At 71.7% G+C, this 56671-nt stretch carries 51 protein-coding genes (1 of these 51 running past the window's edge); 29 read left to right on the top strand and 22 right to left on the bottom strand.

Features of this window, described 5'->3' with window-relative positions; translation table 11 throughout:
- The 4 genes in view from F9278_RS43850 to F9278_RS43835 are tightly spaced (at most 13 nt apart) and all read left to right on the top strand, a layout consistent with a single transcriptional unit that may run on beyond the window.
- A protein-coding gene (locus F9278_RS43850) for an STM4013/SEN3800 family hydrolase (protein WP_152174513.1) crosses the window boundary here: on the top strand, positions 1-242 show its end. The gene continues 565 nt to the left of window position 1, outside the view; the window shows 242 of its 807 coding nt (coding positions 566-807); the start codon falls outside the window, past its left edge; it ends in the stop codon at positions 240-242.
- Entirely contained in the window at positions 239-1615 is a 1377-nt protein-coding gene (locus F9278_RS43845) for an STM4012 family radical SAM protein (RefSeq protein ID WP_193241911.1), read from the top strand. The genes F9278_RS43850 and F9278_RS43845 overlap by 4 nt, the downstream gene beginning before the upstream one ends.
- A 13-nt stretch (positions 1616-1628) precedes the next feature.
- On the top strand, positions 1629-2522 hold the full coding sequence (locus tag F9278_RS43840; protein WP_152173293.1) for an STM4011 family radical SAM protein: 894 nt from the start codon (positions 1629-1631) through the stop codon (positions 2520-2522).
- Positions 2519-3268 (top strand): thioesterase II family protein, encoded by a 750-nt coding sequence (locus F9278_RS43835; protein WP_152173292.1) that lies wholly within the window; start codon positions 2519-2521, stop codon positions 3266-3268. The genes F9278_RS43840 and F9278_RS43835 overlap by 4 nt, the downstream gene beginning before the upstream one ends.
- A gap of 15 nt (positions 3269-3283) precedes the next feature.
- Here the strand turns inward: F9278_RS43835 and F9278_RS43830 are convergent, their stop codons facing one another.
- Positions 3284-4027 carry a response regulator gene (locus F9278_RS43830; RefSeq protein WP_152173291.1) on the bottom strand — a complete coding sequence of 248 codons (744 nt, stop codon included), beginning with the start codon at positions 4025-4027 and terminating at the stop codon, positions 3284-3286.
- Positions 4024-5664 (bottom strand): sensor histidine kinase, encoded by a 1641-nt coding sequence (locus F9278_RS43825; RefSeq protein WP_152174511.1) that lies wholly within the window; start codon positions 5662-5664, stop codon positions 4024-4026. Before F9278_RS43825 ends, F9278_RS43830 begins: the two co-directional genes overlap by 4 nt.
- Positions 5665-5986: 322 nt before the next feature.
- Between F9278_RS43825 and F9278_RS43820 the strand changes: the two genes are divergently transcribed.
- Genes F9278_RS43820 through F9278_RS43810 form a run of 3 tightly spaced genes read left to right on the top strand, consistent with a single transcriptional unit; the run spans position 5987 to position 9013 of the window.
- A complete protein-coding gene (locus tag F9278_RS43820) occupies positions 5987-6970 on the top strand; it encodes a Bug family tripartite tricarboxylate transporter substrate binding protein (protein ID WP_193242099.1) in 984 nt (327 codons plus the stop codon).
- The gene (locus tag F9278_RS43815) at positions 6967-7512 is read left to right on the top strand and encodes a tripartite tricarboxylate transporter TctB family protein (RefSeq protein WP_152173289.1); all 546 of its coding nucleotides are present in this window, start codon (positions 6967-6969) and stop codon (positions 7510-7512) included. Before F9278_RS43820 ends, F9278_RS43815 begins: the two co-directional genes overlap by 4 nt.
- Before the next feature lies 1 nt (position 7513).
- Positions 7514-9013, top strand: a complete 1500-nt coding sequence (locus F9278_RS43810) for a tripartite tricarboxylate transporter permease (RefSeq protein ID WP_152173288.1) — start codon at positions 7514-7516, stop codon at positions 9011-9013.
- Positions 9014-9027: 14 nt separating this feature from the next.
- Here F9278_RS43810 and F9278_RS43805 read toward each other — a convergent pair whose 3' ends face one another.
- Complete coding sequence (locus tag F9278_RS43805; RefSeq protein WP_152173287.1) at positions 9028-9552, bottom strand: hypothetical protein; 525 nt, start codon at positions 9550-9552, stop codon at positions 9028-9030.
- A gap of 314 nt (positions 9553-9866) precedes the next feature.
- On the opposite strand from F9278_RS43805, the gene F9278_RS43800 reads away from it, so the two are divergent.
- Together F9278_RS43800 and F9278_RS43795 are read left to right on the top strand one after the other, a co-directional pair.
- A complete protein-coding gene (locus F9278_RS43800) occupies positions 9867-11789 on the top strand; it encodes an AMP-dependent synthetase/ligase (RefSeq protein ID WP_152173286.1) in 1923 nt (640 codons plus the stop codon).
- A 154-nt stretch (positions 11790-11943) separates the two neighbouring features.
- Positions 11944-13191, top strand: a complete 1248-nt coding sequence (locus F9278_RS43795) for a DUF4032 domain-containing protein (protein ID WP_152173285.1) — start codon at positions 11944-11946, stop codon at positions 13189-13191.
- Between the two features lie 30 nt (positions 13192-13221).
- Here the strand turns inward: F9278_RS43795 and F9278_RS43790 are convergent, their stop codons facing one another.
- Positions 13222-14094 carry a universal stress protein gene (locus F9278_RS43790; RefSeq protein ID WP_152173284.1) on the bottom strand — a complete coding sequence of 291 codons (873 nt, stop codon included), beginning with the start codon at positions 14092-14094 and terminating at the stop codon, positions 13222-13224.
- A gap of 57 nt (positions 14095-14151) precedes the next feature.
- On the opposite strand from F9278_RS43790, the gene F9278_RS43785 reads away from it, so the two are divergent.
- From F9278_RS43785 to F9278_RS43755, 7 genes are all read left to right on the top strand, one after another.
- Positions 14152-14508 carry a VOC family protein gene (locus tag F9278_RS43785; RefSeq protein WP_152173283.1) on the top strand — a complete coding sequence of 119 codons (357 nt, stop codon included), beginning with the start codon at positions 14152-14154 and terminating at the stop codon, positions 14506-14508.
- A gap of 96 nt (positions 14509-14604) precedes the next feature.
- Complete coding sequence (locus tag F9278_RS43780) at positions 14605-16281, top strand: FAD-dependent oxidoreductase (RefSeq protein WP_152173282.1); 1677 nt, start codon at positions 14605-14607, stop codon at positions 16279-16281.
- Between the two features lie 19 nt (positions 16282-16300).
- On the top strand, positions 16301-17797 hold the full coding sequence (locus tag F9278_RS43775; protein ID WP_152173281.1) for an ATP-binding protein: 1497 nt from the start codon (positions 16301-16303) through the stop codon (positions 17795-17797).
- Positions 17794-18144 (top strand): UBP-type zinc finger domain-containing protein, encoded by a 351-nt coding sequence (locus tag F9278_RS43770; protein WP_152173280.1) that lies wholly within the window; start codon positions 17794-17796, stop codon positions 18142-18144. Before F9278_RS43775 ends, F9278_RS43770 begins: the two co-directional genes overlap by 4 nt.
- A gap of 180 nt (positions 18145-18324) precedes the next feature.
- Entirely contained in the window at positions 18325-19542 is a 1218-nt protein-coding gene (locus F9278_RS43765; protein ID WP_152173279.1) for an esterase/lipase family protein, read from the top strand.
- Between the two features lie 176 nt (positions 19543-19718).
- A complete protein-coding gene (locus F9278_RS43760) occupies positions 19719-20696 on the top strand; it encodes a pyridoxal-phosphate dependent enzyme (protein ID WP_152174510.1) in 978 nt (325 codons plus the stop codon).
- A 77-nt stretch (positions 20697-20773) separates the two neighbouring features.
- Complete coding sequence (locus tag F9278_RS43755; RefSeq protein ID WP_152173278.1) at positions 20774-21997, top strand: 4-hydroxybenzoate 3-monooxygenase; 1224 nt, start codon at positions 20774-20776, stop codon at positions 21995-21997.
- Between the two features lie 22 nt (positions 21998-22019).
- Here the strand turns inward: F9278_RS43755 and F9278_RS43750 are convergent, their stop codons facing one another.
- Both F9278_RS43750 and F9278_RS43745 read right to left on the bottom strand, forming a co-directional pair.
- The gene (locus F9278_RS43750) at positions 22020-25241 is read right to left on the bottom strand and encodes an amidohydrolase family protein (protein ID WP_152173277.1); all 3222 of its coding nucleotides are present in this window, start codon (positions 25239-25241) and stop codon (positions 22020-22022) included.
- Positions 25242-25453: 212 nt separating this feature from the next.
- Complete coding sequence (locus tag F9278_RS43745; RefSeq protein ID WP_152173276.1) at positions 25454-25945, bottom strand: DUF6328 family protein; 492 nt, start codon at positions 25943-25945, stop codon at positions 25454-25456.
- Between the two features lie 147 nt (positions 25946-26092).
- On the opposite strand from F9278_RS43745, the gene F9278_RS43740 reads away from it, so the two are divergent.
- The gene (locus F9278_RS43740; protein ID WP_152173275.1) at positions 26093-27805 is read left to right on the top strand and encodes a cholesterol oxidase substrate-binding domain-containing protein; all 1713 of its coding nucleotides are present in this window, start codon (positions 26093-26095) and stop codon (positions 27803-27805) included.
- Between the two features lie 7 nt (positions 27806-27812).
- Here the strand turns inward: F9278_RS43740 and F9278_RS43735 are convergent, their stop codons facing one another.
- Together F9278_RS43735 and F9278_RS43730 are read right to left on the bottom strand one after the other, a co-directional pair.
- Positions 27813-28631, bottom strand: coding sequence for a DUF1206 domain-containing protein (locus F9278_RS43735; RefSeq protein ID WP_193241910.1), 819 nt, complete (start codon positions 28629-28631; stop codon positions 27813-27815).
- Positions 28631-29017: a hypothetical protein gene (locus tag F9278_RS43730; RefSeq protein WP_152173274.1), complete on the bottom strand. Its 387-nt coding sequence runs from the start codon at positions 29015-29017 to the stop codon at positions 28631-28633. Before F9278_RS43730 ends, F9278_RS43735 begins: the two co-directional genes overlap by 1 nt.
- Before the next feature lie 155 nt (positions 29018-29172).
- On the opposite strand from F9278_RS43730, the gene F9278_RS43725 reads away from it, so the two are divergent.
- The 5 genes from F9278_RS43725 to F9278_RS43705 all read left to right on the top strand — a co-directional run bounded on the left by F9278_RS43725 (position 29173) and on the right by F9278_RS43705 (position 33786).
- Positions 29173-30096, top strand: a complete 924-nt coding sequence (locus F9278_RS43725) for a MurR/RpiR family transcriptional regulator (RefSeq protein WP_193241909.1) — start codon at positions 29173-29175, stop codon at positions 30094-30096.
- A 297-nt stretch (positions 30097-30393) separates the two neighbouring features.
- A complete protein-coding gene (locus F9278_RS43720; protein ID WP_152173272.1) occupies positions 30394-30777 on the top strand; it encodes a hypothetical protein in 384 nt (127 codons plus the stop codon).
- 105 nt (positions 30778-30882) lie between these two features.
- A complete protein-coding gene (locus tag F9278_RS43715; RefSeq protein WP_152173271.1) occupies positions 30883-31200 on the top strand; it encodes a YkvA family protein in 318 nt (105 codons plus the stop codon).
- Positions 31201-31240: 40 nt separating this feature from the next.
- Positions 31241-32530: a CAP domain-containing protein gene (locus F9278_RS43710; RefSeq protein ID WP_152173270.1), complete on the top strand. Its 1290-nt coding sequence runs from the start codon at positions 31241-31243 to the stop codon at positions 32528-32530.
- Positions 32531-32667: 137 nt separating this feature from the next.
- Positions 32668-33786 carry a serine hydrolase domain-containing protein gene (locus F9278_RS43705; protein WP_193241908.1) on the top strand — a complete coding sequence of 373 codons (1119 nt, stop codon included), beginning with the start codon at positions 32668-32670 and terminating at the stop codon, positions 33784-33786.
- A 144-nt stretch (positions 33787-33930) separates the two neighbouring features.
- Here F9278_RS43705 and F9278_RS47870 read toward each other — a convergent pair whose 3' ends face one another.
- Both F9278_RS47870 and F9278_RS47865 read right to left on the bottom strand, forming a co-directional pair.
- Positions 33931-34284 carry a hypothetical protein gene (locus F9278_RS47870; RefSeq protein ID WP_226967196.1) on the bottom strand — a complete coding sequence of 118 codons (354 nt, stop codon included), beginning with the start codon at positions 34282-34284 and terminating at the stop codon, positions 33931-33933.
- A gap of 50 nt (positions 34285-34334) precedes the next feature.
- On the bottom strand, positions 34335-34475 hold the full coding sequence (locus tag F9278_RS47865; protein ID WP_226967195.1) for a hypothetical protein: 141 nt from the start codon (positions 34473-34475) through the stop codon (positions 34335-34337).
- Here F9278_RS47865 and F9278_RS43695 point away from each other — a divergent pair.
- Complete coding sequence (locus tag F9278_RS43695; protein WP_152173269.1) at positions 34474-35181, top strand: nucleoside/nucleotide kinase family protein; 708 nt, start codon at positions 34474-34476, stop codon at positions 35179-35181. The genes F9278_RS47865 and F9278_RS43695 overlap by 2 nt on opposite strands.
- Here the strand turns inward: F9278_RS43695 and F9278_RS43690 are convergent.
- From F9278_RS43690 to F9278_RS43665, 6 genes are all read right to left on the bottom strand, one after another.
- On the bottom strand, positions 35167-37002 hold the full coding sequence (locus F9278_RS43690) for a hypothetical protein (RefSeq protein ID WP_152173268.1): 1836 nt from the start codon (positions 37000-37002) through the stop codon (positions 35167-35169). The genes F9278_RS43695 and F9278_RS43690 overlap by 15 nt on opposite strands.
- Before the next feature lie 5 nt (positions 37003-37007).
- Entirely contained in the window at positions 37008-38729 is a 1722-nt protein-coding gene (locus F9278_RS43685; protein ID WP_152173267.1) for a hypothetical protein, read from the bottom strand.
- A 2-nt stretch (positions 38730-38731) separates the two neighbouring features.
- Positions 38732-39634, bottom strand: coding sequence for a carbohydrate ABC transporter permease (locus tag F9278_RS43680; protein WP_152173266.1), 903 nt, complete (start codon positions 39632-39634; stop codon positions 38732-38734).
- Entirely contained in the window at positions 39631-40551 is a 921-nt protein-coding gene (locus tag F9278_RS43675; RefSeq protein ID WP_152173265.1) for a carbohydrate ABC transporter permease, read from the bottom strand. Before F9278_RS43675 ends, F9278_RS43680 begins: the two co-directional genes overlap by 4 nt.
- A 126-nt stretch (positions 40552-40677) precedes the next feature.
- Positions 40678-42006 (bottom strand): ABC transporter substrate-binding protein, encoded by a 1329-nt coding sequence (locus F9278_RS43670; RefSeq protein ID WP_152173264.1) that lies wholly within the window; start codon positions 42004-42006, stop codon positions 40678-40680.
- Between the two features lie 277 nt (positions 42007-42283).
- Complete coding sequence (locus F9278_RS43665; RefSeq protein WP_152173263.1) at positions 42284-43405, bottom strand: ROK family protein; 1122 nt, start codon at positions 43403-43405, stop codon at positions 42284-42286.
- A 243-nt stretch (positions 43406-43648) separates the two neighbouring features.
- Here F9278_RS43665 and F9278_RS43660 point away from each other — a divergent pair, with 243 nt between their 5' ends.
- Positions 43649-44563 (top strand): N-acetylglucosamine kinase, encoded by a 915-nt coding sequence (locus tag F9278_RS43660; RefSeq protein ID WP_152173262.1) that lies wholly within the window; start codon positions 43649-43651, stop codon positions 44561-44563.
- Between the two features lie 96 nt (positions 44564-44659).
- Positions 44660-46573, top strand: a complete 1914-nt coding sequence (locus F9278_RS43655; RefSeq protein ID WP_152173261.1) for a phosphatase PAP2 family protein — start codon at positions 44660-44662, stop codon at positions 46571-46573.
- A 141-nt stretch (positions 46574-46714) separates the two neighbouring features.
- Here the strand turns inward: F9278_RS43655 and F9278_RS43650 are convergent, their stop codons facing one another.
- Together F9278_RS43650 and F9278_RS43645 are read right to left on the bottom strand one after the other, a co-directional pair.
- Positions 46715-49105, bottom strand: a complete 2391-nt coding sequence (locus F9278_RS43650) for an ATP-binding SpoIIE family protein phosphatase (RefSeq protein WP_152173260.1) — start codon at positions 49103-49105, stop codon at positions 46715-46717.
- Between the two features lie 81 nt (positions 49106-49186).
- Positions 49187-49969 (bottom strand): peptidoglycan-binding domain-containing protein, encoded by a 783-nt coding sequence (locus F9278_RS43645; protein WP_152173259.1) that lies wholly within the window; start codon positions 49967-49969, stop codon positions 49187-49189.
- Between the two features lie 178 nt (positions 49970-50147).
- Between F9278_RS43645 and F9278_RS43640 the strand changes: the two genes are divergently transcribed.
- Positions 50148-50792, top strand: a complete 645-nt coding sequence (locus tag F9278_RS43640) for a response regulator (protein ID WP_404819038.1) — start codon at positions 50148-50150, stop codon at positions 50790-50792.
- A gap of 25 nt (positions 50793-50817) precedes the next feature.
- Here the strand turns inward: F9278_RS43640 and F9278_RS43635 are convergent, their stop codons facing one another.
- Positions 50818-51207 (bottom strand): PPOX class F420-dependent oxidoreductase, encoded by a 390-nt coding sequence (locus F9278_RS43635; RefSeq protein WP_152173258.1) that lies wholly within the window; start codon positions 51205-51207, stop codon positions 50818-50820.
- Between the two features lie 74 nt (positions 51208-51281).
- Complete coding sequence (locus F9278_RS43630; RefSeq protein WP_152173257.1) at positions 51282-51914, bottom strand: HAD family acid phosphatase; 633 nt, start codon at positions 51912-51914, stop codon at positions 51282-51284.
- 300 nt (positions 51915-52214) lie between these two features.
- Between F9278_RS43630 and F9278_RS43625 the strand changes: the two genes are divergently transcribed.
- The 3 genes from F9278_RS43625 to F9278_RS43615 all read left to right on the top strand — a co-directional run bounded on the left by F9278_RS43625 (position 52215) and on the right by F9278_RS43615 (position 55044).
- A complete protein-coding gene (locus F9278_RS43625) occupies positions 52215-53054 on the top strand; it encodes an SAM-dependent methyltransferase (RefSeq protein ID WP_152173256.1) in 840 nt (279 codons plus the stop codon).
- Entirely contained in the window at positions 53054-53575 is a 522-nt protein-coding gene (locus F9278_RS47860) for a GNAT family N-acetyltransferase (protein ID WP_226967194.1), read from the top strand. Before F9278_RS43625 ends, F9278_RS47860 begins: the two co-directional genes overlap by 1 nt.
- A gap of 98 nt (positions 53576-53673) precedes the next feature.
- Positions 53674-55044 (top strand): S1 family peptidase, encoded by a 1371-nt coding sequence (locus F9278_RS43615; RefSeq protein WP_193241907.1) that lies wholly within the window; start codon positions 53674-53676, stop codon positions 55042-55044.
- Positions 55045-55102: 58 nt separating this feature from the next.
- Here the strand turns inward: F9278_RS43615 and F9278_RS43610 are convergent, their stop codons facing one another.
- Together F9278_RS43610 and F9278_RS43605 are read right to left on the bottom strand one after the other, a co-directional pair.
- The gene (locus tag F9278_RS43610) at positions 55103-55294 is read right to left on the bottom strand and encodes a hypothetical protein (protein ID WP_193241906.1); all 192 of its coding nucleotides are present in this window, start codon (positions 55292-55294) and stop codon (positions 55103-55105) included.
- A 78-nt stretch (positions 55295-55372) separates the two neighbouring features.
- Entirely contained in the window at positions 55373-56533 is a 1161-nt protein-coding gene (locus tag F9278_RS43605; protein ID WP_152173254.1) for an ROK family transcriptional regulator, read from the bottom strand.
- Between the last annotated feature and the right edge of the window lie 138 nt (positions 56534-56671).

Below are 56671 nucleotides of genomic sequence, written 5' to 3'. Positions count from 1 at the left end.
TGCCGGGCGCCACCCGCGAGGCGGGCGACAGCCCGGCCACGCACGCGGCGGCCCTGGAGTACATCGACCGGCATGTCGGGCGGCTCTTCGCCGCGATGAGTTCACGGCGCCGCTGCTTCGCCGTCGTCTGCTCCGACCACGGCACCACCTACGGCGAGGACGGCTACACCGGGCACCGCCTCGGCCACGAGGCCGTGTGGACCGTCCCCTACAGCCACTTCTTCCTGGAGCGGTCCGCATGACAGTGACCACGACCGTGACCGAGTCCGCCGCCGAGGGTCAGGGCAGGACGCCGATCCGCCCCTATCAGCACTACGTCTACGCCTACCCGCACAAGACGGCGTACCGGGAGCTGCCCGGCACCCCGCTCCTGGCGGACCTGTGGGCCGGGGAGTCCCGGCAGGCCCTGTCGCTGTACGCGCACATCCCGTTCTGCGAGGTGCGCTGCGGCTTCTGCAATCTCTTCACCCGGATCGGCGCGCCGGACGGGCTGACCGGCCGTTATCTGGACGCCCTGGAACGGCAGGCGCTCGCGGTCCGGGAGGCGCTCGGGGACGCGGAGCCGCCACGGTTCGCGAACGCCGCGTTCGGCGGTGGCACCCCGACCTATCTGGAGGCCGCCGAGCTGGAGCGGCTGTGCGACATCGCCGAGCGGCACATGGGCGCGGACCTGCGGGCGATCCCGCTGTCCGTGGAGGCCTCCCCCGCCACGGCGACCGCGGACCGGCTGGCCGTCCTGGCCGAGCGGGGCGCCACCCGGCTGAGCCTCGGTGTGCAGAGCTTCGTCGCGGAGGAGGCGCGTGCGGCCGTACGACCGCAGCGGCGGTCCGATGTGGAGGCGGCGCTGTCGCGGATCCGGGACACCGCGATCCCGGTCCTCAACATCGACCTGATCTACGGTATCGACGGTCAGACGGCGGCCAGTTGGCGGGTGTCGCTGGACGCGGCACTCGCCTGGCGGCCTGAGGAGATCTATCTCTATCCGCTGTACGTGCGGCCGTTGACGGGGCTCGGGCGTCACGCGGACCCTCGGATCGCGGACCGCGACTGGGACGAGGCGCGGCTGCGGCGCTACCGCGAGGGCCGTGACCATCTCCTCGCGCGCGGCTACGAGCAGGTCTCCATGCGGATGTTCCGCCGCGTGGACGCGCCGCCGCAGGGCCCGGACGACCACGCCTGCCAGACCGACGGCATGATCGGCCTGGGCTGCGGCGCCCGCTCGTACACGTCGACGGTGCACTACTCCTTCGACTACGCGGTGAACATGGGCCAGATCCGCTCGATCATCGACGACTACACGGCCACCGAGGACTTCGGGCGGGCCGTGCACGGACGCGTGGTCGACGAGGACGAGGCGCGGCGCCGCCATCTCCTGCAATCACTGCTCCAGGCGCGGGGGATGCCGGTGGCGGAGTACCGGCGGCGGTTCGGGTCGGATCCGTACGCGGACTTCCCCGTGGAGCTGGATCTGCTGGCGGCGCGCGGCTGGCTGGCGGAGGCGGGCGACGAGTCGCTGCGGCTCTCGGCCGAGGGGCTGGCCCACTCCGACGCGATCGGTCCCGGCTTCTTCTCCCCCGCCGTGCGGGCGGCGATGGCCGAGTACGAGCTGAAGTGACGGGACCGGGATCATGGACCTGACGATTCTCTACCGGGGCCCGCTCGCCTCCTGCGACTACGACTGCCCCTACTGCCCGTTCGCCAAGCGCCGCGACCCGCCGGACCGGCTGCGGGCCGACCGCGCGGCCCTGGACCGATTCACCACCTGGGCGCGGGAACGGACCGACGACCGGCTCTCGGTGCTGTTCACCCCGTGGGGCGAGGGGCTGGTGCGGTCCTGGTACCGCCGGGCGCTGGTCGACCTCTCCCATGAGCCGCACATCGACCGGGTGGCGATCCAGACGAACCTCAGCTGCCGCACGGAGTGGCTGGCGGAGGCCGACCGGGACACGGTGGCCCTGTGGTGCACGTACCACCCGGGGCAGACCCCGTACGAACGGTTCCTGGACAAGACCCGTCGGCTCACCGGGATGGGCATCCGCTTCAGTGTGGGGATCGTCGGTCTGCCCGAGCATCTGGAGCACGCCCGGCGGCTGCGCGGGGAGCTGCCGGAGCAGGTGTATCTGTGGGTGAACGCGGCCGAGGGGCACACGTACACCGATGAAGAGGCGGCGGTGTGGAGCGAGTTGGACCCGCTCTTCCCCTTCAGCCGCCATCCGCACCGCTCGGCGGGCCGCGCCTGCCGTACCGGCTCGTCGGTGGTGTCGGTGGACGGGGAGGGCACGGTCCGGCGCTGCCACTTCGTCAAGGCCGAACTGGGCAACCTCTACGACGGTTCCTACCGCGCGGCCCTCGGACCCCGCCCGTGCCCCCTGTCCGTCTGCGACTGCCACATCGGGTACGTCCACCTCGAAACGCTGCCGCTGTACGACGTGTTCGCGGGCGGCGTCCTGGAACGCGTACCGACAATGGAGGCCCGACGAGACATCGGGAGACCAGACATCAGAAAGCGAGTCAGTCCATGACCTCAGCGGTCAACAGCGGTGTGTGGATCCGTCGTTACCGGCCCGCGCCCGAGGCGGCGGTGCGGCTGCTGTGTCTGCCGCACGCGGGCGGCTCGGCGAGCTACTACCTCCCCGTGGCGCAGGCCCTCGCCCCGGACGCCGATGTGCTGGCCGCGCAGTATCCGGGGCGTCAGGACCGGTACGCCGAACCGCCGGCGGAGAGCATCGCCGAGCTGGTCGAGGGGGTCGTCGGGGCCCTCGGCGAGGACGACGGCCGTCCGCTCGCCGTCTTCGGGCACAGCATGGGCGCGGTGGTCGCCAACGAGCTGGCGCTGCGGCTGGAGGCGGCGGGCCGGGCCCCGGTCCGGCTGTTCGTGTCGGGGCGGCGCGCCCCCTCCACCCAGGGGGACGGCAGGAAGCTGCACCGGGCGAGCGACGCCGACCTGATAGAGGCCGTACGCCGGCTGGACGGCACCGACGGGCTGGTCTTCGAGGACGAGGAGCTGGTGCGGCTCGTGCTCCCGGCGCTGCGCGGCGACTACCGGGCGCTGGAGACGTACGAGCCGCGCCCCGGCGACCGGCTGGCCTGCCCGGTCACCGTGCTCACCGGCGACGCCGACCCGGTGACCCCGGTGGCCTACGCGCGTGCGTGGGCGGACCACACCGACGGGCCGACCGAGGTGTGCGTGTTCCCCGGCGGCCACTTCTACCTCAACGACCGGGCGGGGGAGGTCGTCGACGTCGTACGACGGCACCTGGGGCTGTAGCCCGGAGGCCGGGCATCATACGCGCCAGCTGTACCGGCGCTCCGGTCGCCCGGCCACGCCGTAGCGCAAGGAGACGTCCGCGCTGCCGATGCCGTGGAAGTACTCCAGGTAACGGCGGGCGCTGACGCGGGAGATGCCGGTGAGGGTGGCGCACTCGGTGGCGGAGAGGGTGCCGTCGGCGGCGCGCAGGGTGCCCTCGATCAGCTCGGCGGTCTCGACGCTCATGCCCTTGGGCAGGGCACCGGCCGCCGACGCGGGCGCGGTGGCTCCGGCGAGGACACGGTCGACGTCCGCCTGGCCGCGTACGACGGTGGTGAGGAGTCGGCCGCGCTGGGCGGCGTACCGCTGGAGCCGGGAGCGCAGCTCCTCGAACTCGAAGGGTTTGAGGAGGTAGTCGACGACGCCGTGACGGACCGCGCCGCGCACGCTGTCGGCCTCCCGGGCGGCGCTGATGACCATGACGTCGCAGTCGTGTCCGGCGGTGCGCAGCCGGGGTATGACGTCGAGGCCGAAGCCGTCGGGGAGATAGAGGTCGAGGAGGACCAGGTCGGGGCGGAGTTCGTCGACGGCGGCGACGGCCTGTTCGCCGGTGCTGGCGACACCGACGACGCGGAACGGCTCGACGCGCTCGACGAACGTGCGGTGGACCCGGGCCACCATGAAGTCGTCGTCGACCACGAGCACGTCGATCGTGCCGGGCGGGCCGCTCGTGGCGGTCGGCCTGCCGCTCGTGCCGGGCGGGCTGCTCGTGCCGGTCATGGTGTCGCTCCTTCCGCCACCGCTTCGGCGAGGTGGCTGACGGTCATGCGGGCGGTGAACATGGCCCCGTCGGGGGTGTTGGTCACCGAGATCTCACCGCCGTGGCGTTCGCAGACCAGGCGGGTGAGGGCCAGGCCGATGCCGCGTTCGCCTTCCCGGGCGGCCTTGGTGGTGAAACCGTGGGAGAAGACCTCGCGGGCGAGTTCGGGGGCCACACCGGGGCCCGAGTCACGGACGACGATCTCCACGCTGGAGGCGTCCTGCCGCAGTTCCACCTCGACCCAGGCCTCCCGTCCCTCGGCGCCGCCCCAGGGTTCGGGGCCGTCGGGCGCGGTCGTGGCGGCGGCGTCGACGGCGTTGTCGACGAGGTTGCCGACAACGGTGGCCACGTCGGCGGCGTCCTCGGGGCCGAGTCGGTCGAGGGCGGTGCTCTCCGAGATCCGCAGGGTGACCCGGCGTTCGGCGGCCAGCGACGTCTTCGCCGTGAGCAGGGCGGCGACGGCGGTGTCGCGGACGCGGCGGCTGAGGGTGACGTCAAGGGAGTGGCGGTGCCGGCTCAGCGCGCGGATGTAGTGGACGACCTCGTCCTGCTCGCCGATCTGGATGAGCCCGGAGATGGTGTGCAGCTGGTTGGCGAACTCGTGGGCCTGGGCGCGCAGCAGTTCGGAGGAGCTGCGGAAGGAGCCGATCTCTCGTTCCAGGCGGGCCAGTTCGGTGCGGTCCCGCAGGGTGGTGACGGAGCCGAGGGGGCGGCCGTCCTTGGTGACGGTCATCCGGTTCATCACGAGGACCCGGCCCCGGCGGATGACGACCTCGTCGCGCTGGTGGGGCGCCTCCTCCTGCGCTCCGGCGAGGACGTCCCGCAGGCGTCCCTCGATGCCGAGGTCGGCGAGGCTCTTGCCGACGCAGTCCTCGGGCAGGTCGAGCAGGCGGCGGCCCATCTCGTTGACGAGGGTGAGCCGGTGGTGGGGGTCCAGGGCGATCACGCCCTCGGCGATGCCGTACAGCATGGCCTCGCGGTGTTCGGCGAGGCCGGCTATCTCCTGGGGTTCCAGGCCGAGGGTCTGGCGTTTGACGCGGCGGGCGAGCAGCCAGGAGCCGACGAGACCGAGGCCGCTGGCGATGCCGAGGTAGGCGAGGAGGTAGGAGGAGGCGCCGCTGAGGCGCTGCCACACGGTCGGGGAGGCCTCGCCGATCATGACCGTGCCGAGGAGGCGGCCGAGGTTGTCGTCGGTCGTGGCGCCGAGCACGGGCACCTGGGCGACGAGTTCCCGGCGACCGTCGAGGGTGAGGGCGCCGGACCAGCCCCGGCCCGCGACGGCGCCCTCGCCGGTGGGCATCCGCTCGCCGATCGCGGTGGGGTCGGTGGAGCTGACGATCCGGCCCCCCGCATCGGCGACGGTGACCGAGGTGACGCCCGACTGGGTCTGGGTGGAGTTCACCAGGGGTGCCAGCGCCTCGTGCGCGACGGGCCGGGCGAGCCGGTCGCGGACCAGGGGGTTGGCGGCGAGCTGCTCGGCGAGCGCGGTGACCCGGCGGCCCTCGACCCGGTTGAAGGTCGCCGCGGACTGGGTGAGCGAGACCGCCGCGACCGCGAGGAGCACCACCACGACGATGGCGAGCTGGAGGACCAGCATCTCGCCTGCGAGGGTATGGCGACGGAACACCACGACGGACTCTTCTCTCGTGCGGATCGCTCGTGCGGATCGCTCGTGCCGACGCCGTCCCGGGCGTCTCGCGGCTGGGCGCCGACTCGTGCGGCGGGGCCCCATCATGGCGCTCGCGTGGAGTCCGGGAAAGAGAGGTGTGGGGGACGTGCTCATAAGGTGACAGGGGCCGTGACCACTACGACCACAACCTCCGTTGCTTCCGCAAGTGAGGCGGGCCCGCATCTTGTGGGCACGCTGTGTCCCAGGTCACTCTTCCCCTTCGACCCCAAACCGACAGGTGGTGGCATTCGTGCAGCTGCGCACCCCTCTCGCCCTGCTCGGGGCGGCCGTGCTCCTGCTCGTGGGGCCGCCGCTGCTGGCGGCCGGCAGCGGCAGCGAGACCGGCACGCAGATACCCGGCCTGCGCTTCATGGTGCCGAACACGCCGGGCGGCGGCTACGACATCACGGCGCGGACGGCCGCGAAGAACGCCGAGGACGCCGGGCTCACCCACAACATCGAGGTGTTCAACCTGCCCGGCGCCGGCGGCACGGTCGGGCTGAGCCGGCTGGTGAGCGAGCACGGCAACGGCAAGCTCGCGATGTCGATGGGCCTCGGTGTCGTGGGCGCCGTCCGTTCCAACGACGCGCCGAAGACCCTCGCCGACACCACCCCGATCGCCCGCCTCACCGAGGAGCAGGACGTCGTGGTGGTCGCCAAGGACTCGCCGTACAAGTCGATCGACGACCTGATCGGGGCCTGGAAGGACGATCCGGGCAAGCTGCCGGTGGGCGGCGGGTCCGCGCCGGGCGGGCCGGACCACCTCGCGCCGATGTTGATGGCGCGGGCCGCCGGGATCGCGCCGAAGGACGTCAACTACATCCCCTTCGACGGCGGCGGTGAACTGCTGGCCTCGATCCTCGGCAACAAGGTCGCCTTCGGGGTGTCCGGGGTCGGCGAGTACCTGGACCAGATCAAGGCGGGTGAGCTGCGGCTGCTCGCGGTGACGGGGCCGAAGCGGGTCGCCGGGCTGGACGCGCCGACCCTCCAGGAGGCGGGCTACGACGTGAACTTCACCAACTGGCGCGGCATCGTCGCCCCGCCCGGCCTGACCGAGGCCGAGCGCGACAAGCTCACCCGGCTGATCGAGGAGCTGCACGACTCGCCGGAGTGGCGGCGGTCGATGGAGCAGAACGGCTGGGACGACGCGTTCCTCACCGGTGACCGGTTCGGCGACTTCCTGGACGCCCAGGACAAGCGCGTGGTGTCGGTGCTGAAGGAGCTGGGCCTGTGACCACGGAGACGGACGCCACCGGCACTCCCCCGGCGGACGCCCCCGGGCGCCGCTCCTGGCTGCGCGACCACTCCGAGCTGGGCGTCTGCGTCCTGCTGCTGGCGCTCGGTGTCCTGGTGCTGACCGACGCGCTCACCATGGACGTCGACATCGCGCAGCGCGGTCCCGTCGGGCCGAAGACCGTGCCGATCGTGGTCGGCGCCGGGCTGCTGCTGATCGCCGCGCTGCTCGCGGTGGACGTGCTGCGCGGCGGGCAGGGCCAGGCCGAGACCGGTGAGGACATCGATCTGTCCGAGCCCGCCGACTGGCGCACGGTGCTGCTGCTCGCCGGCGTGTTCCTCGGCGCCGCCGTCCTGATCGAACCGCTCGGCTTCCCCATAGCCGGGGCACTGCTGTTCTGGGGCGCGGCCTACGCCCTCGGCAGCCGGCGCCTCGACCGGGACCCGCTGATCGCGGCGGGCATCTCCCTGGTCACGTACGTCGTGTTCAACAACCTGCTCGGGGTGCCGCTGCCGGGCGGTCCGCTGATGGGAGTGCTCTGACATGGACGCCTTCAGCTCGCTCCTCGACGGTTTCGGGACGGCCCTGACGCCGATCAACCTGCTCTGGGCCGCGATCGGTGTGCTGCTGGGCACGGCGATCGGTGTGCTGCCCGGGATCGGGCCCGCCATGGCGGTGGCGCTGCTGCTGCCGGTGACGTACGGGCTGAACCCGGTCGGCGCGTTCATCATGTTCGCGGGGATCTACTACGGCGCGATGTTCGGGGGTTCCACCACCTCGATCCTCCTCAACACGCCCGGGGAGAGCGCGGCCGTGGTCGCGGCCATGGAGGGCAACCCGATGGCCAAGTCGGGGCGCGGCGCGCAGGCGCTGGCGGCGGCGGCCATCGGGCACTTCGCGGGCGGCATGGTCGGCACGATCCTGCTGGTGGCGCTGGCGCCGAAGGTCGCCGAGCTGGCCGTGGACATCGGCGCCCCGGACTACTTCGCGATCATGGTGCTGGCGTTCATCGCCGTCACCTCCGTCCTCGGCTCGTCCCGTGTCCGGGGCCTCGCCTCCCTCCTGATCGGTCTGACGATCGGCCTGGTGGGCCTGGACCAGATGACCGGTCAGCAGCGGCTGACCTTCGGTTCGCTGCAACTCGCCGACGGCATCGACGTGGTGATCGTCGCGGTCGGCCTGTTCGCCATCGGCGAGGCCCTGTGGGTCGCGGCGCATCTGCGGCGCAGCCCGCCCGAGCCGATCCCGGTGGGCCGGCCGTGGCTCGGCCGCTCCGATGTGAAACGGACCTGGAAGTCCTGGGTGCGGGGTCCGTTCATCGGCTTCCCGTTCGGCGCGATCCCGGCGGGTGGCGCCGAGATCCCCACCTTCCTGTCGTACGTCACCGAGAAACGGCTGTCGAAGCACAAGGACGAGTGGGGCAAGGGCGCGATCGAGGGCGTCGCGGGCCCGGAGTCGGCGGCCTCGGCCTCGGCGGCGGGCACCCTCGTGGCCATGCTGACGCTCGGCCTGCCCACCACGGCGGTCGCGGCGGTCATGCTGGCCGCCTTCCAGCAGTACGGCATCCAGCCCGGCCCGCTGCTCTTCGAACGCGAGCCCGATCTGGTGTGGGGCCTGATCGCCTCGCTCTTCGTCGGCATGGTGCTGCTGCTCGCCCTCAACCTGCCGCTGGCCCCGCTGTGGGCGAAGCTGCTGCGCATCCCGAGGCCGTATCTCTACGCGGGCATCCTGTTCTTCGCGGCGGTCGGCGCGTACGCGGTCGGCGGTGAGGTGATCGACCTGGTGATCCTGCTGATCATCGGCCTGATCGGCTTCGGGATGCGCCGCTACGGCCTGCCGGTGCTGCCCGCCGTCATCGGCGTCATCCTCGGCCCCAACGCCGAGCAGCAACTGCGGCGCGCCCTGCAGATCAGCGACGGCAGCATCACCGGCCTGGTGAACACACCGTTCTCGGTGACGGTGTACGCGATCATCGCCGTACTGCTGGCCTGGCCGCTGCTGAAGCGGCTGGTGATCCGGAGGCGCACGGCCGAGGTGTCGTGAGGGCGGCCCGGCGCTCAGCTCGCGCCGCGCTCCGCCTCCTCGTGGAGGAAGGCGCTGATCTGTCCGGCGAGGCCCTCCCGGGCCGTGCCGCCCGCCGGGTCGAGGAGGTCCTCGTCGACACCGATGCCGCCGGACCACAGATACCGCTCGGTCCACTCCTCGTCGACGCGCAGCTGGACCTGGATGTCGAACTGGGTGAGGTGGACCTCGGGCGCGGCGGCGTACAGGACGGAGGTGGCGCGGCGCAGCGGGTAGAGGTCGAAGCCCTCGATGAAGCGGGAGTTGCGCCAGTCCAGGAAGGCGCTCTCGCCGTCGGGGCCGGTGCGGATGTCGAGCTGGCCGTCCTCCAGGTGGAGGCCGACATGATCGGTGCCCCGGTTCTCCACGGTCACCCGGAACCGGAAGTACGACAGGCCCTCGGCGGCGTCGTCGCGTCCCCGTGGGGGTTCCGCGCACTCCACTCCGTGGACGCGCACGCGCAGGCCGGCCAGATCGCCGTCGTACTCCTGCCAGTCCCCGATCACGTTGGGCTCGCGCACCGTCCACCTCTCCACATCGGCGGGACACCTCCCGCGTTCGCGCGCACCACAGTGCCACACCCGTCGGACGTCCGGGTTCCGGGCATTACCGCCGGTCAGAGGTGATCAAGCCGTGTGCAGCGACGATTCCCGGGAGGGCCCCACGAAGGAGGTCCGGCACGTGCCGTACATCACGTTCACGGCCCACAGTGCGGATACTCGGTGGCCGAGTTGCCGATTCCCCGGGCGGGTCCCGGCGCCGTACGCTACGTTCGATCACCGCCGGTTGGCGCACCGTCGGCGAGATCTCGCGCAGGGAAGGTTCTGAGCGTCGCATGGAGAACTTCGGCATCGCTCCATCGACGGGCCCCGCCATGGCCGGAGGGCTGGCCGATCCGCTGTTCGAGACGGCGCACCGCGATCCGGCCCTGCCGCAGCTCGCCCGCCGCGACCCCGCCTCCCCGGGCGGCTGGACCCGGGTGAGCGCCGCCGAGACCCGGGACGAAGTGGCCGATCTCGCCAAGGGGTTGATCGTGTCCGGGATCCGGCCGGGCAACCGGGTGGCCGTGATGGCGCGGACGCGCTACGAGTGGACGGTGCTGGCCCTCGCGCTGTGGGCGGTGGGCGCCGAGATCGTGCCGGTCTATCCGACGTCCTCGCGCGACCAGATCGAGTGGATCCTGCGGGACGCGGCCTGTGTGGGCGTGGTCGTCGAGGACGAGCAGGGCGTGATGACGGTCGGCTCGGTGTGCGCCAAGCTGCCGCTGCTGCGGCACGTCTGGCAGTTGGACGCGGAGTCCCTGCCGCAGCTCGTCGAGGCGGGCCGGGACGTGCCGGACGCGACGGTGGACTCGCTGCGCCGCATCGTCATGCCGGACTCCACCGCCGTGATCGCGTACACCTCCGGGACGACCGGCCGCCCCCGGGGCTGCGCGCTGTCCCACCGCAGCCTGGCCAGCCCCTGCGACACGCTGCTCGCCGGCTGGCGGCAGACGGCGGCGGCGCCCGGTGAACAGCCCGCGATCCTCGCCTTCCTGCCGTTCTCGCACGTCTACGGGCTGATGATCCAGGGGATGTGCCTGCGCGGCGGGCTGCTCCTCGCGCACGAGCCGGAGTTGACCGAGCGGGCGCTCGCCGCCGCGCTGCGCTCGTTCCGGCCGACGTTCCTCTTCGGAGTCCCGTACGTCTTCGAGAAGATCTACAAGAACTTCCTCCGCAAGGCCCAACAGGCGGGCCGTGGCCCGCTGTTCGAGCGGGCCGTACGCACCGCGCAGGACTACGCCCTCGCCGCCGAACGGCAGCGCCTGGACACCGGCCCCGGCCCCGCCATGGATCTGCGGATCCAACACGCCTTCTACGAGAAGACGGTGTACCGCAGGATGCGGGCGGCGCTCGGCGGCCGGGTGCGCGGCGGCTGTTCCGGCGGTTCCCCGCTCAACCGCGAACTGACGCTGTTCTACGCGGGCATCGGCATCCTGATCCACGACGGGTACGGCCTCACCGAGACCGCCGGCGGCATCACCGCCCAGCCGGTGGGCCGGGAGAAGTCCGGCACCGTGGGCCGGCCGCTGCCGGGCACGGAGATCCGGGTGGCGCGGGACGGGGAGATCCTGGTCAACGGGCCCTCGGTGTTCCAGGGGTACGTCAACGACGAGGCGGGCACCCGGGCCGCGCTCCAGGACGGCTGGCTGGCCACCGGGGACATCGGGCGGCTGGACAACGAGGGGTACCTGTCGATCACCGGCCGCAAGAAGGAGATCATCATCACCAGCGGGGGCAAGGGCGTGGCCCCGGCGCCGCTGGAGGAGCAGCTGCGGACGCATCCGCTGATCCATCAGGCGGTGGTCGTGGGCGACAACCGGCCCTGTGTGGGTGCCCTGCTCACGCTGGACCCGGAGTTCCTCGCGCACTGGCGGGGCTCGCTGTCCGCGCCGGGTGAGCTGCTGGGCCGGGAGGCGCGGGAGGAGAACGCGCTGCGGCAGGAGGTGCTGCGGGCGATCGCCGCGGCCAACAGCACGGTGTCGCGCTCGGAGTCGATCCGTGTCTACCGCATCCTGTCCGAGCCCTTCGATCTCGCCAACGGCATGCTGACCCCGTCGATGAAGCTGCGCCGGGACACCATCGTGCAGCGGTACGAGGCGGAGATCGAGGCGATGTACGCGACATCGGCGCGGGCCGTGCGCCGCTCCGCCTCGGAGGAGATCGCGAGCTGGGACGACACGGACTCCGACGACGTGTTCCGCCGGGCCCGGCACTGACGCCCGCTCCGGTGGTCGTCGGACCCGACCACTGGTCGGGCCGCTGTTGACGAAACGGTCCTCCGGATGCGGAGATGCTCCAGGCACCAGCGGGCAACCGCTTGCCCACGCGCACTCCGCACCACCGTGAGACGAAGGCTGAGGACCAGGACCCATGGCACTGCAGATCAGCGCCACCAACCCCGAACACCCCGCGCTGCTGCTCGAACTGCCGTGGCATCTGCCGCTGGAGGAGTGGCCCGAGCACCACCTCGTCCCGCTCCCCCGGGGCATCTCCCGCCACGTCGTGCGCTACGCCCGCGCCGGCGACGAGGTCGTCGCCGTCAAGGAACTCGCCGAGCGGCCCGCCCTGCGCGAGTACGAGCTGCTGCGCGACCTGGACCGGCTCGGCATCCCCGCCGTGGACGCCCTCGGCGTGGTCACCGGCCGCACCGACCAGGCGGGCGACCTCCTGGAGTCGGTGCTGATCACCCGGCATCTGGGCGGCTCGATGCCGTACCGCTCGATGTTCGAGACGACGATGCGCCCGGCCACCATGCACCGGCTGATGGACGCCCTCGCCGTCCTGCTGGTGCGGCTGCACCTCGCCGGGTTCGCGTGGGGCGACTGCTCGCTGTCCAACACGCTGTTCCGCCGCGACGCCGGCGCGTACGCCGCGTATCTGGTGGACGCCGAGACCGGCGATCTGCACCCCCAACTGAGCGACGGGCAGCGCGAGTACGACCTCGATCTCGCCCGGGTCAACATCAGCGGCGAACTGCTGGACCTGGAGGCGTCCGGGGCGCTGCACCCGTCGGTGGACGCGATCGAGTTCGGCAACGAGATCTGCTCCCGCTACCACCGGCTGTGGGAGGAGCTGACGCGCCGATCGGTGTACCCGGCCGGGAAGTACCACTACATCGAGCGCCGGATCCGGCGGCTCAACGAACTCGGCTTCGACGTCGCCGAGATGCAGATCGAGCACTCGAACAACGGCGACACGGTGACCTTCGTGCCCAAGGTCGTCGACGCGGGCCACCACCAGCGGCAGCTGCTGCGGCTGACCGGTCTGGACACCGAGGAGAACCAGGCCAGGCGGCTGCTGAACGACCTGGAGAGCTGGATGGCCACCCAGGACGACTACGCCCCGGGCGACCCCCTCGGCGCCCGCCCCGAGGTGCTGGCCCACCGCTGGGTACGGGAGGTGTTCCGGCCGACCGTGCGGGCCGTCCCGCTCGAACTGCGGGGTTCGGTGGACGCGGCGGAGATCTACCACCAGCTCCTCGAACACCGCTGGTACCTGTCCGAGCGGGCCCAGCACGACATCGGCCTGGACATGGCGGTGAAGGACTACATCGACAACGTCCTGCCGAGGACGCTGGCGCGGCTGCCGCCGACGGTGGACGACGTCACCCCCATGTGAACCACCGGGCCGCCGCCACCGCCGCCCTGGTCACTTGTGCGGGACCACGGCCACCGGGCAGTGCGCGTGGTGCAGGACGCCGTGGGCGACCGAGCCGATCCGGGCGCCGACGGCCGTACGGCGGGCACGGCGCCCCACCACCATCAGCTGGGCGCGCCGGGCCACGGACAGCAGCGCCTGCCCGGCGCTGCCCATCTCGACATGCTGGACGACCGGCACGTCCGGGAACCGCTCCCGCCACGGCTCCAGGGCGGCGGCCAGCGCCTTCGTCTCGTACGGCTCCATCCCACCGGCCTCGTCGAGGAGCTTCAGGGAGCCGGGACTGTAGGCGTACAGCGGCGGCAGGGCCCAGGCCCGGACCGCGCGCAGGGTCGCGCCCCGCGCGGCGGCGGTCTCGAAGGCGAACCGCAGGACCTCGGCGCTGTCCTCCGGCGTGCCCTGCTGGCCGACGACGACCTCGCGTCCGGCGGCCTCCCCGGCGGGGCCGTCCTCGGCGCGGACCAGCACGACCGGGCGCGGCGACCCGACGATCACCTGCTGTCCGACGGAGCCCAGCAGGAAGCCGACCACCGCTCCGTGCCCGCGCGAGCCCAGCACCAGCGTCTCGGCGTGCTCCGCGGCGCCGACCAGGGTGTCGACCGGCGCGCCCTCCACCAGATCCGTCGCGACCTCCAGCCCCGGGTGCCGCTCGGAGACCCCTCGCACGGCCTCCGCGAGGGCCTCCCGGGCCCACCGCTCCTGTCCGTCCCGGTCCACGGTGATCGCCTCGTGCGGCTCCCACCGCCACGCGTGCACCACCCGTAGCGCCAGGTCCCGGCGTACGGCCTCCCGGCCGGCCCAGGCCAGCGCCGCCAGGCTCTCCGTCGTACCGTCCACCGCCGCGGTGATCGGGCGCGTCGTCATCGGCCACCTCTCTGTCCTTACATGGCTGACGTGCCCAGTCTTCACTACCCTCGCCGTATGACCTTGGAGTGGGAGCAGTTGGTGGTGGACGCCGCCGATCCGGTGGCTCTCGGGAGCTGGTGGGCCGAGGCGCTCGGCTGGGTCGTGGTCGACGACTCCGCCGAGGAGTACGAGATCCGTCCGGCCCCGGACCGTCTGCCCGGCCTGCTGTTCGGACTGCACGCGGAGGGCAAGACGGTCAAGAACCGGCTGCACCTCGACTTCCGGCCCGTCGACCAGGAGGCGGAGGTCACCCGTCTCCTCGCCCTCGGCGCCCGGCACGCGGACGTCGGCCAGACCGGCGACGAGCCGTGGGTGGTGCTCCAGGATCCGGAGGGCAACGAGTTCTGCGTGCTGGCCCCGCGCAGGCGCTGAAGCGGCCGCGATTCCCCGGCCCGCTGCTCCGCGGAAACCGGGCGAACCCGGACGGTCGAACATACGATGGGCCCATTGGGCTCGGGGTGGAGGCGTATGACTCAGGCTGTCGGTCCGGCGCGGAACGTGATCCTCACGGTGGATGACGATCCCGGGGTGTCCCGTGCGGTGGCACGGGACCTGCGGCGCAGATACGGCGAGTCGTACCGGATCGTCCGGGCGGAGTCCGGGCAGACCGCGCTGGAGGCCCTGCGGGAGCTGAAGCTGCGCGGCGACCAGGTGGCGGTGATCCTGGCCGACTACCGGATGCCGGAGATGAACGGCATCGAGTTCCTGGAACAGGCCCTGGACGTGTACCCGGGCGCCCGGCGCGTCCTGCTCACCGCGTACGCCGACACCGGCGCGGCGATCGACGCGATCAACGTCATCGACCTCGACCACTATCTGCTGAAGCCGTGGGACCCGCCGGAGGAGAAGCTCTACCCGGTCCTGGACGATCTGCTGCAGACCTGGCGGGCCGCCGACCGCACCTGTGTGGGCACCACCAAGGTGGTCGGCCACCGCTGGTCGGCGCGGTCCTCGGGCGTACGGGAGTTCCTGGCCCGCAACCAGGTGCCGTACCGCTGGTTCTCCTCGGACGAGCCGGAGGGGCGGCGGCTGCTCGCGGCGGCCGGCGCGGACGGCGAGCGGCTGCCACTGGTCGTCACCCCGGACGGTACGCCGCTGCTCGCGCCGGAGGACCCGGAGCTGGCGGAGAAGGTGGGGCTGGCGACGACACCGGCCCAGGAGTTCTACGACCTGGTCGTCATCGGCGGCGGACCGGCGGGGCTCGGTTCGGCCGTGTACGGGGCCTCGGAGGGGCTGCGGACACTGCTCGTCGAGCGGTCGGCCACGGGTGGACAGGCCGGGCAGAGTTCACGGATCGAGAACTACCTCGGGTTCCCCGACGGTGTGTCCGGCGGTCAGCTCACCGGCCGGGCCCGGCGGCAGGCCACCAGGTTCGGGGCGGAGATCCTCACCGCGCGCGAGGTCAGCGGTCTGGAGGTGAACGGGGCGGCGCGGACCGTCCGGTTCTCCGACGGTTCGGCGGTCGCCGCGCACAGCGTGATCCTGGCGACCGGTGTGTCGTACCGGCAGCTCACCGCGCCCGGCTGCGACGACCTCACCAGCCGAGGGGTGTTCTACGGCTCCGCGCTGACCGAGGCGGCCGGCTGCCAGGGGCACGACGTGTACATCGTGGGCGGCGCCAACTCGGCCGGTCAGGCGGCGATGTACCTGTCGCGCGGCGCGAAGTCGGTCACCCTGCTGGTGCGCGGCGACTCGCTGACCGCGTCGATGTCGCACTATCTGATCCAGCAGCTCGGCGAGGCGTCCAACATCTTCGTCCGGCCCGGCACGGTCGTCGAGGCCGCGCACGGCACGGACCATCTGGAGCAGCTGACGCTGAGGGACCTGGCGAGCGGGCGTGAGGAACTCGTCGACGCGCAGTGGCTGTTCGTGTTCATCGGCGCCGAGCCGCACACGGACTGGCTGGAGGGGACCGTGCTCCGCGACGAGCGCGGGTTCATCGTGGCCGGGCCCGACATGACCCCGGACGGGAGTCCGCCGGCGGGCTGGGAGCTGGACCGGCCGCCGTACCACCTGGAGACCAATGTGCCCGGGGTGTTCGTCGCCGGGGACGCGCGGTCGGAGTCCGCGAAGCGGGTCGCGTCCGCCGTGGGAGAGGGAGCGATGGCCGTGATGCTGGTGCACAGATATCTGGAGCAGTCGTGACAGCCGCCGGGGCGCTGTCATGAGCGGGCAGCCGTCGCCGTGCGACCGGGCCGAGCTGGGGCGGCTGTTCCTGTTCGAGAAGCTGGACGACGGGCAGTTGGACCGGCTGTGCCGTGAGGGCCGGGTGGAGCGTTTCGAGCCCGGCCATGTCTACCGCGAGGGCGAGCCGGCCACCTGCTTCTTCGTGCTCCTGGAGGGCACGGTGGTGATGTCCCGGCAGGTCGGCGACGACGACGTGGAGGTCAGCCGCAGCTCGCAGGTCGGGGTGTACGCGGGTGCCTTCCAGGCGTATCTGGGCGACCAGGCGGACCAGGTCCGCTACAAGGGGTCCATGCGGGCCACGGTCCCCTCCCGGTTCTTCATCCTGCCCGCGGCCGTCTTCGCCCAGATCATGCGCGACTGGTTCCCGATGGCCGTGCATCTGCTGGAGGGCCTGTTCTTCGGCAGCCAGAACACCCAGCGGACCATCAACCAGCGGGAACGGCTGCTGGCGCTGGGCTCGCTGTCGGCGGGGCTGACGCATGAGCTGAACAACCCCGCCGCGGCAGCCGTCCGGGCCACCTCGGCACTGCGGGAGCGGGTGGCCGGGATGCGGCACAAGCTCGGGGTGATCGCCGCCGGGCCGTACAAGCGGGCCATGCTGGAGACGCTGGTCGATCTCCAGGAGCGGACGGCCGAGCAGGTCGCCAAGGCGGCCCCGCTCAGTCCGCTGGAGGCCTCCGACCGGGAGGACGAGCTGACCGACTGGCTCGACGACCACGACATCGCCGGCGGCTGGCAGCTCGCGCCGAACTTCGTGCAGGCCGGGCTCGACACCGCCTGGCTGGACCAGGTCGCGGCGGCCGTGGACGAGCACACCCTCGAAGGGGCGGTGCGCTGGCTCAACTACACCGTCGAGACCGAGCTGTTGATGAACGAGATCGAGGACTCCACGACCCGCATCACCCAGCTCGTCGACGCGGCGAAGCAGTACTCGCAGCTGGACCGCGCGCCCTACCAGAACGCCGACGTCCACGAACTCCTCGACAGCACCCTGCTGATGCTGTCCGGGAAGATCGGCGAACGGATCGAGGTGGTGAAGGAGTACGACCGCACGCTGCCGCGCATCCCCGCCTATCCGGGTGAGCTGAACCAGGTGTGGACGAACCTGATCGACAACGCGGTCGCCGCGATCAACGACACCGGTGGCGCGGGCACCTTGACGGTACGGACGGCACTCGACCACCGTGATCAGGTGCTCGTGGAGTTCCGGGACACGGGTCCCGGCATCCCGGAGGAGATCCGGGGCCGGATCTTCGACCCGTTCTTCACCACCAAGCCGGTCGGGCAGGGCACCGGGCTGGGCCTCGACATCTCCTGGCGCATCGTCGTCAACAAGCACCACGGCCATATCGAGGTCAGGTCCCGGCCGGGCGAGACCTGCTTCCAGGTCTTCCTGCCGCTGACGGCACCGGCGACGGATCTGGACCTCACGCTCGCCGACGACCCCGACCACGCTCCCGAGGAGGCCTCATGACCCTGCCCGCCGGAATCGACCCCGCCGTCCCGCCGAGCGGCGACGGCTGCGTGGAGTGCGACGCGGCCGGCGGCTGGTGGTTCCACCTGCGCCGCTGCGCCCAGTGCGGCCACATCGGCTGTTGCGACTCCTCCCCCGCCCAGCACGCCACGGCCCACGCGGGAGCCACCGGGCACCCCTTCGTGCAGAGCTACGAGCCGGGCGAGTCCTGGTTCTGGAACTACGAGACCTCCGAGATGTACGAGTCGGGGCCCGACCTCACCCCGCCCCTCGACCACCCCGCCGACCAGCCCTCCCCGGGCCCGGCGGGCCGCGTACCGGCGAACTGGACCGAGGCCCTGCGGTGACCCCGGCCCGCGCCGCGAAGTGACGTGTGCCGCGAAATGACGTGTGCCGCGAAGTGACGTGTGCCGCGAAATGACTTATTGGGCCGAACAGGTGAAACCCCCACGATGAATGCCTAATGCACCCATCGCTTGCCGAGCCTCTCCCCTGAGCCGTTGTCAGCAGCGCTGAAGGGGAGATTCGTGGCAGACAGCAACGCCGAGAAGATCAGGAAGGCCGCCGGGGCGATCGGACTCGTCACGGCGTTAGGCGGGCGGGCCGTCGCCCAGGCGCCTCCGGCCGACGAGGAGTGGCAACTGCCGGGCGGCAGCGCCCGGGTGTACTACGGGGAGGGACAGAAGGGGGTCGTCCGGCCGGTCGTCCTGGCCGACGGGTTCAACCTGGGGCCGAGCGACTTCGACTGGCTCTGGGACCAGTTGGAGAACGGCCGGTTCCCGTTCGTCAGTGAACTGCGGCGCCGGGGGCGGACCCTCGTCCTCGTCGGCTTCGACGAACGCAGTGAGTCGATCCTGCGGAACGCCGAGACGGTGATGGCCGCGAACCTGCGGACCGTCGCCGAGCAACTGGACGACACCCGGCTCCTCGCCGGCGGGTTCAGCATGGGCGGCATCGTCACCCGCTACGCGCTGGCGAAGATGGAACTGCGGCGCATGGACCACCGGGTCGGGGTCTATCTGTCGTTCGACAGCCCGCATCGCGGGGCGTGGGTGCCGATCGGGCTCCAGGCGTTCGCGCACTACCTCGCCCAGAGCGGCGAGGACACCTATCTGCGGCAGATCAGCAGCCCGGCCTCGCAGCAGATGCTCTGGCGGTATCTGGACGCCCTGGACGGCACCCCTCAGGAGAGCCCGCTGCGGGCGGAGTTCAAGGAGCAGCTGCGGCAGGTCGGCTCGTGGCCCCGCATCCCGATGCTGCTCGGCGTGTCCAGCGGACGCGGTGACGGCGTGGGCAACGGCGTGCCGGCCGGGGCGAAGGCCCTGAGCTGCGCCGGGCCGCTCTTCGACGGCACGCACTTCCTCGCCCAGTCGCAGGGCGACCCGGCGGAGGTGGCCGTACTGAACGGCCTCCTCGGCGGCCCGCACACGATCACCACGAGCGGTTTCCCGGAACTGGACGGGGCGCCGGGCGGGACCCTCGAATCGTTCGGCATCGTCGGCGATGTCCTCAGCGCCTTCGGCGAGAACGTGGACCTCTCCCACCGGTCCGTGTGTTTCGTGCCCTCCGTCAGCTCGGTCGCCGTCCGTGACCTGGACCGGCAGGAGGATCTGTACGTCAACATCGGCGAGCTGCCGCCGGAGGAGTCCGAGCTGGACGACTTCCTGCTCTCCGCCGACAACGATCCGCACGCCCTCATGACGGAGGACATCGGACGCTGGGTCCTGGACCGGCTGCCCGACTGAGTCCGATCGGATCAGGCGACCGGCGGAGGACGCGCTCGGTCGCGGGCGCGGCGGCGGACACCCGATCATGCCGGCTGTCCGCCGCCGCTTGACCTCGGGCGTCCGCTCGATCAAGGTCGGAGACGGACGGCCGGGACCCCGGCGGTCGCCGGGGCATCGTGAACGAGGTGGACAGGTTGATCGGGATCTCCGAGATCCAGGACGCGGCGGCGCGGATCGCCGGGCACGTCGTGCGGACGCCGACCGTGCCGAGCCCGGGACTGTCCACGCTCCTCGGCGCCCCGGTGAGCGCCAAGCTGGAGCTGCTCCAGCGGACCGGCTCCTTCAAGGCCCGTGGCGCCACGGCGAAGCTGCTGACGCTGACGGACGCCGAGCGGGCGGCCGGGGTCTTGGCGGTCAGCGGTGGCAACCACGGCATCGCGCTGGCGCACATGGCGGCGGCGCTGCACATCAAGGCGACCGTGGTGATGGCGAGGACCGCTCCTCGGCGCGCCGTCGACCTCGTGGAGGCCTCCGGGGCCTCGCTGCGGCTCACCGACGGGATGGCGGAGGCGTTCGCGTTGACCGAGCGGCTGCGCTCGGAAGGGCTCACCCTCGTCCACCCGTTCGACGACCCGCTGGTGATCGCCGGTCAGGGCACCGTCGGCCTGGAGTTCGCCGAGGACCTGCGAGGAGCCGGGGAGGCCGGCGCGGTCACCGATGTGCTGGTCAGCATCGGTGGCGGCGGACTCGTCGCCGGGGTGGCCGCTGCTTTCAAGGCCCTGCTCCCGGGTGTCCGGATCTGGGGCGTGGAGACCGTCGGCGCCACCGCCATGGCCGACGCGCTCGCGGCGGGCGGCCCCGTCACGGTCCCGCTCTCCTCCGTCGTCACCACGCTCAGCGCGCCCTCCGCCTCCCGGCTCACCTACGACCATGTGGCCGCCCTCGTCGAGGACGTCCTCGTGGTCTCCGACGCCGAGGCGGTACAGGGCGTCCTCGACTTCGCCGAGCACGCCAAGGTGTGGACGGAACCCGCCGCCGGCTGTCTGCTGCCCGCCGCCCGGCAGGTCCTCGGACGGGTCGGCGCGGACGCCCGGCTGGGCCTCGTCGTCTGCGGCGGCAACGCGACCACCGTCGACATCGCGGAGTGGGCACGCCGATTCGGGCTCGACTGACGCGGACGGGCCGACCCAACAGCCCTGCCCCGCAGGGCACTTGAAAACGCTCACCGGGCACCCGGCATAATGTTCGGGTGACCACCCCCACCTCCCCCTCGGGCTCCTCCCCGGCCGAGCGCACCCCCGTCGTCATCGTCGGCGCCGGGCCCGCCGGGCTCACCGTCGGCAACATCCTGCGGGCCGCTGCCGTGGACTGTGTGGTGCTGGAGACGGAGAGCCGGGACTTCATCGAGCGGCGGCCCCGGGCCGGGTTCCTGGAGGAGTGGGCAGTGCGCGCGCTGGAGCGGCGCGGGCTGGCCGACCGGCTGGTGGAACGGGCGCCGACACACACGGAGTTCGAGTTCCGTTTCGCCGGGGAACGGCAGCGGTTCCCGTACACGGAGCTGACCGGGCACCACCACTATGTGTATCCGCAGCCGCTGCTGGTCACGGATCTGGTCCACGAGTACGCGGACGTCCGGGGCGGTGACATCCGCTTCGGGGTGCGCGAGGTGGAGCTGCACGACATCGACGGTGAGCGGCCGTCCGTGTCGTACGTGGATCCGGCGACCGGTGAACGACGGCTGCTCCACTGCGAGTTCGTCGCCGGCTGCGACGGGGCGCGCGGTGTCACGCGGACCGCGCTGCCGCCGGAGCACGCCACGGTCGCCCGGCACGACCACGGGGTGGGCTGGCTGGCGCTGCTCGCCGAGGCACCGCCGTCCTCGGACTGCGTCATCCTCGGGGTGCATCCCCGGGGCTTCGCCGGGCACATGGCGCGCAGCCCCGAGGCCACCCGCTACTACCTGGAGGTCCCGGCCGGCGACGACCCGGCGAACTGGCCGGACGACCGGGTCTGGTCCGAGCTGCACACCCGCCTCGCGGTGCCCGGCACCCGGCCGCTCACCGAGGGCCCGCTCGTCGAGAAGCGGGTGCTCGACATGCACAACTACGTCACCGAGCCGATGGCGTACGGCCGGCTGTACCTGGCCGGTGACGCGGCCCACCTCGTCTCCCCCATAGCCGCGAAGGGCATGAACCTCGCGCTGCACGACTCCCTGCTGCTCGCGGACGCCCTGATCGCGTATCTCGGCAAGGGCGACGACAGTGGGCTGCGCGGCTACTCGGAGGCCTGTCTGCGCCGGGTCTGGCACTACCAGGAGTTCTCGCAGTGGCTGGCGGAGCTGCTGCACGGGCCGTCGTCCGGGAACCCGTTCCGCGCGGGCGCCGCCACCGCCCGGCTCCGCCGCCTCCTCGGCTCCCCCGTCGCCGCGTCGACGTTCGCGGAGCTGTTCATCGGCAAGGACACCGACCACTGACCGGGACGGCCGCCCGCCCCGGTCAGTGGCCGTCGTGGCAGCAGCCGTCCTGCCGCATCAGCCGTCCGATCTCCAGCCAGTCCTCCTCGGTCTCCGCCGCCTTGGCGCGGCGGGCGGCGGGCCGGTACGCGGCGACCAACTCCTCGGTGGTGTAAGGGGTTCCGCCGCGCAGCACCGACACCGTGCGGACGAGGTCGGTGAAGTCCGTGAAGGGGTCGCCGTCGACGACGGCCAGATCGGCGAGCTTGCCCGTCTCGACCGTGCCGAGGTCGTCGTCGAGTCCGAAGAGACGGGCCGGGAGGACGGTCGCGGTGCGGAGGGTCTCTGCGGGGGTGAGGCCGCCCTCGTGCAGGGCGCGCAGGGCGAGGTGGAGGAAGAGGCCGACGGGGCCGAGCGGCTGGTCGGTGCCGAGGGCGACGATGCCGCCGGCCGCGAGGATCCGCCGGTAGATGTCGGTCTCGGTGCGCAGCGCGGCGAGTTGGGCGGCCGTCGGCGGCACGCCCGCGCCCTGCCGGACGAGGGCGGCGTCCCACGGCGGCATCACGACAGTGACCCGGGGGTCGTCGGCGAGGGACGGATCGGCGCCCATGAGGGGCGCGGCCGTGAAGGGGGTGGCGATGAGGGAGAAGTCCACGCCCTGCTTGCCGTAGATCTCCACCACGTCCTTGTGGGCCCGTCCGCTCGCGGTGATCGCGTGGCCGAACTCGCCGCGCTGGGTGGCCTGCAGATGGGTTGTCAGATCCTGGCCGAGCTGGACGCCCGGGGAGAGCAGATGTCCGCCGGTGCGGGCGCCGAGGCGTTCGTGGGCGAAGCGGGCCGCCTCGCTCATCACCCAACCGGGCGCCCGGACATAGGTCTTGACGAAGTCCCAGTCGAGGGCCGCGCCGCGCTCCAGTGAGCGGAGCAGCCCCGCCATGGTCCGGTGGGCGCGTCCCATGCTGTACGCGACCCGTGCGCCGTCGAGGAGTTCGCCGGTGGTGAGCAGCCGGGGCCCGGCGAGCCGTCCGGCGTTGACCTCCTCGCGGATCCGGGCCTGTTCGTGGGCGAAGCCGCCGAGGGAGACGGCGGTGGTGACGCCGTAGGTGAGCTGGCCGGTGGCCTGGCGGCTGCCGTAGGTGCTCTGCCAGGGGTGGGTGTGGGTGTCCCAGAGGCCGGGGAGGACGGTGCGCGCGGAGGCGTCGACCCGGCGGAGGACGGCCCGGCGGGTGCCCCGGTGGGGTTCGACGGCGGTGATACGGCCGTCGCGTACGACGATGTCGACGTCGTCGCGGACCGTCTCGCCGGTGCCGTCCCACAGGCGTCCGGCGTGGACGACGGTGTCGGCGGGCGCGGTCCGGGTGCGGTCGAGCGGCACCCGGACGGTCCGGGCGTGGTCGCCGGAGACGTCGACCAGGCGCAGACGGGTGCCGGACTGGTAGAGCAGGGTCGTGGAGTCGCCGGACCAGGTGGGGTGGTCGGCGGCCTCGGTGGTGAGGGTGCGCAGTCTCCCGCTCGGGCTGCCGTCGGGGGCCACCGGCAGCAGACAGAGCGCGGACTCGACGATCACGGCCATCCAGCGGCCGTCGGGCGACCAGACGGGCCCGGAGTCGTACCGGTCGGCGATCGAGGTGTGGGGCGCGACCGCGTGCAGCCGGTCGGCGCCGGTCGTGGCGTCGACGACCCGGATCAGGTTGTAGCCCTCCCGGAAACGGGCCCCGAGACGGTTGCGATCGCACAGCGCGAGGTACCGGCCGTCGGGCGACCAGCTGGGCCTGCCGGGGATCCCGCCCCCGCCGAGGGCCGCCACGAGGACACGTTCCACGCCGCTCGCGAGATCGCGTACGACGAGTTGTCCGGCCATGTCGAGGCACGCGAGCCGTCGCCCGTCCGGGGACAGCGCGGGCATGACCCGGCCGCCGGTCGCGAGGGTGGTCTCCTCGCCGGTGGCCAGCTCGTGGCGGTACACGCCGAGGAGCCCGTCGCGGTCGTCGGCGTAGACGAGGGACCCTCCGTCCTGTGCCCAGGTGGGGGCGAGCAGCCACCGGGTGGGCGGCGACTGCCGGAGCCTCTTCGGTCGTCGCCCGCCCGAAGTACCGGCCAGCCAGAGCGAGTTGAGCGCGGCGAAGGCGATGCTGCGGCCGTCGGGGGAGAGCGCGGGCAGATGGATGCCCCGCACGGGCCGCACCCGCGCCTCCCCGAGGTCGTACTCCTTGACCCGGTAGCGCGGCCGGTCCACCGGGAGCACCCCCTCGAAGGGGATCGCCTCCGGCCGCGCGGGTTCCTCGGGGCGCAGGAGGGTGAACCGGCCGTCCAGCGTGACCAGCAGCTCGCCGTCGGCCGTCCAGCGGGGCGGTACGGGTGCGAGGTCGCCGTCGACCGGGACGCGCTGTCCGGCGACGACGAGGGTGCAGGAGCCGTTCGGGGAGGCGGTGGTGCGCAGATACGCGAGGCGGCCGTCGGGGGCGACGGCGGGGGTCATGACCTGCGCGGCGGCGGTCTCGGTGTGCTCGACGGTCACCGGCCCGCCGCCGTCGGCGGCCACTGCGGCGACCGTGCGGGACTCGACGGACGGGGTGGTGCCCGAGGTGACGACCCTGCCGCGGACGAACAGCAGCCGGGTGCCGTCGGGCGACCAGGTGGGGTCGAAGTCCTCCCACCCGCCGTCCTGGAGGGGCCCGTCCTGGCCGGGGAGGCCGGTGACGCGCCTGATGTCGCCGGTGCCGAGGTCCAGGACGTGGACGCGGTAGGGGCTGCCGCCCGAGGGTGCGTCCGGGTCGCCGCCGCGTTCGGAGCCGAAGGCGATGCGGGTGCCGTCGGGCGACCAGGCCGGTGCCCGGTCGTCCCAGGGGCCGTCGGTGCGCCGCGTCAGTTCGGAGCCGTCGGTGCGCATGGTCCACAGATGGAAGCCGCCGCCCCGGTAGGCGCAGAACGCGATGAGGGTGCCGTCCGGGGAGTGGGTGGGCCGGTTGGGTTCGAGGCCGGCCGGGGTGAGGGGGACCGCCTTGCCGCCGGTGCGCGGCAGGGACCACAGGCCGCTCTGGACCTCGGCGATCAGCGCGTCACCGGCGGGCGCGAGGGTCGCCGCGCCGTTGGTGACCCGGGTGAAGGTGAGGGAGAGTCCGGCGGCCGGGGTGCCGGATCCGGCCGCGGCGGGTGCGGCGGCGCCCGTGGTGCCGAGGACCGCGGCGGCCCCCGTGACCCCGGTGGCGGCGAGGAGTTGACGGCGGGTCAGGGGCGGAATGCGACGACTCTGATCACGGTCCATGACACCGACGCTCGCGCACCACCCGGCCCACGGGCAACACCGCCATTCACGCCAACGGAGGACATCACCCTGGGGTGTGACGGCGGTCGGCTTCATTCACCGGCGGACGGCCGCATCCGCCGTCGCGCGCTGTCAGTCATCGGCGCACACCGTCGGTCATCCGCGCGCGCTGTCAGTCATCGGCGCACACCGTCGGTCATCCGCGCGCGCTGTCAGTCATCGGCGTGACGGCGGCGGATCCACGTCGGGAGGACCACCCAGCACAGCAGGTACCAGAGGACCACGCAGCCCACGAGCCAGGGCACGTACCCGTCGTGGGTGGCCACGCGCAGGACCAGCAGCAGCGCCGCCGTCATCGTGGCGAGGAGCAGGATCAGGCCGATCACGGTGAGGCGGCTCGCCCACTGCACGGCGGCCGGTTTGATGCGGCGTCCGGCGACGATCCGGTGGAAGGAGACGGGGCCGATCAGGGCGCCGGTGGCGGCGGCGCCGAGGACGACGGTGACGATGTAGATGGTCTTCTCGGTCTGCGGCAGCCCCTCGTAGCGCGAGGTGAAGACGACGGTGAGCAGAAAGCCGAAGAGGATCTGCACCCCGGTCTGGGCGACCCGCACCTCCTGGATGAGTTCGCTCCAGCGCCGGTCGGCCCGCTCGTCCTCGGTCTCGTCGCGGCCTCGGTCCTGGTTGCCGTGTGCCTGGGTCACGGGTCCTCCCGATCGGGTCGATGTCCCACTCCCTGGATGGTGCCGTGTACCCGGCACACAAGCTTTCCCCCATGCCTCTTCACTCACACGGATGAATCCGGTTGGCGCATCGTTCACTTGTGTCAATCTCCGGCCTAGCGTGATGCGGTGACCGACTCCTCAGAAACGTCCCGCCGGGGGTTCCTCCTAGGCACCGCCGCGCTCGCCCTCACCCCGCAGTTCGTCCGCCAGGACCCGGCGGTCGCCGCGGCCGAACTCCCCGGCTTCCCGGCGGATGTCGAGCTGTACCGGTCGGCGTACCGGAACTGGGGCGGGGAGATCACCGCCTCCGCGCTGTGGGCGTGCGCACCGGCCGACCCGGACCAGGTGGTCGCGGTGGTCAACTGGGCCCGGCGGCAGGGCTGGACGGTCCGGCCACGCGGCTTCTCGCACGGCTGGTCACCCCTGACCGTCACCGCCGGCACCGACTCCGGCGCGCCGGTGCTGCTCGTGGACACGACCACCCATCTCACCGCCATGACGCTGGAGTCCACCGGCCCGGCCGCCGTCCGCGTGGGCTCCGGCGCCTCCCTGGAGGAGCTGCTGACCTTCCTGGAGGGCCATGGCCTCGGGGTGACGGCCTGTCCGGCGCCCGGGGACCTCTCGATCGGCGGCGCCCTCGCCGTCGACGCCCACGGCACGGCCGTACCGGCGGCCGGGGAGACCCGCCCGCCCGGTCATACGTACGGCTCGCTCAGCAATCTCGTGCTGTCGCTGACGGCGGTGGTGTGGGACGCCGACAGCGGCGCTTACGTGCTGCGGACGTTCACCCGCGAGGACGCGGACGGGGCGGCGCTGCTCACCCATGTCGGGCGCGCGCTGGTCACCGAGTTCGTGCTGCGGGTGGGGGCGAACAGCAATCTGCGGTGTCTGAGCCGGACCGACATCCCCGCCGGGGAGCTGTTCGCCGCTCCCGGAAGCGGTGGGCGCACCTTCGCGGGCTTCCTGGACGAGGCGGGGCGGCTGGAGGCGATCTGGTTCGCGTTCACCGAGTTCCCCTGGTTCAAGGTGTGGAGCGTCCGGCCGACCCGCCCGCTGACCTCCCGGCGGGTGACCTCGCCGTACAACTACCCCTTCTCGGACAATGTGCCGACCGTCGTCGCCGACCTCGTGGGGCGGATGGTGTCCGACGCCGCCTGGTATCTGGCGCCGGTGCTGGGCAACGCGCAGCTGACCGCGGCCTCGTTGGGGCTGACGACCACGTTGTCGGCGGACATCTGGGGGCCGTCGAAGAACACGCTCCTGTATCTGAGGCCGACGACGCTGCGGGTGACGGCGAACGGGTACGCGGTGCTCACCTCACGGGACCAGGTGCAGCGCGTGGTCTCGGAGTTCGCGGCGTTCTACCGCGAGCGGCTCACCGCGTACGCGGCCCAGGGGCGCTTTCCCGTCAACGGCTCGGTGGAGATCCGGGTGACCGGCCTCGACGACCCGGCGGACATCGGGGTGGCGGGCGCCCGCGCCCCGCTGCTGTCGGCGCTGCGCCCGCGCGCCGACCGGCCCGAGTGGGACACGGCCGTGTGGCTGGACGTGCTGACGCTGCCGGGGACCCCGGACGCCGAGGCGTTCTTCCGGGAGCTGGAGCGGTTCCTGCTCACCACGTACGACGGCGGCCACGCCCTCACCCGGGTCGAATGGTCCAAGGGCTGGGGCTACACGGACGAGGCCGCCTGGAGCGACGAGGAGGTGCTCACCACCGTCGTACCGGAGTCCTTCGACGACGGTACGGGGCCCGGCTGGGACGACACCATGGAGATCCTGGACCGGCTCGATCCGCACCGGGTGTACGGCAACAGCTTCCTCGACCGACTGTTCCCTTGAGCGAACCTCAGACGCGGCGCCAGCGCGCCATGGCGAAGGAGAACACCCCGAACAGCATCAGCCCGGCCGCGACACAGGCCAGCAGCGCCGGGCCCACCGGGGAGTCGGCGAAGGAACGCAGGGTGTCGTCGATCCCCTTGGCCTCGTCCGGTTCGTACGCGATCGCGGCGCGGACGGCGAAGAATCCGGCCGCGGCGAACACCAGGCCGCGCGCGATCCCGCCGACCACCCCGGTCACATCGACGGCCCGGCGGGTCCGCCGTGACATCTCACCGAGCCGCAGATGCTTGTGGTACGAGCGCATCGCGGCCCGTACGCCGATCCAGCCGCCCGCGGCGATCACACCGAGGCCCGCCGCGCCCACCAGCCACTGGCCGCCGGGGAGTTCGAGCGCCCGTGCCGTCACATCCCGGGACCGCTCGTCGCTGGAGCCGCCGCCGCTCGACTCGCCCGCCGCGAAGGCCAGCACCGAGAAGGCGACGAAGGTGTAGAAGGCGCAGCGCGCGGCGGACGCGAGGCGCTTGGTCCACTTGCGGCCGTCGGGGCCCGCCGCGCCGAACACGGCCTCGGACAGCCGCCACAGCGCCATGCCCACCAGGCCGACGCCCAGGGCCCACAGCATCACCGAGCCCAGCGGCTTCTCGGCGATCTCCTCCAGCGCGCCCTGCCGGTCCGCCTGCTCGGCGCTCCCGCCGAAGGCGATCTGCAGGGCCAGCGCCCCGACCAGCAGATAGATGACACCGCGTGCGGTCAGCCCGGCGCGGGCCGCGCCTTCCGTCACCGAACCCCGCGCGGCATGGCCGCGCCCCACCCCCAGAGTCGTCATCAGCCGCGTCCCTCCCGCCCCTCGACCCGCAGCTGGAGCTGGACTTCCTGATCACCGGCGTCCACACCCACCTGACGCACGGCGTACGCCTCCTCCAGGGCCTCCCGCAACAGCCGTACGGCGGGCGGACTGCCCTGCACGTCGACCGTGACGGGCGCGGACAGCGGTTCGGGGCGGTCACCGGCCCCGGTGGGGACGACGGCCGTGTCGTACATGCCGGTCCACATCGTCGGCCGGCCGGTGCCGGTCTCGTGCGGAGGGTCGTCGGCGCGCCGGTCCGACTCGAAGTGGGCGCGCAGACAGGCGAAGACACGTTCGGCGTCCTGGGCCGAGCAGTCACAGACCACGACCTCGACCTGGGACACGGGCAGACTGGGCAGGGTCACGGGCCTTCTCCCTCGCGTGGACGACAGGGTGCGGGTACCCCGGGTACCCCCATGGTGTGCCCGAAACGGGGTTCCCGCAGGTCGCGCGATCCGCCGGGGGCCGCACGGGCCGTGGGCTATGTTGAGTGGTCGTGGGAGACGAAGGAGGCGCGCGGGTGCCATCGCCGCAGCAGGCACGTGCGCAGGCATCAGCGATCACGTCCGGGCGGACCGCGCCGGACACCGAGCAGTCGCCCACGTCCCGGCTCAGGGAACTGTTCGACGGCCCCCGGCTCTCCCCCGGGCAGCGGCGGATCGCCCAGTATCTGATCGAGCACATCACCGAGGCCGCGTTCCTGTCCATCACGGATCTCGCGGAGCGGGTCGGCGTGAGCCAGCCCTCGGTGACCCGGTTCGCCGCCGCCGTCGGCTTCAGCGGCTATCCCGCGCTGCGCGAGCGGCTCCAGTCCATCGCGCTCGCCACCCTCGGCAGCGCCCCGGGCATCTCGGCCGCGGACCGCAGCAACGAACTCCAGGCCGCCGTGGACGCCGAGATCGAGAACCTGGAGAACCTGCGGCGCGACTTCGCCGACCCCGACCAGGTGATCGAGGTCGGCCGCGCCCTGTCCCGCTCGGCCCCGCTGACCGTCCTCGGCCTGAGGATCTCCGGCGCGCTCGCCGAGTACTTCGCGTACGCCGCCCGCCGTATCCACCCCGACGTCCGGCTGGTGACCAAGGGCGGCACGGTCGCCTACGACGCGCTGCTGCAGTCCCGGGAGGCGGGCGGCACCTGGGTGCTGGCGTTCTCCATGCCCCGGCACGCGCAGGAGACGCTGACCGCGCTCCGGGTCGCCCACGGTGCCGGGCTGAAGGTCGCCCTGGTCACCGACCTCGCGCTCGGGCCGCTCGCGGACGAGGCGGACGCCGTCTTCGCCACCGGCACCGGGTCCCGCCTGGTCTTCGACTCCTACGCCGCCCCCGTGATGATGTCCTCGGCCCTGCTGCAGGCCATGACGGACGCCGACCCCGAGCGCACCCAGGCCCGTCTTGAGGCGTACGAGCAGGTCTCGGAGCAGCATCAGTTCTTCCTGAGGGACTGACCGGTTCTTCCGGAGGGAGTGATCCCGTTCGCCCCGTCTGGTCAGGACAGCAGCGGATTATTCACACCTTTCCCGGCATGAATTTTTCCATGTCCTTGCAAACTCATCGGTATATATAAATACTTCTCGCGGATCGTGACCCGGTGGGACTCCGGGTCACGATGTCCACCCGGGTCCGTCCGCTCCTACCCGCCACGGCGCCCCGGGTGAGGCGGCCCCGGCCATCCCCTATGCCGGGGCCGCCCTGACTCCACCCGCTGCACCCAATGGCGTCGATGCAAGACCGGAGCGTTGAACATGGCCCTCACCTCCTCGCCCCTCCGCACGGACTGGCCGTGTCAGGTCAAGACACCCGGCAGTTACGACTGGGAGCGGTCCGCGGCCAAATGGCTGCGCGAGCTGGTACCGGCCCGTTACGGCACCTATCCGGCGATGATGCGCCACCCCGTGCTGCTCGCCCGGCACGCGCAGATCCAGGTCCAGCACGAGATCCGGGTCGCCCGCACCGCCCTGCAGACCGCCCGCTCCGAGCTGCCCAGCCTCGGCATGTCCGAGTCGGTCATCGAGCACACCATCAAGATGTACGCCGCCGAGGTCATGCAGCTGAACCATATGGCCCGCTCGATCCGGGCCGTCAGCCAGGCCCTCGTCGACCACAATCTGGCCCGCGCCTCGCACTGACCCCTGCCCGCCCCCGCGCGCCGCGGTACAGGGCGCCCGCGGAGGGAAGACGATGGACAGGGACCAGCCGGGCACACCGCCCGGCACGATCGAGGGGCGGAACCGATGGACTGGACCTGGGGTGTGATCCTCGCGATCGCGTTGATCGCGGCGGCCGTCCTCGCAGTGGCGGTCCGGCTGCTCCTGCGACTCGTCCGCACCCGGCGCGAACTGAACCGGGCCGGACTGCCCACCGGCCCCAAGTGGGTCTTCTGGGGTGCCGTCCTCTATCTCGTCCTCCCGACCGACCTGGTGCCGGACCCGGTCTACCTGGACGACATCGGCGTCCTCCTCCTCGCCCTGAAGACGATGCGCTCCGGCCGCCAGGACGCCCTGGCCGCCACCGAGCGGCAGGAGGGCACGGGAACCGCCCTGCGGGGGTGAGACGTTGTCGGGCTGACGGTCACTGCGACGGACGGCACCGATGAACGAGCTGGTACCAGGGGGCAACACCCCACTGCCGGACGGCACCCTGACATTCAGGGTGCCGGGCCCCTTCGACGTCTCCGCCCTCGTCACCGACGACACCGGCAGGGTCCGCGGCGACGCGGACTTCGTGTTCTACAACCAGCCGACGGCCCCGGGCACCCGCCTGGCCGGCGACACCCTGACGGTGACCCCGGCCGCCCTCCGCCCCGGCGCCACCCGTCTCACCCTCGCGATCAGCCCGGCCGCCCCCGACACACCGTTGGGCCACCTGCCAGCCCCGACCCTGCTCGTCACGGCACCCGACGGCCGCACGATCACCCGTTTCACCCCACCGGGACCCCGGCGCGAGACCGTACTGCTCTTGGCGGAGCTGTACCGCAAGGGCCCCGGCTGGAAGCTACGGGCACTGGGGCAGGGGTACGCGGACGGCCTGGCGGGCGTCGCACGGGACTTCGGCGTGGAGGTGCTGGAGGAAGCAAGGCCCACACCGGCGCGCGCCATACCCACAACCCCAAACGGCTACTTGAGCTTGGTCAACTCCGCCCGAACCGCCGCCGGCTCCCCACCCGTGACCCTCAACGCGCAGCTCACCACAGCCGCCCAGGCCCACGCCACCGCGATGGCCGCCCAAGGCCGGCTCGCCGCCGAAGGCAACGGCGGTCTCTCCGTCTACCAGCGCGTCACCACCACCGGCTACGCCTACCTCACCATCGGCGAACATCTGGTCTCCGGCCCCCGCACGCCCGCCGACTTCGTGGACTACTGCCGCTCCGACCAGCAGGCCGCCCGTACCCTCCGTGGACCCGCCTGGAGCGAGACGGGCCTCGGCCACGCCACCGACCCCCGCTCGGGCACCGTCTTCTGGACGGCACTGTGGGCGCGCCCCTTCTCCCCGGCCGGCCTCCACCGGACCGCCACCGAGGTCATCACCCTCACCAACACCGAACGGACCAGGGCCGGTCTCCCCCCGCTCGACCCCGACCCCCTCCTCACCGCCGCCGCCCAGGCGCACAGCGCCGACATGGTGGCGCGGGCCTTCTACGCGCACACCTCCCCCGACGGCGGCGAACCCTGGCACCGCGCGGCGGCGGCCGGCTCCACCCGCGGGTCGGTCGGGGAGAACATCGCGTGCGGCCAGCGTTCCGCCGCCGAGGTGGTGCTCGGCTGGATGAACAGCCCCGGGCACCGGGCGAACATCCTCAAACCCGGCTTCACCCATATAGGTATCGGCTTCGTCGGAGGCGGCGCGGCCGGCACGTACTGGACCCAGCTCTTCGGCGGCTGAAACCGACCCACCGGAACTGTCCCTCTTTCGTGGGGCTCAACTCGCCCCCACACCTGGCTACTTGACTCTCCGTGACCACTCGACTCCAATGCACCTGTCGACGACGGCAGGCACTGGGAGACGAACGGATGGTTCAGATGGTTTCGAGAACGGTGGGCACGGGTGTGGTGGCGACGCTGGGCGCGGTCGTGCTGTCCCTTCTGACGGTCCCCGCCCACGCGGCCCCGGCCGCGGGTCCCGATACGACCGAGCTGCGAAAAGTACTGCGCACGGCGCTGTCGCAGGGGGCGCCGGGCGCGTTCGCGAGGATCGACGACAACGGCAAGGTGCACCATCTGGCGGAGGGGGTCGCCGACCGGTCCACCAAGCGGGCCCTCGGCACCGGGGACCGCATCCGCGTCGGCAGCGTCACCAAGACGTTCACGGCGGTGGTCCTGCTGCAACTGGTCGACGAGGGCAAGATCAAGCTCGACACCTCGGTCAACACATATCTGCCGGGCCTGTTGCCCGACAAGAAGATCACCGTGCGCCATGTGCTGAGTCACCGCAGCGGGTTGTACGACTACGCCAACACGCTTTTCTCCCCCAGCGTTTCGGGGTTCGAGAAGGTGCGCAACAAGGTCTACACCTACCGCCAGCTGATGGACCTGTCGCTCGCCAAGCCCCTCACCAACAAGCCGGGCGCGTCCTACGCGTACTCGAACGCCAACTTCGTGGTCGCGGGCATGCTGATCGAGAAGCTCACCAAGAAGTCGGTGGCGGTCGCGTACCAGGACCGGATCATCAAGCCGCTGAAGCTGGCCGACACGTTCTACGTCCACCCGAAGAACACGATCCCCGGCAAGTTCTCCCGTGGTTACATGACCGCCGACTCCACCGGGAAGAAGATCGACTCGACGCAGCAGACGACCTCGTGGGCACAGAGCGCGGGCGCCCTGGTGTCCAGCGCCAAGGACCTCAACAAGTTCATGTCCGCGCTGGTGCGGGGGAAGCTGACCTCGGCCGCCCAGCTGAAGGAGATGCTGAAGTGGACGCCGGTGAACAGCACCCAGGCGTACGGGCTGGGGCTGCGCCGGCGTGATCTGTCGTGCGGGGCCTCGGTGTACGGGCACACGGGGACCGTCCAGGGCTACTACACCTGGGCGTTCACCTCGAAGACCGGCAAGCGCAGTGTGACGTCGTTCGCGAACACCTCCAACAACGGCACGGTGTACGCGACCGTGAACCGCTCGCTGGAGGCCACGTTCTGCGGCTGACGGACCCGACTGCCCCGGTCAGCGGCGGCTGACGCTGCCGCCGCCGTGGGCGCGGCCCAGGGTGTGCGGGTGTTCCAGGGCGTCGAGGACTACGGTCCGGTCGTACCAGGCCGGCCAACTCACCCGTCTCGGCGCCCGCCACGGTCAACGCCTTGAGCTGGGCGGGGGCGAGCCCTCGCGGCGGACGGTCGAAGTGGGCGGAGACCCGAGCGGGCGTCCTCGGTGAACACCGGGTCCGTGGCCACGTCCTGGACGGTGACCTGGGCGACCCTCCCACGCTGCCTTGGCGCGGGAGGTGCCCTCGTCGCCGACGTGCGCGAAGAAGTCCACGAAGTCCGCCGGGTGTCCCGTGGGGCGTTCGATGCGCAGTCCGCCCTCGGCCCGGTCGGCGATCTGGGCGTTGCCCATGCCGGTGCCGATGACGGCGAGGGTCTGGCTGAGGACGGCGGCCAGGACCTCGCTCCGGTTGCCGCGGCCGTCCGGGCGCGGCGCGCTCACCGCCGCCTCGGCCAGGGTGCGCGGTTTGACGTTGCCCTGGGCCTGGGCGATCAGCGGCGGCCCTCCCCACGGGTGCGCAACTGCCGCACCTCGGCGCGCAGCCGGGCGAGTTCCGCGCCTATCGCCTCGTCAGGAGTCGTCCGCCCGGTCTCGGCCCGTGTACGCCGGATGGGGGCTACCGTCGTCCGCATGCCCCTGACCTTCGACGATCTGCTGCATCGGGCCGCCGCCCTGGTCCGTCCCGGCCGCCGGGCCCTCCTCGGTATCTCCGGTGGCCCCGGCGCGGGGAAGACCACCCTGGCCGAGGGGCTGACCCGGGCGCTCAACGGCGACGGCGAGCCGTGGGTCGCCCATGTCCCCATGGACGGCTTCCATCTCGCCGACGTCGAACTCGACCGCCTCGGGCGCCGGGACCGGAAGGGCGCGCCGGACACGTTCGACGCGGCGGGCTACGCGGCCCTGCTGGAGCGGTTGCGCGGCGACGAGGAGGACATCGTGTACGCGCCGGGCTTCGAACGGGTGCTGGAGCAGCCCGTCGCGGGGACGATCCCGGTGCCGCCCGCCGCCCGGCTGGTCGTCACCGAGGGGAACTATCTGCTGGTGGACGAGGGGCCTTGGCGGCGGGTGCGGGACCGCCTCGACGAGGTGTGGTTCTGCGATCTCGACGAGGCGGTGCGTGTGCGGCGGCTGGTCGCGCGGCACGAGGAGTTCGGGAAGGGCCATGACGAGGCGGTCGCCTGGGTGCGGGGTACGGATCAGCGCAACGCGGTGTTGGTGGCGAGGACTCGGGGCTTCGCGGATCTGGTGGTGCCGCCCGGGGCGATGCCGCGGCCGTCGGCACGGCCGGGGCGACGGCACGGCGGCGGCGCGGCTGCCCGCGGGCTACGACAGTCGTAGGGTCAGTGTCGGTTCGCCGTGTGCGTCGCCCGCCGGGCCGCCCAGTACCGCGGTGAAGGCCTCTGTGCGGATTCTCAGGCCCTCGGCGACGTGGTCGAAAGTGGGGTCGAAGATCTCGCCGGAGCCGCCGTAGCGGACGGCGAAGACATCGAGGTCGTCCGGGGCGTTCGGGGCGGGCGTCGCCTCGATGGCCGTGGAGGCGACCAGGTGGGACCAGCCCTCGTCGGGGTCGCCGTAGCCGCGGGGGTCGGCGGCGAGGGCGAAGGCGGCGAGTTCCTGGGTGGTGTCGGCGCGGGCGTCGAAGAACTCCGGGCCCTCGGCGGACGGGTGGGTCAGCCACAGATCGCCCGCGGAGGCCACCTCGGCGTCCGCGATCCGGCGCAGCCGGTCCCCGTCGTCCGCCAGGTACGGCAGTCCGGCGAGGAGGTACGGCTCGCCCGGCAGGCGTTCGACGGCGACCGTGGTCCACAGGCGGGTGCCGTCGGTGACGTACAGGGACCGGACGTGTCGCAGGACGTGGTCGCGGGTGACGACCGGCTTGGTGACCAGCTTGGCGGTGAGGCCTTCGGCGCGGACGTCCCGGACGCGGGTCTCGCCCATGGGGCGGCAGAGCAGGAAGCCGTCGACGACCGGGCCGAAGCCGTGCTGGCGGTTGACGGCGGCCGGCAGGAAGTACGTGCCGTCGGCCTCGACGAGGGACGGGGTCATCTTCGCGTCGAAGGCGACCGAGACCCCGCCGGAGCGCAGCTGGTGCCGGACGGGTTCCGTGGACGGGGTGCGGTGCCAGGGTGTGGTGTCCTGGATCTGCCAGACCAGCATCCACGCGAAGTGTCCGTCGACCCCGCCGTCCGCCTTGATCGCGTGCCGGCCCCAGCGGGTGTCGCCCCGGTAGCGGCCGAGGTCGGCGCCGATCCGGGCACCGAAGTAGCGCAGTCCGAGGACGGATTCGAAGCCGGAGTGCTGTTCGCTGTAGCGGGGGCCGCCGCAGTCGAAGCCGCCGGTGGTGAGGCGGGCGTCCAGGTAGCGGGCGACCGCCTCCCCGTCCTCCGCGAAGATCTCCTCGCCGCTGACCAGATGGGCCTGGGCCAGGAAGGACAGGGAGATCGGGCCGTAGTTGTTGTCCCACGCGCCGCCGTGCTCCGGCGGGAGGAGAGCGCCCCGGTCGCGTACCCGGTGGGCGCGGATCTCCTCGGTGTAGAGGGCGATCGCGCGGGCGCGGACCTTCTCGCCCTCCTCCGGCGGGAGATGGCGGGCCAGCATCAGACCGCCGACCACACAGCCGATGGCCTGGTTGCCTGCCTCCTGCGGGTTGAAGAAGGCCGCCTCGGTCAGCCAGCTCCAGTAGCCGCGCGCCATGTCCCTCACGGCGGCGGTCCGTTCCTCGTCGAGGAGGCCGTCCGCGAGGTCGAGGAGGTTCACCGCCTGGAGCAGCGCCCACACCGTGCTCGGCCAGTCGCCGATGGGGTGGGCGCCGGGGGCCAGGGTGTAACGGGCGTACGGGAAACCCGAGTCGCGGACGCGGAGGTTCGGGTAGCCGGGGTTGTCGTCCGTGTAGACGCGCTCCCGGAGGTGGAAGCCGGTGCTGCGGCGGACGGCCTCCGGCAGGCGGGGGTCCTTGGTGCGCTGCCAGGCGAGGGCCAGCAGCGAGGTGACGCCGAGGGAGGTGTCGCCGATGTCGTCGACGCAGTCGGGGTGTTCGAGGCCGCCCTCGGGCGTGAGGCGCGCGAGGGCCTGCTCGGTGACATCGGCGAGCACGGCGTCGTACGCCTCAGGAGTGTCCGGCAGGTCGTGCAGCGAACCGAGCTGGCGTGGGAGGTGCACGGGGATCAGCCCTTCATGCGTGCGGGGCGGCGGGCGCGCAGTGCGACGGTCAGGGTGTGCGGGCCCATCCCACCGATGTGGACACGGTTCCCGGTCGTCGCGTCGGTGCCGCCCACCACGGTGTGATCCTGCCCCGGGTCGTACCGCAGTACCTCGCCGCGGTCCGGCCCGGCGAGCGGTTCGCCCGCCTCGACGGCGGCCTCGACCCGGATCTCGTCGTCACCGACGCGGTAGGTCATCGGGCCGTTCGTCAGGCACCAGCGTCCGTCGCCGAGCGGTACGGCGCCCTCCGGTTCGCCGCCCGGCCGGAAGGTCAGTTCGAGGGCCCAGGGCACCCGGGGTCCGCTGATGTCGATCCGCAGGTCGGCGCCGTCCTCCCGCAGCTCCACCTCGACGGTGGTCGTGTGGGAGACCTCGTCCCGGGGCCGGTCCGGGAAGGCCATCGACGCCGAGAAGCGTCCGTCGTCCACCAGCCGGTAGGCGCCGTCGTCCCGCCTGTGGTCCTTCGGGAGCGGCTGGTAGTAGGCGGCCGTGAGGGTCTCGGTGAGCCGGTAGCGGTGGTCGGCGGGCCGTTCCATGGTGGCGGCGCGGAAGGGCCCCAGGTCGAAGAAGCCCCGTGAGAGACGGACCGCGTCGAGGACGGCGTCGCCGGCGAACAGGCGCAGGAAGGTGGGGTTGCAGGCGAGGCCCGAGCGGACACGCCGGTGTTCGGGCACGTCGGAGCCGCCGTACACCACGGTGTGCGCGGTGGCCGAGGCGTGTGCGGCGAGGCGTGCGGTGGGGAGATACCGGTCGCGCGGAAGGGTCTCCGGGGCCGGGTCCGGCAGGGCGTGGCACAGGTCCGGGGTGAGGAGGGTCTGGGCGAGCAGGTCGGGGTCGTCGATGCCGCCGGCCTCCGCGAGCCGTGCCGCCCTGGCGAAGTCGCCCCGGCCGGTGCGGATCGCGAGCAGCCGGTAGTGCGGCAGATAGGGAGCCAGCGGGAACGGGCCGTGCTGGTCCTGGCGTCGCGAGAGGACGGTCTCGACCGTGCCGTCCGGCCTGATCAGGTCCAGGGTGGTGGCGAGGTTGCGTACGACGGCGTCGCGCAGGTCGGCGCGGCCGAGGACCTCGGCCAGCAGGAGCAGCGACGGGTTGGAGACATGGGCCGCGTAGTTGGCGCTGCGTTCCGAGTACAGGCCCTCCGCGTCGATGTCGACGCCCTCGGTGAGCCATTCCGCGACGCGGTCGAGCAGGCGGTCGTCCGGGAACGACCGGTGCAGCCGGGCCAGCGCCGCGCACAGTTCCCAGCGGTGGTTCGGGGTGTGCACCCCGCCGGTGAGGAGACTGCCGGTGGCGGCGTCGGCGATCTCGGCGAGCGCGGCCGTGACGCCGTCCAGTTCCGGGCCCGCGCCGGCCGCGAGGACATGTGCGTCGCACACGTCGTTGACGGTGAAGGCGGAGTCCGGCGGCGACTGCACGTTGTCGCCGCCGGCGAAGAGCCCGGTGGTGGTCTGCGCGGCCCGCAGGGCGCGGAGGTGGGTCGTCGCGGCGGCGACGGCCCGCCCGCTGCCGTGCAGTGCCGAGTCCGGGGACCGGTAGGCCGCGACCAGGGTCTTCACCCGCCACGCCAGACCACGGTGCGGCACACCGGCGGGTTCCTCGTCGGGGCGGGCCGCGAGCGGGGCGGCCCGCCGGTCGGCGGCGCGGGCCGCCGCGCGGACGAACTCGTGGTCGAGCGGGGTGGGCAAGGTCAGTCCTTCAGTCCGGCGTTGATGTCGGCGTTCATCACGTACTTCTGGAACACCAGGAAGACGACGATCAGCGGGATCATGGAGATGACCGATCCGCCGAGCAGCACCGACCAGTTGATGTTCTGCGCGCCGACGAGGCTCTGGATGCCGATCTGCACCGTGAACTTCTCGGGGTCGTTCAGCATCAGCAGCGGCCAGATGTAGTCGTTCCACCTCCACTGGAACGACAGGATGGCGAGCGTCAGCATGATGGGCCGGGAGAGCGGCACCATGATCCGCAGGAAGATCGACAGCTCCTTCGCGCCGTCGATACGGGCGGCCTCGATCAGCTCGTCGGGGACCGTCAGGAAGAACTGGCGGAACATGAAGCAGCCGGTCGCGGTGAGCAGGGCCGGGAGGATGATGCCGGACAGGGAGTTGTAGAAGCCGAGGTCGCGGACGACCAGGAACAGCGGGGCGAGCATGACCTCGGCCGGCAGCATCGTGGTGGCGAGGATGCAGAGGAAGAAGGCCTTGAGCCATCTGTTGTCGTACTTGGCCAGCGCGTACCCGGTGCAGCAGCTGACCCCCACCGTGAGGATCGTCGCTATCACACACACGATGATCGTGTTGATGAAGTACCCGGAGAAGTTGGCGCTGGCCCACGCTTCCTTGTATCCGGACACGGTGGGGTCGTCCGGGAACACCGTCAGCGGAAGGGAGAACAGGTCTCCCGCCGGTTTGAAGGAGCTGAGGACGAACCACAGCACCGGGATCCCGTAGAGGCCCGCCAGGACCCACAGCAGAGTCGTCGGGGCGATCGCGCGCCGAAGCCCGCCGGTCGCCGAGCCGCGGGACCGCTTCCTGGGGACGGCCCGCACGGAACCGGCGTCGGCCTTGCGCACTGTGTCTGTGGTTGTCATCGGTTCTCCACCCGCCGGTTGACCATCATCTGGATCACCGCGACGGCCATCAGGATGAGCATGAGCACGAACGACGCGGCGCTCGCGTAGCCGATCTGGCCCGACTTGAACCCCGTCTGGTAGATGTACTGGACCAGCAGGTTGTTCGACGTTCCGGGTCCGCCGTTGTTGAGGGAGGCGAACACCGCGTATTCCTTCATCGCGTGGATCGTGTTGAGCAGGATGACGATGAAGGACGTGGGGGCGATGCTCGGCAGGGTGATATGGAAGAACTGGCGCCAGGGACCGGCGCCGTCGAGCGCCGCCGCCTCGTAGTACGACGTCGGGACGTTCTTGATCGCCGCGATGAACAGCAGCATGGAGAAGCCCGTCCAGGCCCAGGCCGCCGCCACCACGACCACGAGCAGTGACAGGTCCGCGTTCGACTGCCAGGGAACGGCGCTTCCGCCGACCTTCTCGATGAAGTAGTTGACCAGTCCGAAGTTCTCACCGAACATCCAGCGCCACAGGACACCCACGATGATGGGCGACAGCAGCCACGGGATGAAGAAGAAGATGCGGGCGACCGACGCGCCCTTGGCGTGCTTGCTCACCAGCACGTTGGCGATGAGCAGCGACAGCACGAAGTTCAGCGGGACGAAGAGCACGGTGTACAGCAGTGTGCGGGTCGTCGCGGAGTAGAAGGTCGAGTCCCCGAGCAGCTTCTGGTAGTTGTCCAGTCCGATGAACTGGAACGACCCCACGCCCGTGTAGTTCGTGAAGGAGTAGACGAGCCCGATCACCGCCGGCCAGACGAAGAACAGCGCGAAGAGCACGACATTGCCCGAGATGAGGACGAGCGGTGCGAGGGTGTACTTGCTGCGTCTCCTGGGCGGGCTCACGGACACGTCCGAAGCGTCCGGGGCGCGTTTTGTCATCTTCCTGACTCCGTGCTGGTGGAATGGATTCCGGTGGGCTCAGGCCATGAGCCCGGCGTCACGCGGGGACCGGGGGCCCTGGGCGGCGGGGCCGAGACACGCCGCCCAGGGCCTGTCGGTCTGCGGTCAGCCGCCGACCTGCGTGTTGTAGCCGTCGACGATGTTCTGCAGGGCCTTGTCGGACGACTGCTCACCGTTGATCGCCTTGCCGAGCTCCGCCTTGGTCGGGTCGTCGGCGAGGCTCTTGCCCTTCAGCACCCAGTTCGTCTGCGCGCTGTTGAAGTAGCCGGAGATCGGGTCGTAGAGCGGGATCGACTCGTTGTAGAGCTTGAACGCCGCCTGCGCCGCCTCGGACTTGAAGGGGTACTCCGGGTTCAGACCGCTCTCGACCGGCAGGAAGCCGGAGGCCTCGCACAGCGTCTTGTAGTGGTCGGGCTCGTAGAGCCAGGACAGGAACTTCTTCGCGGCGGCGGCCGCGTCGGCGTTGTTGTTGAAGCCGACCGTCATACCACCGCTGTTGACGTCACTGGCCTGCACCGGCTGGGCGGGGGTCGGGACGCTCGCCCAGTCGAACTTCGTGATGCTCTCCGCGTAGGCCGCGACCTGCCACACGCCGGACCAGTAGGCGACGACGTCACCGCTCTGGAACATGGCCGACGGGTCGGCGCCGCTCGTCCACACCGACTTCGGCATGGTCTTGTCGTCGTTCCAGCCGACGAAGGTCTTCACGGCCTTCTTGGTCGCGTCGTCCACCGAGAACTTGCCGGAGTCGTCAGTGCGGTGGACGTACTTGCCGCCCATCTCGTACACCATGGCGCGCAGCCGGGACGGCGACTGGTCGAAGGTCAGGGAGTACTTGGCGTCGGTCTTCTCCCGGACCTCGTTCGCCGCCTTGATGAACTCGTCCCAGGTCCAGGTCTTGTCGGGCGAGGTCGGGTAGTCGACACCGGCCTTCTCGAAGAGGGACTTGTTGATGAACATGCCGGACGCGGTGACGTCCGAGGGGATGGACAGCACCTTCCCGGAGGAGTCCTTGGCGACGAAGTTGGCGTTGATCTTGTTCGTCTTGTTGTTGGCGATGTCGCTGAGGTCGATCAGCTTGTTCGACCAGATCGGGTCGAGCGCCGGCACGGCCGCCACGTCGGGCAGCGAGTTCGCCTGCGCGGAGTTGCGCAGCTTCGTCGCGTAGCCGTCGTACGGGATGTTGACCAGCTTGACCTTGACGCCGGTTTCCTTCTCGTACTGCGCCACCATCTTCTTCCAGCCCGCGTCCTGCCCCGGAACCGTGGAGATCCAGAACGTCAGCGACTTGGAGGTACCGCCCGAGTCGGATTCCCCTCCTCCGCAGGCGGAGAGCAGCAGGGCCGCCGCCGAGACACCGGCGGCGAGGGGAACCAGGCGGCGCATACCGCCGCGGCCGAGTCGGCTTGAGCGCCGCACACCCACAGTGGTCATCTTCGATCCCTTTTTTTCGGTAGGGGACAGAGCACGGCGCGCCGACCGAGGCGGCACGGGTGCATTTTGCAGGAAAGCTGCTTTCCGGGGGGCACGGCCTCGCCCGGCCGCGTCGTCCACGCGGGGCGGGATCCCCGGCCTTCTGGCCGTCACCGCACGGGCACGCCCTCGTGCGGTTGCCGTACGTCGAGTACGGGCGGGAGGCTCGCCCCAAGCCGGCGTCCCGGCCGACTTAGAAAGCGCTTGTCCGGACATTGGCAGATGCCGGTGGAGTCCGTCAATGCTTCATCGCCGCCCCTCCGGTCACGGTTTGGATTCCCCGCGCCACGGCCAGCCGACTGGCCCCGACGACGGTGCCACTGTCGCCGAGCGCGCTGCTCACGACCTCGGTGGGCCAGCTCAGCCGGGCCAGCTCGGCCCGTACGCCGGGCAGCAGCCGGGGCTTGGAGCCGACGGCGCCGCCCAGCACGATCAGGCCGGGGTCCAGGACCGCCGTGGCCGCGGCGGCGAGTCTGCCCACGTCGGCGGCGTGGCGGCCGACGACGGCGAGGGCGGTGGTGTGTCCGGCGTCGGCCAGCGCGAACAGCCCGTCGACGGTGTCCGGGCACGGGTCGTCCACGCCCCGCCAGGCGTCCGCCGCCCGGCGCAGCAGGGAACCCGCCCCTATGTGGGCCTCCAGGCCCTCGTGGCGGGGTTCCCGGTCCGCGTCCCACGGGTAGGGCAGCCGGGCCACCTCACCGGCGGCGCCGTTCGCGCCGCGCAGCACCTGGCCGCCGATCACCACACCGAGACCGATACCGACGCCGATCCGCAGATAGCCGAAGGTGTCCCGGCCCCGGGCGGCACCCTCGTGCAGCTCGGCCAGGGCGGCGCAGTTCACGTTGTTCTCGACATGGACGGGCACACCCGGCGGGAGCGCCACGGCCAGGGCGTCGAAGATGGGGCCCGCCTTGGCGGTGGCCGGGCGGACGGCCGCGCCCTCCAGGCTCTGCACGGTGACATCGCCGACGGCGACGACGATGGCACGCAGCGGCGCCCCGGCCGACAGCCCGGACAGGGCGTCCGCGACCACGTCGACGGTGTCCGCCCGCAGTCCGGTGCCCTCGGCGAGCAGCGTGCCGTCCAGGGCGCAGACCCGCACCCGGGTGACGCTGGGGCCGAGGTCGACGGCGAGGACCGCGCCGGCGGCGAGCCCGAGATCGTATACGGCCGCCGACCTGCCGGTTCCGCCGTTGAGGGTGCCGGAGCGGGCGGCCAGACCGGCGGCCTCCAGCTCGGCCACGGCGGAGGAGACGGTCGGCTTGGAAAGGCGCGCCCCGGTCGCCAGTTGGGGGCGGGTGGCGGTGCTCGACGCGGCCAGTACGGCGAAGACAGCGCGGGCGCTCTCGCTCAGTTGCATGCTCTCCCCAGTCGTGCCGCGATCATCCGTCCGCACGGTCGTGCGGTATCCGGGTCCTGACCCTTGACGCACTCTTATTCGTTAGTTAATTTCCTAACGAAGTCAAGCGGTACTCGCCTACCGCATCGGCAGAGGCCCGTCCCGGGGCTTCCCTAGCACCCCCCACAGACCCTGTGTGTCCAGGCACGGTTTCGCCCAGCCGTCGCTGCGCCCATCGCAACGCAACGACGAAAGAAGCCTCACGTGCAGGACTCCAGGCCCGTCGCGGTCGGTATGGACGTGGGCGGCACGAAGACCCATCTCCGCGCTGCCGCGGGGACGGACTCCGTCGCCGATCACATCCGTCCCAGCCGTGGCTGGCGGCCGCACGACCCGTCGGCCGCGACCGCATGGCTGGCCACGCTGGTCGGGGAGGTGCTGCCCGCGCACACCCGCCCGTCCGCCGTGGCCGTCGGCGCCCATGCCTGCGAGACGCCCCGGCAGTGCGAGGGGATCCGTCTCGCTCTCCAGGAACGGCTTCAGGTGCCGTGCCTGGTGGTGGGCGACGCCGAGCTGCTGGTGCCCGCCGCCGGTCTGGACCGGGGGGCGGGCCTGGTCGCGGGCACCGGTTCGGTGGCCGTCGGCCGGTCCGCCGACGGTACGTCGGTGCAGGTCGGCGGCTGGGGCGCGGTGCTCGGCGACGAGGGCGGCGCGGCCGGTCTGGTCCGTGAGGCGACCCGTGCCGTGTGGGCGGCGCACGACCGGGGCGAGGCACCCGACACGCTCGCCGCCCGGCTCACCGCCGCCTTCGGGGTGGGTGAAGTCCCGGCGCTCGGCGGGGCGTTGGAGGCCGCGACGGATGTGTCCGCCGACTGGGGCCGGCACGCTCCCGCGGTGTTCGAGGCCGCCGAGGAGGGCTCGCTGCTCGCCCACCGGGTGATCGCAGAGGGGGGTCGTGCGCTCGCCTCGCTCGTGGCGCGGCTCGCCGCCCGCGGGGTCCCGGTGGACGACGTGGTGGTGGCCGGCGGGACCATCCGCTCCAGACCCGCCCTGTACTCGGCATTCGCCGAAGCACTGTTCGACGCTGTACCGTCCGCGCGACCGCAGGTTCTCCAAGTGCCGCCGGTCGAAGGGGCGTTGGCACTCTCACGAACTCTCCTCCGACCGGTCATCCGCTGATCACCGTCCGGTCGCCGACCGGACACCGACCGGACATTCGTCAACTCCACGCTCAGCCCGCACCCGCTCAACACACCGCGAAAGGAGCGGCGCTCCATGCCGTCATCTGCCGGGCACCACAGACTCAACCGCCGTGTCTTCCTCAGAAGTTCTCTCGGCGTCTCGGCCGGCCTGATCGCCGCTCCGACCCTCGCGACCATGTGGCAGGCCTCCGCGGCCGAGGAGAAGGCCGCGACCGCCTTCACCCCGTTCGTGGACGACTACACCACCAACATCACGGCGAACCTCACCCCCGAGACCAACGCCGTGGTCCGCGCGCTCGGCGGCTTCGCCGAGATCTGGAAGACCGGGAGCGCCTGGAACACCGGCACCCCGCTGCTGCCGGAGATCCTGCGCGACAACATGCGCTACAGCGTGCGCCTCACCCGCCGCCGCACGGAGGCGCAGGCCCGCGAGGCGTTCGTCTACGACCGGCAGCACCAGAGCTACGCCATGATCGGCGCCCTCGGCCCGCTGGCCGAGCTGTACCGCTCGGGCGCCAAGGCGGTCACCTCGATCACCGCCGCCCCCGACGACATCCCGGCCGCCAAGATCAACGACGCCGTGCCGGCCGGCGCGCCCGCCGGTTCCGCGCTGGGCGCCGGCTCGTACGACTCCGACCTCGGCCAGGTGGCCAAGCTGGTCGACACCGTGCGCGGCCCGTTCGCCTCGGGCAACCCCGCCAAGTTCACGTTCCAGTACCCGCGCCCGTGGCGGATGAACGAGGACAGCGAGGTCGTCGACACCGGCAAGGTGGACGAGCTGGGGTACCCGGTCTACGACTCCGACGTGATCGTCGTGAAGCAGCTGCTGCGGCAGCGCGGCGAGAACCCGGCCGAGGACGGCGGCTTCCCCAGCGGCCACACCAACGCCTTCCACCTGGCGGCGCTGGCGTTCGCGTACGCGGTCCCGGAGCGCTTCCAGGAGATCGTGACCCGCGCCTTCGAGCTGAGTCACACCCGGATCATGTCCGGTATGCACTCCACGGTCGACGTCCTCGGCGGCAGGGTCATGGCCACCGCGCTGGCCGCCGCCGCCCTCGCCGACCCGAAGAACGCCACGCTCAAGGCCGCCGCGCGCAAGCAGGCCGCCGAGTACTTCCAGGCGAAGACGGGCACCACCGCCGACACGCTGTTCGCCCACGCGCACTCGGACGCCGACGACCGGTACGCCGACCGCGAGGCCAACCTGCGCACGGTCGAGCCGAAGCTGACGTACGTGCTGCCCCGGCGCGGCAAGTCCCAGGACCTGACCGTGCCGAAGGGCGCCGAGGTGCTGCTGGAGACGCGGCTGCCCTACCTCGACGCGGCCCAGCGGCGCGAGGTGCTGCGTACCACCGCGCTGCCCGCCGGGTACGTCCTGCTGGACGGCTGGGAGCAGTGGGGCCGGCTCAACCTGTTCGCCGCGGCGGACGGGTACGGCGCCCTCGACGCGGATGTCACCGTCACCCTGGACGCCGCGCTCGGCGGCTTCCACGCGGCCGACACCTGGCGCAACGACCTCGACGGCACGGGCCGCCTCGTCAAGAAGGGCAGCGGCACGCTGACGCTGGCCGGCGCCAACGAGTACAAGGGCGGCACGGTCGTCGAGGCCGGTGTCCTCGCGGCGGGTTCCAAGGAGGCCTTCGGCCGCGGTGACGTCGAGGTGACGGGCGGCACGCTGGCCACCGGCGACCACAGCAGCGTCCGCGTCCGCGGTACGTACACGCAGGCCGGTGTCCTCGATGTGACGCTGGACCGGGGCGACGACGCGGCACTCGTGGTGGACCGGCGCGCGGTCCTGGAGCGGGGCAGCAAGCTGGTGGTCCGCTTCGACGCCGAGCAGGCGCCGCATTCCGGCAGCACGGTCGCCGTGATCGACGCGCGGTCCCTGCAGGGCCGGTTCGCCGAGGTCTCGGTGGCCGTCGAGGGCTGGACGGCCGAGCAGGTCTTCACCGCGCACGGGGTGTCGGTGCGCCTGCGGAAGAAGTAACTCCGCCACAGATCGAGGCTGTCGGGGGTGGCTCACTCCACCCCCGGCAGCCTTCTCGCATGCTCGGTACGGCTTTCTCGGACGCTCGGCACGGCCTTCTCGCATGCCTGGTACGGCCTTCCGCAGGCCGGGCAGAGCCCGCTACAGACTCGGCGGCAGGGCCTGTTCGGCCCAGATGGTCTTGCCCGCGCCGCTCGGGCGGCTGCCCCAGCGGTCGGTGAGCTGGGCGACCAGGAGCAGGCCGCGGCCCCCCTCGTCGAACTGGCGTGCCCGGCGCAGATGCGGTGAGGTGCTGCTGGCGTCGGAGACCTCGCAGATGAGGGTGCGGTCGCGGATCAGGCGCAGCTGGATCGGGGAGCCGCCGTAGCGGATGGCGTTGGTGACGAGTTCGCTGACCACGAGTTCGGTGACGAAGACGGCCTCCTCCAGGCCCCAGCGGGTGAGCTGGTCCGTGGCGAGCTTGCGCGCGTTGGCGACCAGCGCCGGATCGTCGGAGAGGTTCCAGACGGCCACCTGTTCCGCGTCGAGGGCGCGGGTACGGGCGAGCAGCAGGGCCACGTCGTCGGCCGGGGTGTCGGGGAGCAGCGCCTTCAGCACGGTGTCGCAGGCGCTCTCCAGACTGCCCACCGACCCCTCCAGCGCGGCGCACAGGGCGGCGGTGCCGGCGTCGACGTCACGGTCACGGGCCTCGACCAGACCGTCGGTGTACAGGGCGAGGACCGAGCCCTCGGGCAGGGCCAGCTCCGTCGCCTCGAACGGGAGTCCACCGACACCGAGCATCGGTCCCGCGGCCACCTCCACGACCTCCACCGTGCCGTCGGGCCGCACGACCACGGGTGGCACATGGCCGGCCGAGGCGATCGAGCAGCTGCGGTCCACCGGGTCGTACACCGCGTACAGACAGGTCGCGCCGATCTCCCCCTCGCCGGTGCCGTCACCGGCGGCGAGGTGTTCGACGAGGTCGTCGAGGTGGGTGAGGAGTTCGTCGGGCGGCAGGTCGACGTCGGCGAGCGCCCAGACGGCGGTGCGCAGCCGGCCCATGGTGACGGAGGCGTGGATGCCGTGGCCGACGACATCCCCGACGACCAGGGCCACCCGGGTCCCGGACAGCGGAATCACGTCGAACCAGTCGCCGCCGACCCCGGCCTGCGACAGCGCGGGCAGATAGCGGGAGGCGAACTCGACGGCCGCCTGTCCGGCGACCGTCTTCGGCAGCAGGCTGCGCTGGAGCGCAAGCGCCGTGGTGCGTTCCTTGGTGTAGCGGCGGGCGTTGTCGACACAGACCGCGGCCCGGCTGGAGAGTTCCTCGGCGAGGGACACGTCGTCCTGGTCGAAGGCGTCGGGGTGCTCGGGGGTCAGCAGGCGGACGAGGACGGCCACGCCGAGGGTGGTACCGCGGGCTACCAGGGGTACGGCCATCAGGGACAGGTCGTGGTCCTCGGCCTCCCGGAGCTTCGCGGAGCGGGCGCCGTGCCGCGCGAACCAGGCGTCGAGGGAGTGGTCGCCGGTGCGGGTGAGCACGGGCTCGCCGCTGAGCAGGGCGCGGGCCGGGGGTGAGGACGGCGGGTACACATCGGCGGAGCCCAGGGCGATCGCCGCCTCGGGGACACCCGGTGTGTCGGAGTGGTGGGCCGCTCGGTGCAGTCGCACGCCGCCGTCCAGGGGGACCGCCTCGGGTTCCTCGCCCTGGAGCACGGACTCCAGGAGGTCGACGCTGGCGAAGTCGGCGAGCCGGGGCACGACCAGCTCGGCGAGTTCGCGGGCGGTCTGGACGACGTCGAGCTTGGTGCCGATGGATCCGGCGGCCTCGTTCAGCAGGGCCAGCCGCTGGCGGGCCCAGAACTGCTCGCTGCTGTCGAACCCGGCGAGCGCGGTGCCGATCAGCCCGCCGGAGCGGTCCCGTACGGGCCACATCTCGAAGCTCCAGGCGTGCATCCGCCGGCCGGACGGCGAGCGGGTCCAGCTCTCGTAGTGCACCGGCTGCCCGGTCTCCACCACGATCTCCAGATGCCGCAGGAAGCCCCGGCTGTGCTCGGCGTCCTCCACGGTGTCGGGGAAGTACTGGTGCCGGAACTCCTCCTCGGGCTGGCCCATGACCCGGCACGCCCAGTCGTTCATCCGCAGATAGCGCTGCCCCTTGTCGAAGATGGACATGGACATGGAGGCCTGCTTGAAGGCCAGCTCGCCGAGGCCCCGCTCGTCGCGGTCGGGGTTCGCCTGGACGACGAACCGCCGCCGCTCGCCCCGCCCGCCCCGCAGCGGGCAGATCCGCAGCGCCACCTTCTGTCGGCGGCCGTCCCGGTAGCGCACGTCCACCACCGCGTCGCCGTGCGTCAGCAGCGTCCGCCACACCACCGCCGCGTCCCCGTCGACCAGATCCGCCGCCGGTCGCCCGGTCACCTCCCCGGCCGTGTACCCGGTGAGCCGCCGGGCCCCCTCGCTCCACCCCACGACGAGGCCGCGCGCATCGACCACCGCCATCGCCTCACCGGCCGTGGCAGCCCGCGGCACACCGGACGCCTTCGTCACCATATGGCCAATATGGTCCGTTCGAGGCGGGGCAACAACCCGGATACGCCCGTCACGCACCGGGTCCGAGACCCCTCCGTGCGGCTAGAGCGCCGTGCGGGATTCGAGGTCCTGGCGGGTGTCGTTGCCGTAGACGCCCGTTTCGTCGCCCCGGATGCCGTACCAGAGCTGGAACCGTGCCACCGCTTCCTTCAGTACGGCGTCGTACTGGCCCGAGGTGGAGCCGTTGTCGTACACATTCGGGATACGGAGCAGCCGTTGCTGGAGTTCGGAGACCTCGGCGCCGCTGTCGCCCTCGCGGAGGGTACCGGCGCCGTCGGGGTCGACTCCGGCGTTGCGGGCGGGGGCCGAGGCCGCGGGTGCCGACGGGGTCGGGGTGACGGCGCGGGCCTCCTTCTCCTTCTCGCCACCGGGCAGCAGCAGGGCGGCGCCGAAGCCGAGGAGGGCCGCCGCGCCGACGCCGACGACCACCGCGGCGCGCTTCAGTCCGGATCCGCCGCCGGGCACGGGGCGCCGCCGCTGCCGTCGCCCGCCGTGCGAGACCGTGTCGGCGGCGAAGTCCTCACCGACCATGTACGGGGGCAGTTCCTCGGTCTCGTACTCCGTACGGGGCAGGATCCACTCGGGCGCGGGCTTCGCCTCCGGTGCGGGCGGCGGTGGCGGCGCGGGCGGAGGCGGCGGTGCGGGTGTCGGCGCCGGTGGCACGGCGACCGTCTCGTACTCGTCGTTCTGGGTGGTGGTCCCCTTGTACTGCTCGAACTCGCGCAGCAGCTCGGCCAGGGCCTCGGTCCTGCGCCGGCGCATGACGTAGGTGGGCTCGATCGTGGGACGCTTCGTCGTCCGGCCCGGTTCGGGCGGTATCGACACGCTGTTCTCCTTCCGTGCACGCGGTCTCCCGCCATCCCCGAGAGGAGATACGGGAAGCCGGGCCGGGCGGTTCAGCTCACCTGGCGGGGACCGGGGCGGCCGGGAGCACGGCGACGACCTCCCAGCCGGGTCCGTCCTCGCGCGACCGATCCGGGTTCTGATCGCCGACGACCAGGACATGGTCCGCACCGGCTTCCGTTTCTTCCTCGACGCGCAGCCGGACATCACCGTGGTCGCCGAGGCCGCCGACGGTGAGACGGCCGTGCGGCTGGCCCGTGAGATGCGGCCCGATGTGTGTCTGCTGGACATCCGGATGCCGAAGCTGGACGGTCTGGAGGCGACGCGGTTGCTGGCCGGTCCGGGGGTGGCCGATCCGCTGCGGGTGGTCGTGGTGACGACGTTCGACCTCGACGAGTACGTCTACGGGGCGTTGCACGGCGGCGCCTGCGGGTTCCTGCTCAAGGACGCCGGGCCGACCCTGCTGGCCGAGGCCGTTCGGGCCGCCGCGGTGGGCGACTCGCTGGTGTCGCCCTCGGTCACGGTCCGGCTCCTCAAGCACGTCACGGCGGAGCGGGCGGGGACGGAGGCCGCGCCCGGTGCCGAAGCACCGCGTCCGCAGGAGCAGTTGACCGACCGGGAGCTCGACGTCGTACGGCTGGTCGCGCTGGGCCACACCAACGCGGAGATCGCCGCGTCGATGTTCGTCTCGCTCTCCACGGTGAAGACGCACCTCGGGAGCATCCAGCTCAAGCTGGCCGCGCGGAACCGGGTGGAGATCGCTGCGTGGGCGTGGCGGACGGGGCACGCGGGCGAGCGTGCGTGACGGTCCGCCCGCGCCCGGCGGAACCTCAGTCGGTCAGTGTGACGCGGATGCCGATCGTGCCGTCGGCGCCCCGGCGCAGTCGGCTGCCGAGGAGGGTGAGGCGTCCGGTGATGCCGTACTTGCGGGCGATGAGCTTGCGGTAGGCGGCGGCGCCGGCCGCGTCGAGGATCTCGGCGCGGGCGGGTACGGAGTCGCCGGTGGGGTTGCCGCGCAGGTCGCAGGGGCCGACGAGGACGTCGGCGCGGTTGCGGATGCGCTTGACCTTCCAGGAGTCCGCGACCGTCCAGACACCGAGCGCGTCCCCGTCGCGGACCACCCACACCGGTGTGGGGACGGTGGTGCCGTTCTTGCGGTAGGTGGTGACCAGCAGGTACTTGCCCGCGCCGAGCGCGTCGAGAATGGTGTCGTCGGCCATGGGCGGAGTCTAGGTGTACGGCCGCCGGAAGGAACCCGGTGGCCGCACGCCCAGGTGCGAACGGTGGAGCGGGGTCAGTCGAGGAGCCCGTCGTAGTCGGGCAGCTTGTACGTCCGCTCGGCGTGGCCGCCGACGAGGTCGGTGGTGTTGTTGCCGACGTTGGCGATGATCGTGTAGCCGTCGGACTCGATGTCCGCGCGCGAGGCGGTCTTGTAGGCGGAGACCTCGGCGAACAGGTCGGGCAGGTCACGCACGTAGAGGCCGTCGACGGGGTAGCCGACGGTCTCCAGGTTCCACTCGGTGACGCTCTCGATGATGCCGGGCCGGGCGGTGACGAAGAAGACGTCGACCCCGCGGGACTTGGCGTACTTGGCCAGCGCCAGGGAGGGCTTCAGCGCGGGGGTCGGCAGGTTGTACCAGGGCGTGTAGTGCGTCTCCAGCGTCGTGTTGTCGATGTCGAAGACGATGGCGAGCTTCTGCCCCGAGGAGTTCGCGGTGCGCTGCTGTATGTAGGGGGTGGCCGTGTCGATGACGGCCTTCACGTCCGTCTGCCAGGTCGCGTAGTCCACCTCGGCGGCGGTCGCGCTGACGGCGGCCTCGCTCGGGGCGGCGGCGACCGGAACCGCGGCGGCCATCGAAGCGCCCAGTCCCAGTACGGCCACCGCGGCGACCGTCGTGATACGGCGTCCCACACCGCTTGCTGTCATGTTCGTCCCCTTTATCTCATGTCAAAGCGGCGAGGTCGTCCGAACCTTCGCCGCGCTCGTCATGGTCATGCCCATTGGTGGCCGGGAGACTACCTAAGAGTTACTGATTAGTAGAGGGGTCTCGACGATCATTGTTCGACGGTCCCCGCAAAGACTCCCGCGCGAAGTCGGGCGGTGCTCGGGGGCGGCGTCCGAACCCGACCGCTGCGAAGATCGCCGAAGTCTCGGCAAAGGCCGACCGACGGGTCTACATTGCCCGTTGGATGAAGCACCTTCACAGAAGATCCAGGAGTTGACGTCGTGACGGACAACCCGGCAGCCTCGGACTTCCCCTTCGCGGCACTGAACAGCCGAATCGTCACCACACGGCCGGTCGCGGCACGCATCTGGAACTACTGGCTCGGCGGCGGGGACTACTACGAGGTCGACCGGAGGGCCGGGGACGAGATACGCCGGCTGCACCCGACCATCGAGGACTACGCCCGCGCGGACCGGCAGTTCCTGGGGCGGGCCGTGCGTCATCTGGCGGCCGAGGCGGGGATGCGGCAGTTCCTGGACATCGGCGCCGGGCTGCCGACCGCGGAGAACACCCACGAGGTCGCCCAGCAGATCGCCCCGGACTCCCGGATCGTCTACGTCGACAACGACCCGCTGGTCCTGGTGCACGCCCGCGCCCTGCTGACCAGCGCGCCCGAGGGCCGTACGGACCATGTCGACGAGGATCTGCGCAATGTCGACTCGATCCTCGAACACGCCGCGCGCACCCTGGACCTGACCCGGCCGGTCGCGCTGATGCTGCTCGACGTGCTGGCCTTCATCCGTGACGACGAGGACCCGAACGGCATCGTGCGCCGGCTGATGGACGCCCTGCCCGGCGGCAGCCATCTGGTGCTCTCGCACACCATCACCAGCCCGGACTGGCCGGGCGTGGACATCGCCGCCGCCTGGTGGAACGAGAACGGCATCCCGCCGCTCACCCAGCGCACCCCGGAGGTGATCGCCGGGTTCTTCGAGGGGCTCGACCTCCTGGAGCCGGGAGTCGTCTCGTGCACCCGCTGGCGGCCGGAGAGCACCGGTGATCCCACCGCCGGGGAACCGTCGGAAGTGGCCATGTACTGCGGAGTGGGAGGCAAGCGCTGATGGCGACGGAACGGGTCCGGCTCCAACTGGACGTCACCGACTTCGACCTGGCCCGTTTCCAGCCGTATGTCGACAAGTGCCGTACCACGGGCATCCGGCTGACGACGCTCTCGGAGGTGGGCGACACCTCGGAGCACCGCCGGGAGTTGTACGACCTCAACAAGGAGTGCTCGGCGGACATCCCCGGGCGCGGTGACTTCTTCGGGTACGACGAGTACCACCGGCTCCGCTTCGAGGTGCCCGCCTACGATCCGCGCGGGGTGGTGCTGGCCCTCGACGGCGACCGGTGGGTCGGTATGGCGGCCACCTCGGACCGGCGCGGGTCCGGGTTCGTGTTCAACGAGATGACCGGGGTGCGGGCCTGTCACCGGGGCCGGGGCATCTCGGTGGCCATGAAGACCTTCGGCATCGGGTTCGCCGGGATCTGCGGGGTCAGCACGGTCCGTACCGTGCACCATCCGGCCAACGAGCGCGCGATCGCCATGAACCGGACGTTGGGATACGTGGACGCGGTCTGGTGAACAGGTGCGGACCGCCGCACGTATGGAAGGAGGGCGCTCAAGGACCGGACGCCCTGGCGGTGTTGACACCGTGTCGGACGGGGTTCGGGAGCCAGGCAATGAGGCACGCACGACGACGAGTCGTGAAGCGGGTGACGCGGCTGACGGCCGCCGGTGGACTGATCTGCGGAGCCCTGATGGTGACGCAGGCGGCGATGGCGACCGAACCCACCACCTCCCCGCCCGCGACCCGGAGTGCGGTGCTCGCGGCGTCCGGTACGGGGAACGGTCTGGTGACCGAACTCGGCTCCGAACGCACGGCGGGCACCTGGATCGCCGAGGACGGCGAGCCGGTCGTCGCGGTCACCGACGAGAAGGCGGCGGCCGAGGTCGAGAAGGCGGGCGCCCGCCCCAAGATGGTCGAGTTCAGCGGCGACGACCTGAGGTCCGCCACCGAGGCGCTGCGTTCGGCGCCCCGGGTGTCGGGCACCTCGTGGGCCGTCGACCCGGCCTCCAACGAGGTCGTGGTGCGGGCCGACAGCACGGTCTCCAAGAAGGACTGGTCGAGTCTGACCGACCTGGCCGAGGAGATCGGCGGGTCGGTGCGGATGGAGCGCACCGAGGGCGCGTACACGATGCGGCTCAACGGCGCCCAGCCCATCTTCGGTACGGGCGGGCGCTGTTCGATCGGTTTCAATGTGACCGACGGCGAGAACGACTTCATGCTGACCGCCGGGCACTGCGGTCCGGCCGGTTCCGTGTGGTTCTCGGACAACCAGGGCCGGCAGGAGATCGGCCGGACGACCGAGTCCAACTTCCCCGGGGGTGACTTCTCGCTCGTCCAGTACCTCCAGGACGCGCCGAGCAACAAGACCAACGTCGTCTCGGTCGGTGACGGCCGCGGGGTGCGGATCACGTCGGTCGGTGAAGCGGCGGTCGGGCAGCGGGTGTTCCGCAGCGGCAGCACCAGCGGCTTCCGCAACGGCGAGGTGACCGGTCTCGACGCCACGGTCAACTACCCCGAGGGCACGGTCAGCGGCCTCATCGAGACCACGGTCTGCGCCGAGCCGGGCGACAGCGGCGGCCCGCTCTTCTCGGAGGGCGTGGCCCTGGGTGTGACCTCGGGCGGCAACGGCGACTGCGAGGAGGGCGGTACGACGTTCTTCCAGCCGCTGTCCGAGGCCCTCGACGATCTCGGTGTCCAGCTGACGGGCCTGCCGCAGTCCGCGGCCCGGCCGACCGCCGCGGCCGACGGCTCCTCGGACGACGACTCCCAGGGCGCCGCCGCCCCGGGCACGGCCGAACCGGGGTCGCTGGAATCCATCGGGGCCGCATCCGATCTCCTCGACCGCCTCGCCGACCCCCGCAACGTCGGCCCCGGTCTTCTGGTGGTCGCCGGCAGCATGGTCGCCCTCGCGGCCACCCGCTTCATCCGCACGGAACAGGACCGCCAGGCGTACCGCCGCCAGTACTCACAGACCTGGAGCTAGCAGGCCGGCCCCGCACCCCTGTCAGGGGTGCGGGGCCGGCCCGAAACCGAAGAACCGACTACGAGGCGGCGGCCCACTCGAGAACCAGGCGCTCGTACTCGCTCCGCTGCTCCCTGTTCAACGTCCCACCGCTCCGGAACCAGAGCGCCCGGATCTCCGCGTTGACCTCGTCGGCCGTTCGCGCCGACGATTCCGCCGCTTCCGTTCTTTCCAGGACGACATCAGGGGTAGTGGACATGGTGTAAACCATATGTCCTCGAACGTGAAGCCGATGTGAGTAAAGGTCCCACTTCAGACATTACGGACCGTGAAGCTGATCACTCTGCGTTTACGGCTCCACGGTCCCGAGCACGAGGACCTGAATGGCCAGCACGGCCGCCCCACGCGCCCAGTCATGGAAGTCGGACACCTTCGTCTCCAAGGGGACGGGCGCGGCCAGCGGATGCCGATGGGCCCGCACGGCCTCGTCCACGGCCCCTCCCGCGACCCCCATCAGCCCCACCCCCTCCCCCGCGAGCAGGATCTTCTGCGGCATCACGAAGTTGGCGATCTGGGCGACCAGCATGCCCAGCGCCCGCCCCGCCTCCGTGACGATCCGCACACACATCGGCTCGCCCCCGGCCGCCCCGGCGAGGATCTCGTCGTACGTCACCTCGCGTCCGGTCGCCGCCTGCACCTGGTAGCGGATGCTGGGGATGCTCAGCAGGGAGACGGCGCTGCCGCGCTCCCCGTCGGGGGTGAGCGGCCCGGACGGGTCGACGATCCAGTGGCGGCCGAACCCCCGGTCCTCCTCGGCGTACGCCACCCGTTTCCCGCCCAGCACCAGCCCGTAGCCGATGCCCGCGCCGATGGTGAGGACGACGAACCGTTCGAGGCCGCGCCCGGCGCCGAACCAGGTCTCGGCCTCGACGAGTGCGGCGACGTCGTTCTCGACGACCACCGGCAACCCGGTGCGTTCCTCGACGAGTTCGGCCAGCGGGACGTCGCGCCAGGACAGGAAGGGTGACTCCCCGACCACCGCGCGACGGCGCACGAACCCGCCGACCCCGACGCCGATCCCGGCGAGGGAGGGGTGGGTGCGGGCGAGTTCGGCGGCCATCGCGGCGAGCAGGTCGGCGACCCGCTCCGGGTCATGGGTGGTGAGCGGGCGGTCGTACCGGGTGACGATCTCGCTCCGGAGCGTGGTGACGACGGCGTACACCATGTCTTCGGTGATCTTGAAGCCGATGAAGGAACGGGACTCGGCGACGATGTCCAGCGGCTGCGAGGGTCGCCCCTGCCGGACCTCGGGGAGGGCCGCACCCTCGGGGGTCTCGACCAGGAGCCCCGACTCGATCAGCGGTTTGGTCAGCCGGGTGAGGCTGCCGGCGGACAGGCCGAGCCGCCGGGCGAGTTCCGTGCGCGAGAGCGGGCCGTGCACGAGCACCTCGATCGCCACCGCGCGTTCTCCGGTGCTGAGCGGCAGCCAACTGGCAGCGAGTGCGGTCATGAGGGTCAGACTCCCACACCAGATTTCTTCCGTCATGGAAACAATAAACTCACTCCAGGTCCATGACCCCCCTCGGAAAAGATGTTCTCCCATCCCTTGACGCGGCAATTCTTTCGCGACAAAAGTAAGTGGCGGAGT

Source organism: Streptomyces phaeolivaceus (assembly GCF_009184865.1).
Lineage (GTDB): Bacteria > Actinomycetota > Actinomycetes > Streptomycetales > Streptomycetaceae > Streptomyces > Streptomyces phaeolivaceus.
Note: the sequence above shows the minus strand (reverse complement) of the source record. Positions and strands in the feature narration are given on the sequence as shown.

What these genes read in the sequence shown, in the direction of transcription:
- F9278_RS43845 (WP_193241911.1), top strand. Translation starts at nt 239, where the DNA reads ATGACAGTGACCACGACCGTGACCGAGTCCGCCGCCGAGGGTCAGGGC.
- F9278_RS43840 (WP_152173293.1), top strand. Translation starts at nt 1,629, where the DNA reads ATGGACCTGACGATTCTCTACCGGGGCCCGCTCGCCTCCTGCGACTAC.
- F9278_RS43835 (WP_152173292.1), top strand. Translation starts at nt 2,519, where the DNA reads ATGACCTCAGCGGTCAACAGCGGTGTGTGGATCCGTCGTTACCGGCCC.
- F9278_RS43830 (WP_152173291.1), bottom strand. Translation starts at nt 4,027, where the DNA reads ATGACCGGCACGAGCAGCCCGCCCGGCACGAGCGGCAGGCCGACCGCC.
- F9278_RS43825 (WP_152174511.1), bottom strand. Translation starts at nt 5,664, where the DNA reads ATGCTGGTCCTCCAGCTCGCCATCGTCGTGGTGGTGCTCCTCGCGGTC.
- F9278_RS43810 (WP_152173288.1), top strand. Translation starts at nt 7,514, where the DNA reads ATGGACGCCTTCAGCTCGCTCCTCGACGGTTTCGGGACGGCCCTGACG.
- F9278_RS43800 (WP_152173286.1), top strand. Translation starts at nt 9,867, where the DNA reads ATGGAGAACTTCGGCATCGCTCCATCGACGGGCCCCGCCATGGCCGGA.
- F9278_RS43795 (WP_152173285.1), top strand. Translation starts at nt 11,944, where the DNA reads ATGGCACTGCAGATCAGCGCCACCAACCCCGAACACCCCGCGCTGCTG.
- F9278_RS43790 (WP_152173284.1), bottom strand. Translation starts at nt 14,094, where the DNA reads ATGACGACGCGCCCGATCACCGCGGCGGTGGACGGTACGACGGAGAGC.
- F9278_RS43785 (WP_152173283.1), top strand. Translation starts at nt 14,152, where the DNA reads ATGACCTTGGAGTGGGAGCAGTTGGTGGTGGACGCCGCCGATCCGGTG.
- F9278_RS43780 (WP_152173282.1), top strand. Translation starts at nt 14,605, where the DNA reads ATGACTCAGGCTGTCGGTCCGGCGCGGAACGTGATCCTCACGGTGGAT.
- F9278_RS43775 (WP_152173281.1), top strand. Translation starts at nt 16,301, where the DNA reads ATGAGCGGGCAGCCGTCGCCGTGCGACCGGGCCGAGCTGGGGCGGCTG.
- F9278_RS43770 (WP_152173280.1), top strand. Translation starts at nt 17,794, where the DNA reads ATGACCCTGCCCGCCGGAATCGACCCCGCCGTCCCGCCGAGCGGCGAC.
- F9278_RS43750 (WP_152173277.1), bottom strand. Translation starts at nt 25,241, where the DNA reads ATGGACCGTGATCAGAGTCGTCGCATTCCGCCCCTGACCCGCCGTCAA.
- F9278_RS43735 (WP_193241910.1), bottom strand. Translation starts at nt 28,631, where the DNA reads ATGACGACTCTGGGGGTGGGGCGCGGCCATGCCGCGCGGGGTTCGGTG.
- F9278_RS43720 (WP_152173272.1), top strand. Translation starts at nt 30,394, where the DNA reads ATGGCCCTCACCTCCTCGCCCCTCCGCACGGACTGGCCGTGTCAGGTC.
- F9278_RS43715 (WP_152173271.1), top strand. Translation starts at nt 30,883, where the DNA reads ATGGACTGGACCTGGGGTGTGATCCTCGCGATCGCGTTGATCGCGGCG.
- F9278_RS43710 (WP_152173270.1), top strand. Translation starts at nt 31,241, where the DNA reads ATGAACGAGCTGGTACCAGGGGGCAACACCCCACTGCCGGACGGCACC.
- F9278_RS43705 (WP_193241908.1), top strand. Translation starts at nt 32,668, where the DNA reads ATGGTTTCGAGAACGGTGGGCACGGGTGTGGTGGCGACGCTGGGCGCG.
- F9278_RS43695 (WP_152173269.1), top strand. Translation starts at nt 34,474, where the DNA reads ATGCCCCTGACCTTCGACGATCTGCTGCATCGGGCCGCCGCCCTGGTC.
- F9278_RS47865 (WP_226967195.1), bottom strand. Translation starts at nt 34,475, where the DNA reads ATGCGGACGACGGTAGCCCCCATCCGGCGTACACGGGCCGAGACCGGG.
- F9278_RS43680 (WP_152173266.1), bottom strand. Translation starts at nt 39,634, where the DNA reads ATGACAACCACAGACACAGTGCGCAAGGCCGACGCCGGTTCCGTGCGG.
- F9278_RS43675 (WP_152173265.1), bottom strand. Translation starts at nt 40,551, where the DNA reads ATGACAAAACGCGCCCCGGACGCTTCGGACGTGTCCGTGAGCCCGCCC.
- F9278_RS43670 (WP_152173264.1), bottom strand. Translation starts at nt 42,006, where the DNA reads ATGACCACTGTGGGTGTGCGGCGCTCAAGCCGACTCGGCCGCGGCGGT.
- F9278_RS43665 (WP_152173263.1), bottom strand. Translation starts at nt 43,405, where the DNA reads ATGCAACTGAGCGAGAGCGCCCGCGCTGTCTTCGCCGTACTGGCCGCG.
- F9278_RS43655 (WP_152173261.1), top strand. Translation starts at nt 44,660, where the DNA reads ATGCCGTCATCTGCCGGGCACCACAGACTCAACCGCCGTGTCTTCCTC.
- F9278_RS43650 (WP_152173260.1), bottom strand. Translation starts at nt 49,105, where the DNA reads ATGGTGACGAAGGCGTCCGGTGTGCCGCGGGCTGCCACGGCCGGTGAG.
- F9278_RS43640 (WP_404819038.1), top strand. Translation starts at nt 50,148, where the DNA reads ATGGTCCGCACCGGCTTCCGTTTCTTCCTCGACGCGCAGCCGGACATC.
- F9278_RS43635 (WP_152173258.1), bottom strand. Translation starts at nt 51,207, where the DNA reads ATGGCCGACGACACCATTCTCGACGCGCTCGGCGCGGGCAAGTACCTG.
- F9278_RS43630 (WP_152173257.1), bottom strand. Translation starts at nt 51,914, where the DNA reads ATGACAGCAAGCGGTGTGGGACGCCGTATCACGACGGTCGCCGCGGTG.
- F9278_RS47860 (WP_226967194.1), top strand. Translation starts at nt 53,054, where the DNA reads ATGGCGACGGAACGGGTCCGGCTCCAACTGGACGTCACCGACTTCGAC.
- F9278_RS43615 (WP_193241907.1), top strand. Translation starts at nt 53,674, where the DNA reads ATGAGGCACGCACGACGACGAGTCGTGAAGCGGGTGACGCGGCTGACG.
- F9278_RS43610 (WP_193241906.1), bottom strand. Translation starts at nt 55,294, where the DNA reads ATGGTTTACACCATGTCCACTACCCCTGATGTCGTCCTGGAAAGAACG.
- F9278_RS43605 (WP_152173254.1), bottom strand. Translation starts at nt 56,533, where the DNA reads ATGACCGCACTCGCTGCCAGTTGGCTGCCGCTCAGCACCGGAGAACGC.